The sequence below is a fragment of the Staphylococcus sp. AtDRG32 genome (assembly GCF_004365845.1).
GTDB lineage: Bacteria > Bacillota > Bacilli > Staphylococcales > Staphylococcaceae > Staphylococcus > Staphylococcus hominis.
Window position 1 is genome coordinate 115,343 of the sequence record NZ_SODE01000003.1, and the last position, 57,552, is coordinate 172,894.

General features: G+C 31.2%; 50 protein-coding genes, 2 tRNA genes, 2 pseudogenes, 1 riboswitch and 1 other annotated feature. Of the genes and pseudogenes, 22 read left to right on the plus strand and 32 right to left on the minus strand.

Annotated features, from left to right (window positions below; all coding sequences use genetic code 11):
• Positions 1-527: 527 nt before the first annotated feature.
• On the minus strand, positions 528-737 hold the full coding sequence (locus tag BDW25_RS06350; RefSeq protein WP_133945176.1) for a hypothetical protein: 210 nt from the start codon (positions 735-737) through the stop codon (positions 528-530).
• Between the two features lie 13 nt (positions 738-750).
• Positions 751-960, minus strand: a pseudogene (locus BDW25_RS06355) (DUF1643 domain-containing protein); the annotation flags it as partial.
• Here BDW25_RS06355 and BDW25_RS06360 point away from each other — a divergent pair.
• Positions 929-1,744 carry a hypothetical protein gene (locus tag BDW25_RS06360; protein WP_166667415.1) on the plus strand — a complete coding sequence of 272 codons (816 nt, stop codon included), beginning with the start codon at positions 929-931 and terminating at the stop codon, positions 1,742-1,744. The pseudogene BDW25_RS06355 and the gene BDW25_RS06360 overlap by 32 nt on opposite strands.
• Before the next feature lie 258 nt (positions 1,745-2,002).
• Here the strand turns inward: BDW25_RS06360 and BDW25_RS06365 are convergent, their stop codons facing one another.
• The 18 genes from BDW25_RS06365 to serS form a co-directional block, all read right to left on the minus strand.
• Positions 2,003-5,230 carry an SIR2 family protein gene (locus BDW25_RS06365; RefSeq protein ID WP_133945180.1) on the minus strand — a complete coding sequence of 1,076 codons (3,228 nt, stop codon included), beginning with the start codon at positions 5,228-5,230 and terminating at the stop codon, positions 2,003-2,005.
• Positions 5,231-5,262: 32 nt separating this feature from the next.
• Positions 5,263-5,742, minus strand: coding sequence for a 23S rRNA (pseudouridine(1915)-N(3))-methyltransferase RlmH (gene rlmH, locus BDW25_RS06370; RefSeq protein ID WP_002488447.1), 480 nt, complete (start codon positions 5,740-5,742; stop codon positions 5,263-5,265).
• 419 nt (positions 5,743-6,161) lie between these two features.
• Positions 6,162-6,944, minus strand: coding sequence for an MBL fold metallo-hydrolase (locus BDW25_RS06375; protein WP_107639335.1), 783 nt, complete (start codon positions 6,942-6,944; stop codon positions 6,162-6,164).
• Positions 6,945-7,217: 273 nt separating this feature from the next.
• Complete coding sequence (locus tag BDW25_RS06380; protein ID WP_002488464.1) at positions 7,218-8,009, minus strand: two-component system regulatory protein YycI; 792 nt, start codon at positions 8,007-8,009, stop codon at positions 7,218-7,220.
• Complete coding sequence (locus BDW25_RS06385) at positions 8,010-9,341, minus strand: YycH family regulatory protein (protein WP_002449265.1); 1,332 nt, start codon at positions 9,339-9,341, stop codon at positions 8,010-8,012.
• Positions 9,331-11,157 carry a cell wall metabolism sensor histidine kinase WalK gene (gene walK / locus BDW25_RS06390; RefSeq protein WP_002449341.1) on the minus strand — a complete coding sequence of 609 codons (1,827 nt, stop codon included), beginning with the start codon at positions 11,155-11,157 and terminating at the stop codon, positions 9,331-9,333. The genes BDW25_RS06385 and walK overlap by 11 nt, the downstream gene beginning before the upstream one ends.
• Positions 11,158-11,169: 12 nt before the next feature.
• Positions 11,170-11,871 (minus strand): response regulator YycF, encoded by a 702-nt coding sequence (gene yycF / locus BDW25_RS06395; protein ID WP_002449444.1) that lies wholly within the window; start codon positions 11,869-11,871, stop codon positions 11,170-11,172.
• A 488-nt stretch (positions 11,872-12,359) separates the two neighbouring features.
• Positions 12,360-12,432: transfer RNA gene (locus BDW25_RS06400), tRNA-Asp, on the minus strand.
• Between the two features lie 5 nt (positions 12,433-12,437).
• Positions 12,438-12,512: transfer RNA gene (locus BDW25_RS06405), tRNA-Glu, on the minus strand.
• Between the two features lie 385 nt (positions 12,513-12,897).
• Positions 12,898-14,181 (minus strand): adenylosuccinate synthase, encoded by a 1,284-nt coding sequence (locus BDW25_RS06410; RefSeq protein WP_049335768.1) that lies wholly within the window; start codon positions 14,179-14,181, stop codon positions 12,898-12,900.
• A gap of 280 nt (positions 14,182-14,461) precedes the next feature.
• The gene (gene dnaB, locus BDW25_RS06415; protein ID WP_002449507.1) at positions 14,462-15,862 is read right to left on the minus strand and encodes a replicative DNA helicase; all 1,401 of its coding nucleotides are present in this window, start codon (positions 15,860-15,862) and stop codon (positions 14,462-14,464) included.
• 111 nt (positions 15,863-15,973) lie between these two features.
• On the minus strand, positions 15,974-16,420 hold the full coding sequence (gene rplI, locus BDW25_RS06420) for a 50S ribosomal protein L9 (protein WP_002488452.1): 447 nt from the start codon (positions 16,418-16,420) through the stop codon (positions 15,974-15,976).
• On the minus strand, positions 16,417-18,384 hold the full coding sequence (locus BDW25_RS06425) for a DHH family phosphoesterase (protein ID WP_133945182.1): 1,968 nt from the start codon (positions 18,382-18,384) through the stop codon (positions 16,417-16,419). The genes rplI and BDW25_RS06425 overlap by 4 nt, the downstream gene beginning before the upstream one ends.
• A gap of 27 nt (positions 18,385-18,411) precedes the next feature.
• Positions 18,412-19,323 (minus strand): YybS family protein, encoded by a 912-nt coding sequence (locus BDW25_RS06430; RefSeq protein ID WP_065581035.1) that lies wholly within the window; start codon positions 19,321-19,323, stop codon positions 18,412-18,414.
• 89 nt (positions 19,324-19,412) lie between these two features.
• The gene (metX, locus tag BDW25_RS06435; protein WP_103288258.1) at positions 19,413-20,381 is read right to left on the minus strand and encodes a homoserine O-acetyltransferase MetX; all 969 of its coding nucleotides are present in this window, start codon (positions 20,379-20,381) and stop codon (positions 19,413-19,415) included.
• 71 nt (positions 20,382-20,452) lie between these two features.
• A riboswitch (SAM riboswitch) is annotated at positions 20,453-20,554 on the minus strand.
• A gap of 85 nt (positions 20,555-20,639) precedes the next feature.
• Entirely contained in the window at positions 20,640-20,969 is a 330-nt protein-coding gene (locus BDW25_RS06440) for an AzlD domain-containing protein (protein WP_133945184.1), read from the minus strand.
• The gene (locus tag BDW25_RS06445; RefSeq protein WP_133945186.1) at positions 20,966-21,661 is read right to left on the minus strand and encodes an AzlC family ABC transporter permease; all 696 of its coding nucleotides are present in this window, start codon (positions 21,659-21,661) and stop codon (positions 20,966-20,968) included. The genes BDW25_RS06440 and BDW25_RS06445 overlap by 4 nt, the downstream gene beginning before the upstream one ends.
• A 287-nt stretch (positions 21,662-21,948) precedes the next feature.
• The gene (serS, locus tag BDW25_RS06450) at positions 21,949-23,232 is read right to left on the minus strand and encodes a serine--tRNA ligase (protein WP_002449409.1); all 1,284 of its coding nucleotides are present in this window, start codon (positions 23,230-23,232) and stop codon (positions 21,949-21,951) included.
• A 75-nt stretch (positions 23,233-23,307) separates the two neighbouring features.
• Positions 23,308-23,511: a binding site (T-box leader), on the minus strand.
• 269 nt (positions 23,512-23,780) lie between these two features.
• On the opposite strand from serS, the gene BDW25_RS06455 reads away from it, so the two are divergent.
• Complete coding sequence (locus BDW25_RS06455; RefSeq protein WP_065581036.1) at positions 23,781-24,593, plus strand: NAD(P)H-hydrate dehydratase; 813 nt, start codon at positions 23,781-23,783, stop codon at positions 24,591-24,593.
• A gap of 47 nt (positions 24,594-24,640) precedes the next feature.
• Here the strand turns inward: BDW25_RS06455 and gyrA are convergent, their stop codons facing one another.
• The 6 genes from gyrA to dnaA form a co-directional block, all read right to left on the minus strand.
• Positions 24,641-27,295: a DNA gyrase subunit A gene (gyrA, locus tag BDW25_RS06460; RefSeq protein ID WP_133945188.1), complete on the minus strand. Its 2,655-nt coding sequence runs from the start codon at positions 27,293-27,295 to the stop codon at positions 24,641-24,643.
• A gap of 41 nt (positions 27,296-27,336) precedes the next feature.
• Positions 27,337-29,271, minus strand: a complete 1,935-nt coding sequence (gyrB, locus tag BDW25_RS06465; RefSeq protein ID WP_039983987.1) for a DNA topoisomerase (ATP-hydrolyzing) subunit B — start codon at positions 29,269-29,271, stop codon at positions 27,337-27,339.
• 9 nt (positions 29,272-29,280) lie between these two features.
• Entirely contained in the window at positions 29,281-30,396 is a 1,116-nt protein-coding gene (gene recF / locus BDW25_RS06470) for a DNA replication/repair protein RecF (RefSeq protein WP_133945190.1), read from the minus strand.
• A complete protein-coding gene (gene yaaA, locus BDW25_RS06475; RefSeq protein WP_172457903.1) occupies positions 30,393-30,635 on the minus strand; it encodes a S4 domain-containing protein YaaA in 243 nt (80 codons plus the stop codon). The genes recF and yaaA overlap by 4 nt, the downstream gene beginning before the upstream one ends.
• Positions 30,636-30,995: 360 nt before the next feature.
• On the minus strand, positions 30,996-32,129 hold the full coding sequence (dnaN, locus tag BDW25_RS06480; RefSeq protein WP_103288253.1) for a DNA polymerase III subunit beta: 1,134 nt from the start codon (positions 32,127-32,129) through the stop codon (positions 30,996-30,998).
• Between the two features lie 289 nt (positions 32,130-32,418).
• Positions 32,419-33,771, minus strand: a complete 1,353-nt coding sequence (gene dnaA / locus BDW25_RS06485) for a chromosomal replication initiator protein DnaA (protein ID WP_002447945.1) — start codon at positions 33,769-33,771, stop codon at positions 32,419-32,421.
• Between the two features lie 692 nt (positions 33,772-34,463).
• Between dnaA and rpmH the strand changes: the two genes are divergently transcribed.
• The 9 genes from rpmH (at position 34,464) to BDW25_RS06530 (ending at position 41,582) form a co-directional block, all read left to right on the plus strand.
• On the plus strand, positions 34,464-34,601 hold the full coding sequence (gene rpmH / locus BDW25_RS06490) for a 50S ribosomal protein L34 (protein ID WP_000240855.1): 138 nt from the start codon (positions 34,464-34,466) through the stop codon (positions 34,599-34,601).
• Between the two features lie 97 nt (positions 34,602-34,698).
• Positions 34,699-35,043, plus strand: a complete 345-nt coding sequence (gene rnpA / locus BDW25_RS06495) for a ribonuclease P protein component (RefSeq protein WP_133945192.1) — start codon at positions 34,699-34,701, stop codon at positions 35,041-35,043.
• Between the two features lie 140 nt (positions 35,044-35,183).
• On the plus strand, positions 35,184-36,563 hold the full coding sequence (gene mnmE, locus BDW25_RS06500; RefSeq protein ID WP_133945194.1) for a tRNA uridine-5-carboxymethylaminomethyl(34) synthesis GTPase MnmE: 1,380 nt from the start codon (positions 35,184-35,186) through the stop codon (positions 36,561-36,563).
• Positions 36,564-36,632: 69 nt separating this feature from the next.
• On the plus strand, positions 36,633-38,510 hold the full coding sequence (mnmG, locus tag BDW25_RS06505; RefSeq protein ID WP_002447946.1) for a tRNA uridine-5-carboxymethylaminomethyl(34) synthesis enzyme MnmG: 1,878 nt from the start codon (positions 36,633-36,635) through the stop codon (positions 38,508-38,510).
• The gene (rsmG, locus tag BDW25_RS06510) at positions 38,510-39,232 is read left to right on the plus strand and encodes a 16S rRNA (guanine(527)-N(7))-methyltransferase RsmG (protein ID WP_119626066.1); all 723 of its coding nucleotides are present in this window, start codon (positions 38,510-38,512) and stop codon (positions 39,230-39,232) included. The genes mnmG and rsmG overlap by 1 nt, the downstream gene beginning before the upstream one ends.
• 53 nt (positions 39,233-39,285) lie before the next feature.
• The gene (gene noc / locus BDW25_RS06515) at positions 39,286-40,125 is read left to right on the plus strand and encodes a nucleoid occlusion protein (RefSeq protein ID WP_002447985.1); all 840 of its coding nucleotides are present in this window, start codon (positions 39,286-39,288) and stop codon (positions 40,123-40,125) included.
• A gap of 172 nt (positions 40,126-40,297) precedes the next feature.
• Positions 40,298-40,660 carry a DUF3147 family protein gene (locus BDW25_RS06520; RefSeq protein WP_017175628.1) on the plus strand — a complete coding sequence of 121 codons (363 nt, stop codon included), beginning with the start codon at positions 40,298-40,300 and terminating at the stop codon, positions 40,658-40,660.
• 18 nt (positions 40,661-40,678) lie between these two features.
• Complete coding sequence (locus BDW25_RS06525) at positions 40,679-41,074, plus strand: DUF3147 family protein (RefSeq protein WP_017175629.1); 396 nt, start codon at positions 40,679-40,681, stop codon at positions 41,072-41,074.
• Positions 41,040-41,582 (plus strand): TetR/AcrR family transcriptional regulator, encoded by a 543-nt coding sequence (locus BDW25_RS06530; RefSeq protein WP_002454547.1) that lies wholly within the window; start codon positions 41,040-41,042, stop codon positions 41,580-41,582. Before BDW25_RS06525 ends, BDW25_RS06530 begins: the two co-directional genes overlap by 35 nt.
• 42 nt (positions 41,583-41,624) lie before the next feature.
• On the opposite strand, the gene BDW25_RS06535 is transcribed toward BDW25_RS06530, so the two are convergent.
• Genes BDW25_RS06535 through BDW25_RS06550 form a run of 4 tightly spaced genes read right to left on the minus strand, consistent with a single transcriptional unit; the run spans position 41,625 to position 44,902 of the window.
• Positions 41,625-41,816, minus strand: coding sequence for a VraH family peptide resistance protein (locus BDW25_RS06535; protein WP_133945196.1), 192 nt, complete (start codon positions 41,814-41,816; stop codon positions 41,625-41,627).
• A gap of 26 nt (positions 41,817-41,842) precedes the next feature.
• On the minus strand, positions 41,843-43,723 hold the full coding sequence (locus tag BDW25_RS06540) for an FtsX-like permease family protein (protein WP_133945199.1): 1,881 nt from the start codon (positions 43,721-43,723) through the stop codon (positions 41,843-41,845).
• Positions 43,713-44,471: an ABC transporter ATP-binding protein gene (locus tag BDW25_RS06545; protein WP_133945200.1), complete on the minus strand. Its 759-nt coding sequence runs from the start codon at positions 44,469-44,471 to the stop codon at positions 43,713-43,715. Before BDW25_RS06545 ends, BDW25_RS06540 begins: the two co-directional genes overlap by 11 nt.
• A gap of 23 nt (positions 44,472-44,494) precedes the next feature.
• Entirely contained in the window at positions 44,495-44,902 is a 408-nt protein-coding gene (locus BDW25_RS06550) for a YxeA family protein (protein ID WP_133945201.1), read from the minus strand.
• Between the two features lie 205 nt (positions 44,903-45,107).
• Here BDW25_RS06550 and lepB point away from each other — a divergent pair, with 205 nt between their 5' ends.
• A complete protein-coding gene (gene lepB / locus BDW25_RS06555) occupies positions 45,108-45,680 on the plus strand; it encodes a signal peptidase I (protein WP_002447986.1) in 573 nt (190 codons plus the stop codon).
• Positions 45,681-45,909: 229 nt separating this feature from the next.
• Here the strand turns inward: lepB and BDW25_RS06560 are convergent, their stop codons facing one another.
• Positions 45,910-47,484 (minus strand): BCCT family transporter, encoded by a 1,575-nt coding sequence (locus BDW25_RS06560; RefSeq protein WP_133945203.1) that lies wholly within the window; start codon positions 47,482-47,484, stop codon positions 45,910-45,912.
• Positions 47,485-47,667: 183 nt separating this feature from the next.
• On the opposite strand from BDW25_RS06560, the gene BDW25_RS06565 reads away from it, so the two are divergent.
• The 5 genes and pseudogenes from BDW25_RS06565 (at position 47,668) to BDW25_RS06585 (ending at position 51,000) form a co-directional block, all read left to right on the plus strand.
• Positions 47,668-48,210, plus strand: a complete 543-nt coding sequence (locus tag BDW25_RS06565) for a GNAT family N-acetyltransferase (RefSeq protein ID WP_133945205.1) — start codon at positions 47,668-47,670, stop codon at positions 48,208-48,210.
• 280 nt (positions 48,211-48,490) lie between these two features.
• A pseudogene (locus tag BDW25_RS06570) lies at positions 48,491-48,679 on the plus strand (SDR family oxidoreductase); the annotation flags it as partial.
• 333 nt (positions 48,680-49,012) lie between these two features.
• A complete protein-coding gene (locus tag BDW25_RS06575) occupies positions 49,013-49,120 on the plus strand; it encodes a helix-turn-helix transcriptional regulator (RefSeq protein ID WP_133945207.1) in 108 nt (35 codons plus the stop codon).
• A 352-nt stretch (positions 49,121-49,472) separates the two neighbouring features.
• Positions 49,473-50,291 carry an ATP-binding cassette domain-containing protein gene (locus tag BDW25_RS06580; RefSeq protein WP_243830615.1) on the plus strand — a complete coding sequence of 273 codons (819 nt, stop codon included), beginning with the start codon at positions 49,473-49,475 and terminating at the stop codon, positions 50,289-50,291.
• Positions 50,292-50,316: 25 nt separating this feature from the next.
• Positions 50,317-51,000, plus strand: coding sequence for a hypothetical protein (locus BDW25_RS06585; protein WP_208318181.1), 684 nt, complete (start codon positions 50,317-50,319; stop codon positions 50,998-51,000).
• 384 nt (positions 51,001-51,384) lie between these two features.
• On the opposite strand, the gene BDW25_RS06590 is transcribed toward BDW25_RS06585, so the two are convergent.
• Complete coding sequence (locus BDW25_RS06590; protein WP_053023571.1) at positions 51,385-52,053, minus strand: hypothetical protein; 669 nt, start codon at positions 52,051-52,053, stop codon at positions 51,385-51,387.
• 93 nt (positions 52,054-52,146) lie between these two features.
• Here BDW25_RS06590 and BDW25_RS06595 point away from each other — a divergent pair, with 93 nt between their 5' ends.
• From BDW25_RS06595 to BDW25_RS06615, 5 genes are all read left to right on the plus strand, one after another.
• Positions 52,147-53,688: an LA2681 family HEPN domain-containing protein gene (locus BDW25_RS06595; protein ID WP_133945211.1), complete on the plus strand. Its 1,542-nt coding sequence runs from the start codon at positions 52,147-52,149 to the stop codon at positions 53,686-53,688.
• Between the two features lie 142 nt (positions 53,689-53,830).
• The gene (locus BDW25_RS06600; protein ID WP_133945213.1) at positions 53,831-55,432 is read left to right on the plus strand and encodes an N-6 DNA methylase; all 1,602 of its coding nucleotides are present in this window, start codon (positions 53,831-53,833) and stop codon (positions 55,430-55,432) included.
• A 2-nt stretch (positions 55,433-55,434) separates the two neighbouring features.
• Entirely contained in the window at positions 55,435-55,974 is a 540-nt protein-coding gene (locus BDW25_RS06605) for a hypothetical protein (protein ID WP_017175653.1), read from the plus strand.
• A gap of 24 nt (positions 55,975-55,998) precedes the next feature.
• On the plus strand, positions 55,999-56,841 hold the full coding sequence (locus BDW25_RS06610) for an AbiH family protein (protein WP_133945215.1): 843 nt from the start codon (positions 55,999-56,001) through the stop codon (positions 56,839-56,841).
• Positions 56,842-57,022: 181 nt separating this feature from the next.
• A partial coding sequence (locus BDW25_RS06615; protein WP_133945242.1) for a GNAT family N-acetyltransferase occupies positions 57,023-57,552 on the plus strand: 530 nt, incomplete at its 3' end.

Consider the following 57,552-nt stretch of genomic DNA (forward strand, 5'->3'; position numbering starts at 1 on the left):
CTACTACATAATAAAGCACTTACTAAAGTAATTATGACAAAAATATTTGTTTTATATCTTATTTCAAATTTAATTCCTATTTTTTGTTTTCTTCTTTTTAATTTCTTAAGTAGCAACTCTCGAATTGCAATACACTGCATCCAATCCTTCAATAATATACGTTCCATTCACTGTTATTCGTATTTCATATTGATTTTCTAATTCCAACTTAATTATAAAAAAAATTATTTGTATGAACGTTATTTTTGTTTCTGCTTATTTAGAAATGAATGTCAATTAATTGCAAAGATAATGAATTACAGTTTAAATCTTAACTTTTTTATTCCCCCTTTTTTGAAGAATATTTTGTCAAATCAAATATATTTTTAATACTTATTCTCTATTCTACGGAGGTTATCGATTTCTTTTGAATCAAGCCAATTGGGATCATCAAGATGAGGTACTCGTCCCCTCTTTTACGGGGTGGTTGTCGATTACAGATGATTATTTAATAAATATGTTCACTAATGGAGTTCTCGTCCCCTCTTTTACGGGGTGGTTGTCGATTGTAAATCATTATTAAGTACCGTTGTAATAGAGTCATCATTCATAAAATCTTCATAGATTTTATCTAGTATTTCTTCATCTTCGATCGCTATAAAATGATGTACTAAACCTTTTACAATCGATATATAATTTTGCGATGCTAAGCAACTAGCAACCATTCGCCAATCTGATTGTGTAGTTTCATGATTCATAGATAATCCTCCTTTATTTCAATGTCCATTTTTGACGTGCTTTAGGATTAAGCGGATGCATAATATCATTCGTTGCTGGATTTATGAGCTTTTTTACTTTCTTTTTATGAGGTTTTAACATTTCCATCACTTGCTCAACACGTTCGACGACAACCGGTCGCTTTGCATAAGCACCATAAGCTAGAATCACTGTGTCACTTTCACTAATCGCTTTCATCAAGTGGAAAACTAATAATCTGTCATCTTCCTTTATCATAGGAGCAGCTAATACTACTAGAAACTCATTATTTCTTGTTCATGGTATCTCAATAGTCACTGGAATAATCGATTTATTTAAGAAAAATGAAGAAAATGAAGAATTAACTACTTTAGAAGATATAACTGATGAAGAATTGAATTTGATAAAAGAAAAATATGAAGAGTTAAGCAAAAATACGCTTACTCAAACAAAAGTTATAACCGATTTAAAAAACAAAATAGATAAATATAATATTCCTCTCTCCTTAGAATTAGAACATCATTATCTAAAGTTAGATGATGCATATCAAAAACATGTTAAAGGAGATTATAATCATAAAATAGAACTTCAACAAATTAAACAAAATTTTAGAAATAATAAGAAGCGTTACTTAGATCTATCACATTATAATAGTAAGAATGAATTTAATAAATCTTTAAAAAATAAGAATATAACTTTTAGTAATGGAATTTTATTACTTTGTTATTGGAGGTTATATTATTATCATAATGATTTGTATCGGGATTTAAATAATATAAAAGGAAATATTTCTACAGCTGAATTAACTAATATATTAGTTAATTATTATGAATTTATAAACTTGGACTTAGGGGCAGCTGTTGAAGATTATTTATTTAAAATTGAGGATTTAATATTAAAGCAAAAAGATAAAAACAGTGAAAGTATTTCTGATAAAGCGTTTATAATTAGACAAGATAAAAAAATGACTATCAAAAGATTGAAAAAGATTTATTATCTGATTGTATAGATTTAGTGTATCAACATTTTAATCTGGATATTATTAAATTTATCGCTAAAGAATATACACTAGCTTTTTACAAACATGAGTTATTAATTAATTCATTAGAGCACGAAGATATAGACTTATCTTTATATATATATAGAAAACCTTTTTTAGTAAAGATAACATTCTAATAGAATGAGAATAATACTATTAAAATAACATTAGTATTATTCTCATGTTTTCAATCATTTTAATCCTCTCATAAATAAAAATTTAAATCATTTATTTTATATATTTGTCTAATTCAGCCTTAGGAATCTCTTCTTTTATTAAATTAACAAACTTACTTGTTAATTCTTTTGAAGCAATGTTATTAATTTCTTTTAATAAATATTCTATATACATAATACCTTCAGTATCAAAAATTAACATATTGCTATTTTTTAAAGTTAATAACACGTTATAATAAAAAATTAAACATTTCTCGTCAAAATTGTTAATTTTATAAACATAACTTATTTGGCTAAATTTAATCCTTTCTGAGAGTTTTAATCGTTTAAACATCTCTAATAATATATTAAGTTTTTCAAATTTTCTCATATGAATATTACTTATCAATTTATTAATTAAAGTCGTTGTTAGTTCTAAGTTCTCAACAAAATATTCTAACCAATTCTTAAATTGAATATATTCTTGATCATTTAAATAAATATCTATCATTATTTGAAATATTATTTTAGCTTTTTCTTTTTCTACTTTATCAATATTAATATTACTTATCGGATTAACCTTTTTAAGTAAAATTAATGTTAAATTATTACGTAAAAAATCATCATAAATGTTATTTTCAAAAATTTGTTTAGCACTTAACTCAAAAAAATCAATATATTTAGAATTATTATAAAGTATGTAGTTATGAGAAAAACCAATAAATATATCTATCTTATTGTCAGGTAAATCTACTATTTCATAAAAATTGATAAACTGTCCTATCAAATAATATTTAATGATATTAGTTTCTTCAATTTTTTCTTTTACTCTACTTTTATTATTACAATTTTTCACTTGACATAAAGATACTATATTAAAATATTTGCCTATTTTTGAATTAATAAATCTTGTTAAATCAACAATATTTTCTTGATTTTTTACATTTAATTCATCACTTTTACTTAAATCTACAGTCATCAGCAACTCAAAGATTTTATCAGTATTAATTTTAAATTCTTTTATTAATCTTTCTAAAAGATCAAAAATATTATTGTTGATATCTATTAAAATTTTCTCTTTTATATTTACTTCTATAAATGTATCTATATCTTTTAAAGTAAATATTTTTTGAGTAAGACCAAAAACTACTATCTTGTATATAGCTTTAAAATAACTTTTACTTAATTCTTTATTTTTAATTAATTTACTAAAGAATTCTTTTTTTTCATTACTAGAACATTTTGAATTTTTAAAACTATTAAATAATTCAATATTTTGTCCTTCTAAATTAAAATGATTTTTTCCATTAAAGTATGGTTTCTGTTTTGTTGCTTCTAATAGTTTTTTTTCTATTTCATGGTATTTAAAACCAGCTAAATCTATTGGATAAAAAGGTTTATCTTCTATCCAAAAAGCTTCAGTAAAAATTATTTCATTTTTAAAATGTGATTCACTACAATTTTTTAATTTATTTTCTAAATTATATTCCTTAGAGTATTTATCTATAAAATTCTTAACCTTTATATCATAAAATAGATATTCTCTATCAATGTTTATAACTAACTTTTTTATTAGCTCTTCGTTTTCAATGTTATTCTCTTCAATTCTATGTATTACTATTTTTTGTACAAATGGAAATGAAATAAGCTTATTACTAATTCTTTTTCCAAAAGATAAGTTATTTTTCTCCCAAAGACTAACAATAGTATTTATACCAGGGTCTAGAATTAATTCTTCGTATGATTTTATTTCTAAAGATAAGTTATTTTTTTGTAACTTTTTAATAATTCTATTTCCTAATTCATCTGTTATTTTTAAATCATCAACTAGAATTTTTTTTACTTTAGTTATGTCTTCAATATTTCTTCTACTATTATCTATTCCATTAATTATCCATAAAAGATTAATATATTTATTATTAGATTGTATAAACCATCTATTATTCAAATATATATTTAAGTTTTCTTCTATATAATTAATTTGCTCTTTTTGTTTGAGATTTTTAACTTTTTTCTCCACAATTCTTATTAGTGCTTCTAGTATATTATAGTTAAATCTTTTCAAAGATTTTCCAATACTAATAATTTCTTCTATTGTTTTTTCATTCATTTCCTTATATTGATTAGCGATTAAACTCCATAAATTAAATAATTCAATTTCGTTTTTTAATACATCAACTGGAAATGGCTTTAATTTCATTAAATTATTAATTGCTTTTTTTTGGATTTCAGTATTCGCTGATAGTACTTCTTTAATGCTTTTATTTAATTTAGAATAATCTCCATTATCAATTACGTTATTTATAATCGTTCTACTTTCATCATCTTCCGTTATTAAAGCCTCATAAACTTTTTCATAACTATACAAATTCTTTTTTTGCTGAATTTCATTAACAAATTCTTCTAAAAATAATGGTAATTCATTATAATTTTTTCCATACCATATAATATTGATATCATATTTTTTGTTATAATAATCCCTTATAAACTGGTTAAAATCCTCGTTATCATCCCTTTTCATTAGAGCATACAATTTGATATTTTTGACTTTTTTACTTAAAAGATTCATTATTTCTTCTTCTTCTAAACTACATCCTATAAAAACCATTGTATAACTTTTTTCTTTTTTAAATAGAGTTCTCATCAAATCTATATAACTATTTTCTTCTAAATACATAAAATTATATGAACTAGCTGAACTAATAAAGTATTCAGGGTTACTATTAGGAGTTCCGTGAATATGAATAACGCTAGGATATATAAGATTACTAGGTATTTCTGAATAATTGTTAGAAATATTAATGTTTTTTTCTTCTTGCGATTTTAAATTTTGTTCAATATTTTCGTCATAATTTGTCGTAATAAAATTAGCTTTAAGTTTTGTTATTTCTCTAAGAATACCATTATCAGGGTTAAGTGGGGGCATATCTTGAAAAAAGAATTTTTCAAATGATAATACATATTGATTATAAATTTTGTCTGATTCTTTACTATTAATGGCTTTAGAGTATTTTTTTATCATGTGATTAACAAGATCAACTTTTCTTTTATTACTAAGTTTGGACTTCAGTAAAATATCTAAGATTATATAGTCATTTCTATATACTTTTGGATAAAAAGTTCTTTCATCATTAGTAATATTTATAAGATTAACTTTCCAAAATTGTATTAGTTCATCTACATATTTATTCCAATCAGGATATCCTTGCGATATTGATACGCCAGCACCAATAAAAAATAATAATGATTGCTGCTTTTCAGCATTATAAATATCATTAATAAATTCTTTATCTATTTCCAAATTACTATCTCCTTTTTAAAAAATTTTTAGTTTTATTTGTGATATGCTTCACCTCGCATAATCTTAAATGATCGATATACTTGTTCGATTAAGACGACGCGCATCATTTGGTGTGGGAAGGTCATTTTACTGAATGAGAGTGCGTAGTTGCTGCGATTTAAGACGTCTTGATGGAGTCCGTTTGATCCCCCAATGACGAAGACGAAGTCGCTTTGTCCTTGTGTCATACGTTGTTGTAGTTCTTTAGCTAACCCTTCCGATGACAACATTTTACCTTGTATTTCTAATGTAATAACGGTGGCTTGTGGTTTAATTTTGGCTAATAATCGTTGTCCTTCTTTTTCTTTAACTTGTTCAATCTCTTTATCACTCATAGTTTCGGGTGCTTTTTCATCTGGTACTTCAATCATCTCAATTTTAGAATATGCTCCGAGTCTTTTTTCATATTCAGCAATCGCTTGTTTCCAGTATTTTTCTTTTAATTTGCCGACAGCTAAAATAGTAATCTTCATTATAGTCCTCCGTGTTGATAATAGTTATTCGACTTATCCACAAGTTATCAACTTGTTAACAGAATTCCCTCTAATTATAACAGGAATGTATATAAATTCTGTGGAAAATTTGAGATTTATCTACAAAAAGTGTCAAGTACACACTATTTTTGTGGATAAGTCTGTGTATAATGTGAGTATTTCTGTGTGTATTATTCACAATAGTGGATAACTTTCTTTAAATTTGGGGATAACTTCACGACCGTCTTTTATATTTATTCACAGATTCTAGTTAAATCGCACTATTTATCCACCTTTTAATGAATATTCATGTATAGTCCAAATTGTTAGATAATAACTTTAATTTTTCGAAAAAAAGAGCTTAATAAAAACCTCATATTTCCTTAAGGTTTCATTAAGCTTCATACTTCTTTTCAATTTTATAACGTGTAAATCGGTGTCGCTTGTGCTTTATCTGTATCACATAATAATACTTCTTTTTCAGTATCAATATCATGTTCATTTAACACTTGTCCAACGCTCATGCGTGCTAAATCTTTCATATTATTATCACGAGATAAATGTGAAAGATAGATACGTTTCGTATGACCTGTAATCACATCCGCCATCGCATGTCCTGCATCTTCATTTGACACATGTCCCATATCGCTTAAAATACGCTGTTTCGTCTTCCAAGGATAACGACACATGCGCAACATATCCACATCATGGTTACTTTCAAACATAAATGCATCACTACCTTGAATCATACCTTTCATTCGGTCTGACACATAGCCAGTATCTGTAATCATCGTAAATTTTTTATAGTTATTATGGAAAATGTAAAATTGGGGATCAATCGCATCATGAGAGACATTAAATGATTCTATATCAAAACCTGCAATGGATTTCGTTTCATACGGATTGAAAATAAATTTTTGATCCATTGGAATTTTATCGTCTTTTTTCTCAATCGCTTTCCACGTTTTTTCATTCGCATACACGGGTAAACCATATCGACGTGCAATGACGCCCAGTCCTTTAATATGATCGCTATGTTCATGTGTCACTAGGATGCCATTCAGATTCTTCATATCTCTATCAATCTGGCTAAATAAATTTTCCATCTTTTTACCCGTAAGACCGACATCTACTAATAGACTGCCTTTCTCACTTTCTACATAAGTCGCGTTTCCTGTACTACCGCTTGCTAATACGCTCATTCGAATCAAGATGGTTCATCCTTTCTCATTATCTTAAATTTTAATTATTTAGAGTGCCTTCAGTCTAATTATTTTATATTTACTTTTTTTCTAAAAAAATATAGTTTCGAACTTGTATCTTTGTTCGAAACCTTCCGCTCTAAAAGTACTTTTATAGTATACTATACCAACCTGTAACTAGAAATTCCAATTCTCTGTTTATATTAACGATTTAAGAGCAAAACAACGGGCAACTTTGACCGTCATTTTGCTCTATTTAAAATGCATCACTTTTTAGTTATCAATCACTTTAGGATTGACTGAAGTGGCTTCAACATAATATTTTTTCGTTTCTTCTTTACCTTTATGTTTCACTTTGATTTCCCAGTTTGCTTGTAGTAATTGAACGTTGGTTTCTCTTACTACTGAGTAATATCCTAGTCTAGCATCTAATACTTCATCGCCAGCTTTTAAGTAACGATTGAAATACAAGCTTTCAATTGCTTTACGCGGCGTAATGACTTGCTTCTTAGGATTATTGTCACCTTTTGCAGGTTCAATTTTACTCATTAATGTTTGTTTATACGTGGTCGCTTTACCATCGTCTATATTAAAGCGAAGCCGTGCTTTATTGTTATTAAGCAATGGGTATCCATCATATGTTTGTTCGTAAGTGACTGTATTTGAATTCATATCGCCAAGTTGATAGACCTTACCATTATAAATATGATTGATAATGTAATCTTTTAAATCACTAAGATTACGATCACTTACATTTACAGTATTATCTACCTCACCGCTTAATGTGAAACCAGAATCACTTGTTTCTAATGAAGATTTATTTTCAGCGTATGATTTAAAGTTCTTAGAAGTAGCAGTAATCATTTGCATCTTCGTACCACTTACATCTTTATTTAATACATCTGTCGATACTTTAATCTCTTCTTGCTGGAAGTTGACTTCATTATCGCTTTCAGTTTCATTAATTTGCGATTTAGTCACCTTATTAATATAAATCAGAATGAGAAAGATATTGACTAGAACAAACACGAAAATAAACAATGTTTTGGTTAGTTTCCAGTTCATTTATTCAAGCCTCCCATCCTGATATACATACCACTCACCATCATACTCAACATACCACGTTGGAATAAATACACTATTCCGTTGTACTTCGATGTCATCTTTATCTGGCTTATCATCTTCTTTATAGCCAACGATCATATTCGATACTTTTTCAAAATCAATGTTATGATTATTTGCAAGTGACGCACGCACAGTTTCCAAACTATCTAATGATGTCGTTGCACCTTCTAAAGGCACGCTTGAACGTAGAAGAGCACGTTTATAGTCATAAATTCCTTTTTCTCCCCAAGTCACATTAATTTCATTCAACTGTTGATCATTAAATGTAGGATGTCCATTGAGGAATAGTTGATAGGTTAATTCTCCTGACATATTATCTGTATCGAACAGACGGAAATCATCGTTAAAGAAACCACCATGATTATTAATATATTCGAATGTACTTGGGATGGAAGTATCCATATCTTTCGAACCTGATTCATCTTCCGATAAGTTTTTATAATGGTACTTTTTACTGTCATCATTATAGTTTGCGACGCCAGTATTATTATTATATGTAGTTGAACCACTTTTTCCGCTTCGAATAATGACAGAATCATCAAATAAAATTGAGTTCATCGTTTCGACTGAAATCGTATCATATACCATACGATATGAGTGTAGGTCTTTTGGATGTTTCGGCGCAAAAATATGCGTTGATTTATCAATCGTTGTCTTATTCGTAATCACTTCCGAATAGGTTTCCATATCTTTTTCTAAATGATGAATGGTTTTAGTAAATGGCGTTGCCTTAGCGTCTATCGTCACTTTCATGACTTGTTGATGATGTTTACTCAGCGCATATAGTTCTAGATCACCCTTAGAATTTTTATCCATTAAAATCCGATTAAAGCTAAAATGTTTAGGAATTTTAGCTGAGTTATTAAGTACTTGACCTAAATAGGTGGTTAATGGCATATCATACGTAAAATCCAATACGACAAAATCATGGTCTAATATCGGGGTTTGCAAATTATACCCTTTTTGCATCAATTCTACTTTACTCACTTCATGATCTTTGAGTGGATCAATAACTTGAGCGAGTTGAGATCTTGATGGTGTCAATCCTTTTACTTTATCCCCTTTAACTGACACAACTTGATAAGGTGAAATCACTGTGTCCATCTTTGCAGCTAAAGGTTTACCAATGGTTTTAGTATTATTTTTTTTACTATCCGCGCTGTCTAAATTATTTAAATCTGGAGTAAAGTTCCAAATCATATACGTAAGGACAATACTCATCATGACTAAAAGAAAAAGGATAACTGATTTAATATGTTCCTTACTGTTCATCCCAATCACCGTCGTCTATCACTTCACATGGAAGCGTAATAAATATCGATGTGCCTTGTCCTTCAACACTGTTTGCCCAGATACGACCATTATGTGCTTCGACAATTTCTTTTGAAATGGCCAGTCCAAGACCCGTACCACCCATTTTACGTGTACGTGCTTTATCTACACGGTAGAAGCGATCAAAGATTTTATCTACTTTATTAATTGGAATACCGATGCCATTATCTTTAATACGAATGGTCATTCGATTATAAAGTGCATTTTGTTTCACGTGGAACTCGACACGTTTATCTCCACGAGAATATTTCATCGCATTCGTAATGACGTTATCAAATACTTGCGTCATCTTATCTGGATCTATTTCTGTGAAAATCGTTTCATTTGGAATTTCACGTACAAACGTTGTATCTTTCGCTGCCATTTCATGTCGATTAATAATTTTATTAATAAACATATTAAAGTCGACAATTTCTTTTGTAATTTGTTCTGTCTCATTATCCATTTTAGATAATTGAAGTAAGTCATTGACCAGTCGAATCATACGTACCGTTTCTTCACGTGTGACTGAAAGGAACGATGGCGCAAGATTTTCATCTTTCCAAGCGCCTTCTTCAAGTGCTTCAATATAACTGTTCATTGAGGTTAGTGGCGTACGTAATTCGTGTGATACATTGGCAACGAATTCGCGACGTTCACGTTCTACTTGTTGTTGCTCTGTAACATCGTGTAATACGGCGATATAACCATTAACAAATCCTGTATCTTGTACAATCGTGCTAAAGTTGACACGTGCAATAATACCTTCTTCTTCGTTCATATCAATTAAGATACTATCATTATTCTCTTGAATTTCTTCTAATGAAAAATCGCCTTCTATTTTTAAAACATTTAGCATGTAATAACCAATGAGGTCTTCTTTCGCCATACCTAACATTTTAATCGCCATATCATTCACAATACGAATACGACCACGTCGATCCGTCGCAATGATACCATCACTCATATGTGTAATGACAGAATCGAGTCGACGTTTTTCACTTTCTGTATTCGCTTGGGCTTCTTGTACACGTTTAGAAAGATTATTAAACGCAAGCGCAAGTTCACCAATTTCGTCATTGCCATAAATCTTAACACGCTGTGTATAGTTCCCTTTTGACATTTCAACTGTTTGGTTACGCATATCTGTAATCGGTCGCGTAATCGTTCGCGCAATAAAGAAACCGAGTATGACCGTGATAAATAAGGAAATAGCCGTACCAATAATAAAGATTTGATTGATATTGTTAAGCTGGTTATATACATCATTAATATTTGACTCTATGTAAATATTACCGATCACATCATTGCCATTCTTAACTGGTAAGTTGTAAATCCAAATCCGTTCTTTACCATTACCATAGTCTTTTAAGACGTTATGACTATTTGCTTCGCCAAGAGAGATTGCTTTTTGAACAGAATTATCATTCACTTTTTGATTAATTAAGCTATGGGATGATAACTTCGCTGTAGCCATTATAATTTGATCTTTATCAATAAAGCGGATTTCTTCAATCTCTTGTCGGTTAGCGTATTCATTCAGTAGCGATTGAACTTCCTTTTGTGCATTTGAAGGATTATCTTTATAAATACGCTCAATATTGACTTCGAGTTGTGTCGCATATTGTTTAATATTCTTCATGAAATTATTGGTTAATTCTTTTTCTAAACTATTAGTGAAATACAGACCAATAATCTGCATTCCAATAATAATCAGTAAGACATAAACAATAACGAGTTTTGTGTGAAGGGATTGGAGTTGTTTCAGCCACTTCATCGTTTGCAACCCCTAATCATGTTGTTGGAGGAAGTATCCAACGCCTCGACGTGTCACTATATATTCTGGATGAGATGGATCGTCTTCAATTTTTTCTCTTAAACGACGAATGGTTACATCCACTGTACGCACGTCTCCAAAATAATCGTAGCCCCAAACCGTTTGTAGTAAGTGTTCACGTGTCATAACTTGACCCATATGTTTTGACAGATAGTGGAATAATTCAAATTCACGATGTGTTAATTCAATATCCTCACCACGTTTTTTAATTGAGTAAGCCTCAGGATAAATTACGATATCTTTAATCGCAATTTCATTCGTTGTACCTTCTGATTCTTGCGCAGGTTGAGCATAGTGACGTCTTAAATTTGCTTTCACACGTGCAATTAATTCACGTGTGCTAAATGGTTTCGTCACATAATCATCAGCGCCTAATTCAAGGCCCAATACTTTATCAATTTCTGAGTCTTTCGCTGTTAACATAATAATTGGCATGTCATATTTTTTACGTACTTCACGACATACTTCCATACCATCGCGACCAGGTAACATAATGTCTAACAATACGATGTCTGGCTCTTCTTCATAAATTAAATCGACGGCATCATTACCATCATAAGCGCAATGCACTTCATAGCCTTCTTTTTTTAAATTAAATTCTAAAATATCCGCAATTGGCTTTTCATCATCAACTACAACAACTTTTCTAGCCATATCTATAAACCTCATTTCTCAAATTGTAGTTCAAACCTTAATGTTTATTATATTTTGAGTAAAACATTAACTGTATTATATGGCGCTATCTTACGTCTTAACGCACGTTTATCTACTATATAATTTAACATTAATATTCACTTAATTCTATTTTCATATTTAAAATTATAGAATAACATTAATTTAAAGTTTACCACGCTCGTTTTATATTACAAATAAGTTGAGCGCCTTGAATATTGGACAAAAGTCGTAGGAAGACTGAAACGGTACAATGTTACAAAATGATGATAGCGGATAGTCGTTGAAAATTAAGAGTGATATATAAAAGATGTATAAAAAAAGAGAGAAATATTAAAAATATATTGCGACGTCATCTATTTGTAATACACACATCGCTTTACTCATGATAACGTCTATATATTTATAAAAATAAAGAAGCAATATTAAAAAAGTATAAAAAAAATGCCTACCCTTTTGGATAAGCAATACGGTCTCGACGGGAATCGAACCCGCGATCTCCTGCGTGACAGGCAGGCGTGTTAACCGCTACACTACGAGACCTAAAATGGTGACTCCTACGGGACTCGAACCCGTGTTACCGCCGTGAAAGGGCGGTGTCTTAACCGCTTGACCAAGGAGCCGTTCTTAAGCACAAGATAGATTATAGCATAGCTTTTATTTTAAAGACAAGAACTTTTTTACATAATTTTAATATTTTTTTATAATTCCTTAATTTTTAGAAAAAAAGAGTTGTTTTGAAGGTAGATTACGTGAGAATATACTTTTTTTCTTTACTTTTACATTATTAATTCAAATTTAAATGATATGGTTATCATTACCTTATTTGATGTATATAAAAAACGTTGCTAAAGTGAGTGACTTTAACAACGTTAAATGTATACCATTAAATGCTTTATTATTAATGGGCTTCGAAAAGCAACCCGCTCGTCAATCGTATGCTCATCTTAAAATCAAAAGCCGATTTTCGCTCTTAGCACGTTATTGCTCTATGTTTATACGCTTTTCTTACCATAATTTTTCTAATAAGTTTGTTTGCTCACGGTCAGGGCCTACAGAGAAGATTGAAATATGAACGCCACATAATTCAGAAATACGTTCTAAGTATTTACGTGCGTTTTCAGGTAATTCTTCTAATGTACGACAACCTGTAATGTCTTCCGTCCAACCAGGTAACTCTTCGAAAATTGGTTTACAACGACGTAATTGGTCTAAGTTTGCTGGATATTCTGTGATTGTTTCACCATCTAACTCATAAGCTGTACAGATTTTAACTGTATCTAAACCTGTTAACACGTCAATTGAGTTAATAGATAAGTCTGTAATACCACTTACACGGCGAGAGTGACGTAATACAACTGAGTCAAACCAACCTACACGACGAGGACGTCCTGTTGTCGTTCCATATTCACGACCTACTTCTCTAATATGATGACCATCTTCGTCGAATAATTCAGTAGGGAATGGGCCATCACCTACACGAGAGGTATAGGATTTACATACCCCAATCACTTTAGATACGAAGGTTGGACCCACGCCAGTTCCTACTGTCACGTTACCTGCGACAGGATTACTTGACGTTACGAAAGGATATGTACCATGGTCGATATCTAACATAACTCCTTGTGCACCTTCAAATAAAACTTTTTCATCAGCTACGAAAGCGTCATCTAAAATTTTAGCTGTATCTGTAACGAATTCTTTTAAACGTTGACCAGCGGCATAGTATTCATCGAATATTTCATCAAAGTGTGGGCATGTTTCATTAAACATTCCTTTGAAATATGCATTCTTAATCTCAATATTTTCTTTTAAACGTCTTTCAAATGTATCTTTTTCTAATAGATCAGCCATACGAATACCAATACGTTGTGCTTTATCTACGTAAGCTGGTCCGATACCTTTTTTCGTTGTACCGATTTTATTATCACCGCGACGACGTTCTTCATATTCATCTTGTGCTAAGTGATATGGTAAGATGACTTGCGCACGGTTTGAAATACGTAGATTATCTGTAGAAATACCACGTTCATTTAAAGCGTCTAATTCTTTTAATAATGCAACAGGATCTACAACCACACCATTACCAATCACTGCTAATTTATCTTTATAAAAAATACCTGATGGTACTAAATGTAATTTGTATGTTTCTCCACCAAATTGAATGGTATGGCCTGCGTTATTACCACCTGAAAAACGCGCAATCACATCTGCTTGTTCTGCTAAGAAATCTGTAATTTTACCTTTACCTTCGTCTCCCCATTGTGTCCCAACTACTACGATTGATGACATGTGAGCACCTCCAAAGTTTTCTCAATTAACCACTAAGTATTCTATCAATACGTTTTATATAATGCAAATAAAAATCGAACATTAAAAATAGTATTCACATCAGTCAAATCAATATGTATATTTTATTAAAAAACCTTTAACATTGTTAATTTACCAGTATTTCAAGACAGTTTTACAAATATTTAATACACATACTTCACTTAACTTTATTTTTCAAAAATAAAATAAAAACCGTACATTTATATTAAAAATAATAATAATGTACGGTAAAAAAATATTTTTATGACATGTCTGCATGTGCATAATCAATGTCTGTAAATTTATTATATTGTTTCATAAAGTGTAACTTCACTGTGCCTGTAGGGCCATTACGTTGTTTAGCAATAATAATTTCAATCTCACCATTATCGTCATTGGATTGAGGTTCGAACTGCGTACTATCGTCATCTTCTTCACCATCGCCTCGATTATAGTAATCATCACGATACAAGAACGCAACAATATCTGCGTCTTGCTCAATTGATCCTGATTCACGAATATCACTCATCATTGGTCGTTTATCTTGACGTTGTTCTACGCCACGAGATAACTGACTCAGTGCAATAACGGGACATTCTAATTCACGCGCGATGGCTTTTAACGTACGTGAGATTTCAGAAACTTCTTGTTGTCTATTATCTGAAAAACGTGAGCCACTCCCTTGAATAAGTTGTAAATAGTCAATCACAATCATATCAAGGCCATGTTCTTGTTTAAGACGACGACACTTTGATCGTAAATCTGTAATACGAATTCCTGGTGTATCATCAATAAAAATCTTTGTTCTCGATAATTTACCAACTGCAATCGTAAATCGATTCCAGTCTTCTTCTGTCATTGTCCCTGTTCTTAAACGGTTAGAATCTACATTTCCTGAACTACAAATCATACGTGTCGCAAGTTGATCGGCACCCATTTCAAGTGAGAAAATACCTACTGTATAGTTATCTTCATGAGTGGCTACTTTTTGAGCGATATTAAGTGCGAAGGCAGTCTTACCTACAGAAGGACGGGCTGCTAAAATAATTAAATCATTTCTATTAAAGCCCGCAGTCATCTGGTCTAAATCGCGGTATCCAGTAGGAATACCCGGCGTTTGCCCACTATTTTGGTCAAGTTCTTCTGCAGTCTCATATACTTGACCTAAGACATCTCTAATATCTTTAAATCCATCACTTTGACGGTTTGCTGAGAGTTCAAGAATACGTTTTTCAGCATCACTTAAAATAGCATCTAATTCAAGCTCATTATTATACCCATCATTCGCAATGCTATCAGCTGTTTGAATTAATCGACGTTTAAGCGCAAGATTAGCAACTATATTTCTATAGTATTCAATATTACGTGTCGTCGGTACATTATTCGATAATTCAGCTAAATATTGAGGGCCACCAGCCTCACTTAACGTACCTTCTTTCGTTAATTGTTCCATTAACGTAACTACATCAATCTCATGAGCATCTTCGTTTAAATTCATCATTGCTCTGAAGATATGTTGGTGTGCACCTCTATAAAACGACTCAGGAAGTAATACCTCCTGAGTCGAACCTATTAATTCTGGATCTAAAATAATTGCACCTAAGACAGACTGTTCAGCTTCATTGTTATGGGGCATTTGTCTTTGATCATACATATTATCCATCAATCATTACACCCATCCATCTTAAAATTTTCGACATGCTAGTGCAACATTATATCTATTTCTATGAATTGTTTTTAAAAGAGTGGACTACCTATGTGTGTCCCAAATTTTTTATTTTTCTACAGTGTGTACACGAATTGTACCTTCAACTTCTTTGTCTAATTTAACAGGTACATTAGTATAACCTAACGCGTGAATACCGTGTGGTAAATCCATTTTACGTTTATCAATTTTAATATCGTGTTGATTTTTTAATGCGTCAGCAATTTGTTTTGTACTAATAGAACCAAACAATTTACCGCCTTCACCAGTTTTAGCACTTACTTCAACTTCGATATCTTCTAATTTTGCTTTTAATGCTTTAGCATCATCGATTTCTTGTTGTCTATCCGCTTCAGCACGTCTATTTTGTTGTTCTAATTGTTTTAAATTACCTGGTGTTGCTTCAACAGCATATTTATTTTTTAATAAAAAGTTATTTGCGTAACCTACTGGCACGTCTTTAACTTCACCTTTTTTACCTTTACCTTTAACATCTTGTGTAAATATTACTTTCATGTATCTTCACTCCTACTCATTTGTTCAGTAATTGCTTGTTGTAATTGCTCGATTGCTTCTTCTATAGTGACACCTTTTATTTGCGTTGCAGCATTTGTTAAGTGACCTCCGCCACCTAAAGCTTCCATTGTTAATTGAACATTAATACCGCCTAATGAACGTGCTGAAATACCAATAAGATTATCTTCACGTTTCGCTACAACGTAAGAAGCTTCAATGCCTTCTAAACTTAACAATTCATCCGCAGCTTGTGCAACTGTTACAGGATGATAGATTTTATCATTAGAACCGTGAGCAATTGCGACACCATTATCTTGAACTTCCACTGTGCGTATCAATTCAGAACGATTAATATACGTATCAACATCATCTTTAAGGAATTGTTGCGTTAAAATTGTATCCGCACCATGCGCACGTAAATAACTTGCCGCATCAAACGTTCTTGACCCTGTTCGTAATGTAAAATTACGTGTATCAACAATAATACCTGCATACATAATTGTAGATTCTAAACGTGATAACCGTTGTTCTGTTGGCTGATATTCTAATAACTCTGTGACAAGTTCTGCAGTTGAACTTGCATAAGGTTCCATATAAACGAGTAATGGATTTGAAATAAAGCTTTCTCCACGTCTATGATGATCAATGACTACTTTACGATTCGCTTTATTTAGAATATTTTCATCTAATACCATTTCAGGTTTATGTGTGTCTACCACAACAACCGTTGTTTTTGACGTCATCATATCCCAAGCCTCATCAGATGTCACAAATCGTTCTTTCAATTCAGGTTTTTTATCAATTTCTTCCATCACACGACTTAATGTTGGATCGATATCTTCTTCATTAAGTACCACATATGCTTCTAAATTATTCATTGACGCAAATCGAGATACTCCAATAGCTGCGCCAACCGCATCTAAGTCGGGACGTTTATGTCCCATAATAATCACTTTGTCGCCTTCAGTTAAGATATCTTTCAATGCGTGAGAGATAACACGTGCTCTAACACGTGTTCGTTTTTCCATCGGGTCAGTCTTACCTCCGTAAAAACGGACATTACCATTCATGTTTTTAATTGCAACTTGGTCTCCTCCACGACCTAAGGCTAAATCAAGTCCTGATTGAGATAATTCACCAAGTTCAATTAAATCTTCGGTACCTTCACCAACACCAATACTTAATGTCAATTGTGCACGATAGCCTACACTTTTTTCACGTAACTGACTTAGAATATCAAAATTAGAATCTTCTATTTCTGCTAAGATTTTTTGGTTTAAATAAGCTACGAATTGATCTGAACTATAACGTTTAAAATAAATGTTATATTCAGTTGCCCATCGACTAATAATACGTGTCACCATTGAGTTGATTTCAGAACGTTGTGTGTCATTCATATTTTGTGTAATTTCATCGTAGTTATCTAAAAACAACGTTGCAATAATAGGCTTTGATTCTTCATATAATTCATTTGTATGTACCTCTTCTGTAATATCGAAGAAATATAAACAATGCTCTTCTGCAGAATAACGTACATGATAATGGTACTGACCATGTTCGATTTCTATTTCTTGTACTCTTTCAAGTTGCTTAAGAATATTCGGAAAAACTTCATTGACTGGTTCTGAGATGACATTCGTTTCTAGATGTTCAGACATATATTGGTTGATCCATTCGATGTGATCGTCAGCATCAATCACAACTAAACCAATTGGCATGCGTTTAATTGCTTTATTACTTCCTGCTGAAATATGACCACTCAGATTATCCACATAATGATCCATTTTTGATAATGCTTGTTTAATCAATACAGCACTAATGACAATCATAATCATTAAAGCAATCGCCGTAAACGTTGCCATTAAAGGTTTAAATATAAACCCTACAATAACAATTGCAATTGCCGTAAGCACCATCAAAATGTAAGGAATAAGCAATGCTTTTTTAGTGGATTGACGGTTCATTCTTCCACCTCTATTCACTTTTTAAAGTCATTTTTTAATCATTCGTTTTAAGTTAATTCCTAAATCAAGTACGCCAAGTAATGATACGATATGCGTAAAGGGTGAAATAACTGTCCCCACGACCATTAATAATATGGATACCGCATCAGGTAATCGTTTGGCCTTTCCAAAGAAATGAATCAAACTCAATCCTTGGATATACATTAATAATGATAACACAACTTCGAAATTCAATACGATACTTTGGAATATACTTGGTTTCATCGCAAACATCACACATACTAGCACAATCATGTAAATCCATAATAATGTGCGATTCATCTGCCAAGCAAATAAAGGTCTAAACATAGGTGTTGCTACTTTGAATTTGCGCAAAATTGGAAATGTAATGATGATATTAATTAAAACTAAAAGAAAAACAATAATAATGATGTAACTTGGAAGTTGAACAGCCATTTGACGAAATCCTTCTTCTAAGATGATCTTATAATCTGATTCAACGCCTGAATTTACAATCGCATTGTTCATTGCGTCTTTTGCTGGTTTAATCAATACTTCGGTATTTGGAATCTTTTTGAACGCTTGTAATAACATAAATGCAATTAACGTCACAATACTTATATACATTGTTGTAATATATAAAATGCGTTCTTTAGATGTACGTTCTTTTAATAATTGGCCAATTACAAAACTTAGTAATAAAACTAGAATCATGGCACTTAATACAAAGGTATTCCCTAATAAGGTCGTGATGACTACAGTGAGTAAAGCTCCAATTCCAAATGTAGCAATTGATTTATGCCACATGATAATCCCTGGAATGGTAGCGAATAAACATAGAATCAGACCAATTATTGGCAATACATACGTAACTAAAGCAACTGCTACAAGCACGATAGTTCCTATAATCATTGCTTTAGGATGTACTTTTGAAAACACATTCGCCACTCCTATACTTTTTTGACTATAAGGTCTATTTTACCTTCTATATTCAAATTAAACAAATGTGTTAACTGTTCTCTTATCTATTATTTTCGTTTGAATTTCGAAACTTTTAAAAAATGATACAAGTTAGGCGCCCAGTCATTAAAATTAAGTAAAAAACCATCATGGCCTACGTTGTCTGGAACAAAAAAGTGACGATGATATTTAAAACGTTCTCCTACTGCTCTGACTTGATCATCTGGATATAATAAATCATCTGTAAAGCCCATCGTTAGTACTTTTGTATTTAAAGATTGGAAGACCTCATCCACATCATCGCGCTGACGATCAAGATGATGACTATCTAAGACATTCAACATCGTTAAATAACACGATAAATCGTAGGATTCTTTAAACTTATTACCTTGATGACGTTGATAATTGACTACTTCATCTGGTGTGAAACGTGCGTCATAACTTTTTGAAGAACGATATGTTAAGAATCCAAGTTGTCTTGCAATACTAAGTCCTTCTTTACCTCCAATATGAATCGCTTCACGTGCAATTTCATTGAAGGCACGACTGTATGAAGAGGTTTTATCCGTAGCTGCTAAGATGACTGCTTTATCTACTTCGAATCGATGATTATATAATAATTCCATTACTTGCATGCCACCTAAACTGCCACCAATTAAAATATCAATTTTAGTAAATCCAAGGGCCTTGATTCCCAATTCAATTGCCTTAACGATATCTCTTAATGTTATGGTTTTAGGAAAATGAGCATCATTTAAAGGGGAACTTGAACCAAAAGGACTTCCAATAACATTAAAAGTAAGAAACTGATAATCATATATCGGCATATAACCACCATCAATGATTTCGCGCCACCATCCAGGATGTTCATCTGTACCATAAGTTAAATGATTCCCAGTGAGAGCATGACAAACCACAACAAGCGGTTGTCCCGAATAACCTACGTGCTCATAACGTAATTTTAGATTCTCAATCGTTTCACCTGATTCTGTTGTAAAAGCACCTAAATGTAATGTATCTACTGTATAATTTGTCATGCTATGCCTCCTTAGAATAAAAAAATCGCTTCCACTCTTAATTTTAAAAGTATGAAGCGATAATACTTTAGTACTTATCATTCGAGTATCTCGTTGGTTGTAGCACCGTACAAATGATTTGTCGGTTGCTGAAGCTTCATAGGGCCAATTCCCTCTACTTCTCAAAATAAGAGTATCTATATATTGATTGAATGGTTTAATTTAAATTTATTTTAATACAATTGTCTGGTTAACTTCAATGCGCAGTAAATAAATGGATTAAAAGAGCCATCGTATACCTGCAATGAATACAATACCTACAATAATAGTGATGGTTAGACTACGCGTCACAACTGCGATAATAACTGTAGGAATGGTTGCTACAATGAATGGAATATTTAATTCAAAGCCCTGCATGCCTTTATGTTGAACAATAAAACTATCAATAACTAACGCAGTGAATAATGAAATCGGAATAAACGACAGCCATTTGATGACTGTTTCTGACAGTTGAATACGTGAAATCATTAAAAATGGTACGACACGTACAATTAATGTCACTAATCCACACAAAACGATGAGTAAAAGCATGTGTCCAGTTATCGTCATCGATCCATCACCACCCCAAGTGTTGCAGCACAAATTGATGTAACGAGAATGGCTACATAAGAAGGCATCAACCAACTTAAAATGAACATCATTACAATAACGAACGCAATTAATACGATATATATATTTACTTTGGAACGTGTAATCGTTTCAAATTGAGCCATAGCCAAGAAAATAAACATGGCTGTAATCGCAAAGTCTAACCCTAACATTTCAGGATGAGAGATGTATTTCCCGAAGACTGCTCCTAACACACAAGCTATTGCCCAAAATGAATAAGCAGTAATATTTAATCCATGTAACCATCGGTCATTAATTGTTTCCCCTTTTAAGTGTGGTGTTATAGCAACGCCAAATGTCTCGTCAGTAAGAATAGAAGACAAAGCTACACGATTCCATATACCGTAATCTTTATAATTAGGTGATAATGTCATAGACAATAAAAAGAAGCGGGAATTCACAATTAACGTTGTTAACACGATTGCTGATATAGGTGTACCAGTAATGACTAAAGCACAAATAATAAATTGTGCTGCGCCTGCATAAACCAGTAAACATAACAGAAGAATTTCTAGAACACTAAAATCTTGAGAAGCTGCCACGATGCCAAATGATAGTCCTATACCGATGTATCCTAGTAGTGTTGGAATACATTCTTGGACCCCTTGTTGAAATGTTACATGTGACGTCATGTTAGCTCCTCCTTTATATATGTATTTTCAAATTGACTATATAGTATAATTAAATTCAGTCTAATATAATCTAAGAGGCGCTTCAATATCTTTAGACGTCTGTTTGAGTGAGGTTAGAGAGAAGGATGTTTTAAAATATTGAAACTTCAACACTTTTAAAATATCAGAAATTTTTGATATTTTTTAAAGATACCTTTATCAGGGCAGTCTTATTTAATATAAAAATAAATAAAGCGATAGAGGACTACGTCACTCTATCGCTTTATGAGTTGAATTCTATTTAATGATTAGTTGACTGGACGAATTTCTGTTTTGCCGCCCATAAATGGTACAAGTGCTTCTGGAATTGTAATTGAACCATCTTCGTTTTGGTAGTTTTCTACGATAGCTGCAAATGTACGACCTACTGCAAGGCCACTACCATTTAATGTGTGTACTAATTCTGGTTTAGAAGAAGCATCACGTTTGAAACGAATGTTAGCACGACGAGCTTGGAAATCAGTACAGTTTGAGCAAGAGCTAATTTCTTTGTAGTCATTGTAACTTGGTAACCATACTTCTAAGTCATATGTTTTACTTGCGCTGAAACCAATATCTCCAGTACATAAGTTCACGCGACGATATGGTAATTTTAATTCTTCTAAAATTGCTTCGGCATTTTGAGTCATATCTTCTAATGCATCCCAAGAATCTTCAGGTTTTTCAAAACGCACCATTTCAACTTTATCGAATTGATGTAAACGAATTAAACCTCTTGTATCTCTACCAGCTGATCCCGCTTCACTACGGAAACATGCAGTTTGACCAGTGAATTTTTCTGGTAACACATCCGGTTGGATAATTTCATTTCTATAGAAGTTTGTTAATGGCACTTCTGCAGTTGGAATTGTATATAAGCCTTCTTTTTCAACTTTGAATAAATCTTCTTCAAATTTAGGTAATTGGCCTGTACCAAACATTGTATCTGCATTTACCAATTGAGGTGTCATCATTTCTGTATAACCATGTTGTGTTGTATGTTTTGTTAACATATAGTTCATTAATGCACGTTCTAATAAAGCACCGTCTTTAGTTAAATAAACGAAGCGCGCACCTGATACTTTTGCAGCACGTTCGAAATCAGCCATTTTTAATTCTTCTACTAAATCCCAGTGTGCTTTTGGTTCAAAATCAAATTCACGAGGCGTGCCCCATTTTTTTAATTCAACATTTTCAGTGTCGTCAGCACCTTGTGGTACATCATCTGCAATTAAGTTTGGAATACGAATTAAGATATCACGAATTTTATTATCTACTTCATTTAATTTTGCATCATTTTCTTTAATTTCATCGCCTAATTCACGCATTTCTTTAATGACGTCATCAGCATCTTCTTTGTTACGTTTTTTTTCAGCGATTTGATCACTTACTTTGTTACGACGTGCTTTCATTTCTTCTGTTTTACCAATTAAATCACGACGTTGATTATCTAATTCTAATACTTCATCAACAACCTTTGAATCATCTCCTCGTAATTCAATTTTGCTCTTAACTTTGTCCGTTTCGTCTCTGAATTGCTTGATGTCTAACATATAATATTCATCCTTCCAAAAAATTTATATTGAGTGACCATAGCGATTTAAAATAAAAAAAGACCACATCCCCATACAAGGGACGTGGTCTACGCGTTGCCACCCTATTTAACAATTTAATTAAATAAACTAAATTGCACTCCACTATCGATAACGGTTAAAACCGATTGTTCAATATAAGTAGGTAGATTCGCATAAAAATTAATTACTTGTTTACACTCACCACAAGCTCTCTGAAATTAATACCCTTATGTTACTTAGCCTACGAACAATACTTTATTAACTTAATTTTAATATAGCAAAGTCATATATAATTTTCAAGCAGTTACCTTTTCCAAATATAACAAACTATATACGTTAATATCTATCAATTTTAGCATTTATAAATTTATTTAAAATAGTGTTGACGAAACGCTTAAGCAGGTATAATATTTTCTATTGTACTTAAAACGCACATGATATTTTCGCTTGTCTTAATAACTCATCATTTCATTGATTTAATATATAGAAGTTATGACTTTCGAATCTAAATAGGGAGGATTCATCATATGGAAACATTAACTAATGTGACAATTCCTAAACGTAATGACGAAACGCATAAAGGTGATTATGGAAAAATTCTTTTAATTGGTGGTAGTGCAAATTTAGGCGGAGCAATCATGTTAGCTGCCCGTGCATGTCTTTTTAGTGGAAGTGGTTTAATTACTGTAGCCACACATCCTACTAATCATGCAGCCATTCATTCACGTTGTCCTGAAGCAATGGTAATAGATATTAATGATACTAAAATGTTAACAAAAATGATTGAGAATACAGATAGTATTTTAATTGGACCAGGTCTTGGCGTTGATTTCAAAGGAAATAATGCCATTACTTTCTTACTACAAAATATTCAACCTCACCAAAACTTAATTGTAGATGGGGATGCAATTACAATATTTTGTAAACTTAAACCTGATATTCCTACATGTCGTGTTATCTTTACACCACATCAAAAAGAATGGGAACGTCTAAGTGGTATTCCTATTGAAGAACAAACGTATGAAAGAAATAGAGAAGCTGTGGATAAATTAGGCGCTACTGTAGTACTAAAAAAACACGGTACAGAAATCTTCTTTAAAGATAAAGAATACAAATTACCAATTGGCACACCTGCAATGGCTACAGGTGGTATGGGTGATACATTAGCTGGTATGATTACAAGTTTTGTAGGTCAATTTAATAACTTACAAGATGCCGTTACGAGCGCAACTTATATTCACAGTTATATTGGTGAAAAACTTTCTGAAAAAATGTACGTCGTGCCCCCTTCAAAATTAATTAATCAAATTCCTTATGTAATGAAAGAATTAGAAAGATAAATATAAAAATAAGACTTCCCACGTATAGGGAAGTCTTATTTTTATATTTAATTCTGATCTGAATCATTCTCAATATCTTCATTTACACGATCCATGAAATCTTGTCTTACTTCAGTGCGTTCATCATCTTCATCAGATTCAGTATGCAAAGCGTTACCAGGTGTCGTATCATCTATCACTTGTTCATTTGCACTTTCTGTAGTTTGGGCACTTGCATATTCTGTTTGTTGAGCTGCTTCCGTTGCAGCTTCATCTTCAGTTTTATCAATAACTTTCGCAACGGTTGATACGGCTTGATTATCGCCTAATTTCATTAATCGCACGCCTTGTGTAGCACGGCCATTTTGAGAAATATCTTCAACTTGTAGACGAATAATAATGCCACCATCCGTCACAATCATTAAATCTTCTTGACCGCTTACCGTTGTAATACATACAACATTACCATTACGTTCTGTAATTTTAGCTGTTTTTATACCTTTACCGCCACGATTAGATAAACGATATTCACTTACAGGTGTTCGTTTACCATAACCTTTTTCAGTAACAACTAGAACTTCATCTTCACTTTCAGCATAGGCTACGTCTAAACCTACGACTACGTCATTTTCTCTTAGAGAAATACCTCTCACACCTGAAGCGGTACGACCTAGTGGGCGTAAACTATTTTCAGGGAATCGAATTAATGAGGCATGTGCTGTACCAAGTAAAATATCTTGTTTACCATCAGTAAGACGAACTGCGATCAATTCATCATCTTCTTTAAAGCCAATCGCAATTTTACCATTCTTATTAATATGAGAGAAGTTACTTAATGCAGAACGTTTAACAATACCTTTTTTAGTAGCAAAGACTAAGAAACTGTTCTCATCTTCTAAATCTCTTACGGCAATCATCGTACTAATCACTTCATCATTTTCAAGCTCAATCGCATTAATGACTGGAATACCTTTAGATTGACGAGATAATTCAGGTACTTCGTATCCTTTCAACTTATAAACACGGCCTTTATTCGTAAAGAATAAAACATTATCATGTGTACTTAATGTTACAAGTTGACTGACAAAGTCTTCTTCTAAGGTATTCATCCCTTGTACACCTCGTCCACCTCTGTTTTGTGAACGATATGTAGATACAGGTAAACGTTTAATATAGTTGTTATGACTTAAAGTGATGACGATTTGTTCTTCAGGGATTAAGTCTTCATCTTCTAAGTGATCTAAACCACCCAATTGAATTTCAGTACGACGTTCATCACCGAAACGTTCTTTAATTTCTGTAAGTTCATCACGAACCAGTTGAAGTAATACATCTTCATTTGCTAAGATCTCTTCTAATTCTGCAATATAACTTAATAATTCATTATACTCATTTTCAATTTTATCGCGCTCTAACCCAGTTAAACGACGTAAACGCATATCTAAAATGGCTTGAGCTTGACGTTCAGACAATTTAAAACGTTCTTGCAATGTTTCCATCGCCACTTTATCTGTGTCAGACTCACGAATAATAGAAATAATTTCATCAATATGATCCAGCGCAATTCTTAAACCTTCTAAGATATGTGCACGATCTTTCGCTTTTTTCAAATTGTATTCTGTACGACGACGTACAACTGTTTTTTGATGTTCTAAATATTCAACAAGCGCTTCTTTTAAGTTAATTAATTTAGGTCGACCATTCACAAGGGCAATCATATTTACACCAAATGACGTTTGTAATGGCGTATGTTTATATAAATTATTTAAAATAACATTTGCATTGGCATCTTTACGTACATCAATAACCACTCTTACCCCTGTACGTAAACTTGTTTCGTCACGAAGATCTGTGATACCTTCAATTCTTTTCTCACGCGCTAATTCTGCAATTTTCTCAATCATTCTTGCTTTATTCACTTGATATGGAATTTCAGTCACAACAATACGCTGACGGCCACCGCCACGTTCTTCTATTGATGCACGTGCTCGCATTTGAATCGATCCACGACCAGTTTCATAGGCACGTCTAATGCCACTTTTACCTAAAATTAAGCCAGAAGTTGGAAAATCAGGACCTTGAATGTCTTCCATCAATTCTGAGATTGTGACATCAGGATTTTGACTTAAACGTAAGACTCCGTCAATGACTTCTGTTAAATTATGTGGCGGAATATTTGTAGCCATACCAACTGCAATACCTGAAGCGCCATTCACTAAAAGGTTAGGGAAACGAGAAGGTAAGACTTCGGGCTCTCTTTCTGTACCATCATAGTTATCTAAGAAATCAATAGTATCTTTATTGATATCACGTAACAGTTCTAATGTGATTTTGGTCATTTTTGCTTCGGTATAACGCATTGCCGCAGCACCGTCACCATCCATTGAACCAAAGTTACCTTGACCATCAACAAGAGGATAACGATAGCTAAAGGTTTGTGCCATTCTTACCATAGCGTCGTAAATTGAAGAGTCGCCGTGTGGATGATATTTCCCCATAACGTCCCCAACAATACGTGCTGATTTTTTATAAGGTTTGTCTGGAGTCATTCCTTGTTCATTTAGACCATATAAAATACGACGATGTACAGGTTTTAAACCATCACGTACATCTGGTAATGCACGTGAAACGATAACGCTCATCGCATAGTCTAAAAATGATTCGCGCATTTCATTGGTTATATTTCTTTCATTAATTCTTGATTGTGGTAGAGAATCAGCCATCAAGATATCCTCCTTTTATAGTCAGTTCACATTAAGTTAAATTAGAAATCTAAATTAGCATAAACTGCATTATCTTCGATAAATTGTCTACGATTTTCAACAACGTCACCCATTAACATTTCAAATGTTTGATCCGCTTCTACTGCATCTTCAAGTTTTACTTGTAACATCATACGATTTTCAGGGTTCATTGTTGTTTCCCACAATTGATCGGCATTCATTTCACCTAAACCTTTGTAACGAGAAATTTGCCATTTTGGAGTAGGATTTAGTTCAGCTTTTAATTTATCCAATTCACGATCGTTAAAGACGTAATATTTTTGTTTACCTTGTGTTAGCTTATACAATGGTGGTTGAGCGATGTATACATACCCAGCCTCAATTAATGGACGCATAAATCTGTAGAAGAATGTAAGTAATAATGTACGAATATGCGCACCATCTACATCAGCATCTGTCATGATAACAATCTTATGATAACGAGCTTTAGAAATATCAAACTCGCCACCTATGCCTGTACCAAATGCTGTAATCATTTGACGGATTTCATTGTTATTTAAAATACGATCTAAACGTGCTTTTTCCACATTTAATATTTTACCTCTCAACGGTAAAATAGCTTGTGTTTTTGAGTCACGACCTTCTTTTGTAGACCCCCCGGCAGAGTCACCCTCAACTAAGAAGATTTCACTTTCGTCAGGATTTTTACTTGAACAGTCTGCCAGTTTACCCGGTAAACTTGAAATTTCTAATGCTGATTTACGTCGTGTCACTTCACGCGCTTTTTTAGCTGCTACACGTGCTCTTGACGCCATAATTCCTTTTTCAACAATGATTCTTGCAACATTTGGATTCTCATATAAAAAGCGTTCAAAGTGTTCTGAAAATAATCGATCAACGATTTGACGTACTTCAGAGTTACCTAATTTCGTCTTCGTTTGACCTTCGAATTGTGGATTACCATGTTTTACAGAGACGACTGCTGTTAAACCTTCACGTGTATCTTCACCTGAAAGACGTTCTTTATCATCTTTAATAATCTTACTTTGAGTTCCATAACTGTTTAAAACACGTGTAAGTGCACGTTTAAAGCCATCTTCATGTGTACCACCTTCATATGTGTGGATATTATTCGCATAGGATAATAAGTTTGTAGCATAACCGCTATTGTATTGTATTGCAATTTCTACTTCGATATCATCTTTTGACTGATGAATATAAATAGGTTCGTCATGAATAGGTTCTTTATTTTCGTTCAGTAATTCAACGTAAGATTTAATACCACCTTCATAATGATACGTGTCTTCACGTTGTTCTTTATCTTCACGTTCGTCTCTTAGTGTAATTGAAATACCTTTATTTAAGAATGCTAATTCTCTAATACGTTTTTGAAGTGTTTCATAATTATAAACTGTTGTTTCTGAAAAGATTTCACTATCTGCTTTAAAGCGAATCACTGTACCTGTTTTGTCCGTACTACCTACTTCTTTAAGATCAAATTGAGGCACGCCTTTTTTGTATGCTTGATGATAAATTGTTTCATTACGGTGTACATACACTTCTAAATCTTGTGATAACGCATTTACTACAGATGAACCTACACCATGTAGTCCGCCAGATACTTTGTATCCGCCACCACCGAATTTACCTCCAGCATGAAGCACAGTAAGAATAACTTCTACTGCGGGACGTCCCATTTTTTCTTGAATATCTACAGGAATACCACGACCATTGTCAGTCACTTTAATCCAGTTGTCATTCTCAATCACTACTTCAATTTGATTCGCATATCCAGCTAGCGCTTCGTCAATACTGTTATCAACGATTTCCCATACCAAATGATGCAAACCTCTTTCTGAAGTTGAACCAATATACATACCAGGACGTTTACGTACCGCTTCAAGTCCTTCTAATACTTGTATTTGTCCAGCACCATAATTATCTGTGTTGTTTACATCTGACAATGTATTCACCATCACTTTCTATTACTTAATAATTTCACCTTGATTAATTCGGTAAAGTTTCGCATTATTCATGATTTCATGATCAATACCGTCTACCGATGTAGTTGTTACGAATGTTTGTACTTTATGTTGAATTGTACTGAGTAAATGCGTCTGACGAGAATCATCAAGTTCACTTAAGACATCATCTAATAATAAAATCGGATATTCTCCGACTTCAATGTTCATTAATTCTATTTCTGCTAGTTTAATTGATAAAGCGGTTGTTCTTTGTTGACCTTGAGATCCATATGTTTGGGCATCCATGTCATTCACATTAAATCCTAAGTCATCTCTATGTGGACCATATAAACATACTGCTCTATCCATTTCACGTTGTTGATATTCATTCAATAACGTGATAACTTCATCTAATAATTCACTATTATTTTTACTTGTATCGCTAAGTTTAATACTTGGTAAATATGTTAGAGATAATGTTTCACGTTGGTTCGTAATACCAGCGTGGATAGGTTGCGCTAAAGCTTCTAATTCTTCAATAAATTGCTCACGTCTTAAAGTGACATTAAGTGCGTATTGTGCAAATTGTTGATTTAAAACTTCTAGCATCGTTTTATCTGTTTTTTGACCAAGTTGTAACTGCTTAAGATAATTATTTTTTTGTTTGAGAATACGTTGATATTGAGCTAAATCGTTGAGATATACTGCCGAAATTTGCCCTAATTCCATATCTATAAATCGTCTTCTAATTTGAGGAGAACCTTTAACAATATTTAAGTCTTCAGGTGCAAAAAGAACCACATTTAGATGTCCAACATACTGTGTGAGTCGACTTTGTTCCAAGTGGTTCACTTTAACTTGTTTACCTTTTTTAGTTATATACATCGTTAATGGCATGGTTCCATGTCTATAACTTAGCTCACCCTCTATTTTAGCATACTCAGAGTTAAACCGTATAAGTTCCTTGTCATTGGAGGTTCGGTGACTTTTAGCTAAAGCAAGGACGTAAATTGATTCAAGTAAATTTGTCTTTCCCTGTGCATTTTCTCCAATAAGAATATTCACTTCAGGATGAAAATTTAACGTAACCGCTTCATAATTGCGATAGTTTTCTAATTGGAGTGTTTTAAGTTTCATTGCTCACCTTGATGAATAATAATAAATGAATCGATATCTGGAATATCAGGGAAGTCGATACGATCTTGGTCAGCTAACTTTTTTCCACGACGTGTTTCACGTTCGCCATTTAATAAAACGTCGTAATCTTGTAAGAACCATTTTGCTTGTCCACCTGATTCAATGATCCCTTCTGTTTTAAGAAATTGACCTAACGTAATCTCGCCTTCAACTGTTACTTCTTGAACCAAAATAATCACTCCATTTCTTTATATATCATTACTATATTATACCTTTTTTAGGAATAAATTTCATTTAAAATGAAGTGTGAAACCGTTTACTTTTAAATAAGTTTTTGTTATTTTAATTTGTTATGTAAAAAATAGATAATTTTTTAAAATTATGACAAAAGTAATCAGAGATAATATCTCAATTTTTAATTTTAAGGCCTATTTTAGCGAATATAATGAGTTGTGGATAAAAACATCATTTTACTTAATTTAGCTTCATTATGAACCTCTGAGATAGTTTAAAATCATTGTTTTAATGAATTAAAAAAATAGAACAGCAATTCAATAAGAATTCTGTTCTACTTTAACTTTTTAATTAATCTTTAATCACTAGTATGTTCTAATTGGTAAAATGAGTTGAGTGACTGAATCATCTGCTTTTGGTTTTAAGATAAATGGTTTCATCGTACCAAAGAATTCTACTTCAACTTCCTCATTATCAATTGCTTTTAATGCGTCCATCATATATTTTGAGTTGAATGAAATTTTCAAATTGCCACCTTCAACATCAGTTGCTGTAACTTCTTCTTTGACTGTACCGATTTCTGGGGATGTAGATGATAATTCTATAACCTCATTTCCAGTACTTAATTTAATTACGTTATTTCCACCTTCACGTGCAAGTAATGACGCACGATCTATCGCATGATAGAATTCACCGTTATCTAATCCTAATTTGATTTCATAGTTTTCAGGGAAAAGACGTGTTGTATCAGGATAGTGACCTTCTAATAAACGTGAAATAAAGTTCACGTTACCGACCTTGAACAATACTTGATTAGAGGCAAAGAAGATATCAATGTCTTCATCATTATCACTCATAATTTTATTTAATTCAGATAATGCTTTACCTGGGATAATAACATTTTTGTTTTCTGATTCATCTTCAAGCTTTAATTTTCTTACAGCCAAACGATGTGAATCAGTAGCAGTGCATATTAATTCATTATCTTGTATAAGCCAGTTCACACCAGTTAAAACTGGGCGTGTTTCTGAGGTGGACACTGCAAAGTTTGTTTGCGCAATGATGTTTTTAAGTACTTTTACAGATAATTGAATGGCATCATCACGTGATACTTGTGGTAACAATGGATATTGTTCAGGATCTAAACCACTTAAATTAAATTCTGAATGTCCTGATGTGATAAGCGTTTGGAACTGTTCATTTGTTGATAATTTAACATCTTTGCCTGGTAATTTTTTAATGATGTCGACAAAGAAACGACCAGGAAGAACCACTGATCCCGTTTCAGTAATGTCAACAATATTTTCTCCATCTACTTGTTTAGGAATCGTGATTTCAATTGAAATTTCTGAGTCAGAACCAGTTAAAATAACGTTATTATCTTTAGCATCAATTTTGATACCTGTTAAAATTGGTAAAGTTGTTCTTGGTGAGATTGCTTTTAATGTGTCATTCAATTGCGTAATAAAGTAATCTCTTTTTATTGTAAATTCCATTATTAATTTAAACTCCTTCCAGTCGTTTATACTTAAATTATATAGGTTTTAAAATCATAGTAATAGTAGTAGGGCTTGTGGATTAGTGGATATCTCATGAAACGCCTTTTATATCAAAGTTATACACATGTGGATAAGTTGTTAATGATGTGTATTACTTTTTCACATTATCCACAATTTAACATTTTCTAACTTCTTGCTCTATTTATAAAATTATTTAGAAGCATAGTCATCTTTGATATTGAATGTCATATTTTAGCAACACTGTTATACAACAGATTCATATTTCCTATTACTGTTTACGTATTTCCTTTTCTAAATCTTCAACTTCTTGCTTAAAAATTGAATCCGCCTTAATATCATTCGAAATTTTTTCGTGTGCGTGAATAACTGTAGTATGATCGCGTCCTCCAAATTCCTCACCAATTTTTGGTAATGAAAAATCAGTTAATTCTCTAGACAGATACATTGCGATTTGTCTTGGATAGGCAATCGACTTTGTTCTTTTCTTAGCGCTAAAATCTTCGATGCGTACATTGTAATAATGTCCAACTACTTTTTGAATATCTTGAATCGAGATTTTTTTAGATTTAGGAACTTGAATGATATCTTTTAATGCTTCAGCAGCAAGTTCTGTTGTAATCGGTTTACCTTGTAATTTAGAATAAGCAAGTAAACGTGTTAAAGCTCCTTCAAGTTCACGAATATTTGATTGAATTTGATTTGCAATATAATTCAATGCTTCTGCTGGAATTTCTAAGTTCTCTTCTTCGATTTTTTTCTGCAAGATGGCCATGCGTGTTTCATAATCTGGCGGTGTGATATCAACAATGAGACCCCATTCAAATCGAGAACGTAAGCGATCTTCAAGTTTTGCTATTTCTTTAGGCGGACGATCACTTGAAATAACAATTTGCTTTTTATTTTGATGTAATTCATTAAATGTATGGAAAAATTCTTCTTGTGTTTGTTCTTTATTTTGAATGAATTGAATATCATCAATTAATAATACATCGATATTTCTATATTTTTCTCTAAATGCTTCAGGTTCATTGTTACGAATGGATTTAATAAAATCATTTGTAAACTTTTCGCTTGAAGTATAAAGCACTTTGGCATTCGGTTTATTACTTAGTACGTGATGACCAATGGCATGCATTAAATGCGTTTTCCCTAATCCTACGCCGCCATAGATAAATAATGGATTATAAGCTTGTGCAGGTGCTTCAGCTACAGCTAAGCTTGCTGCATGTGGGAAGCGGTTGCCAGGCCCAATCACAAATGTATCAAACGTATTATGCGTATTAAATTGATCCATATCATCATGACTATCATCAATGGCAGACGTTTTTTTTACAGTATTTGATTGTTTACGACTCGTTTCGTCAAGTTCAGCAAGTTGTTCAGCAGTGTAAAATTTTGGATCAACTTCATAACCAATGATGTCTTTCATAATTGTTTGAATTACATCTTTATAATTTGAGTTTAACCAATCAGCGTAAAACTCATGAATAACAAAGATGTAAGCAACATTGTCGCGAATTTCTTTAAGTTCAGTGTCTTTTAAAAACGTATTAAACGTTGTTTTCGAAATCTCTGACTCAGCTACTTCTAATACCTTTTTCCAAATTTCTTGTTCCGACATATATAAACTCCATCTTTCTATAAATTTAAGACTTATACACAGTTTTTATAAGCGTGGATAAAAATAATCACAGCATGTTAATAATTATCCACAAGTTAATCACATTCGGTGGATAACTTTATATATACTATGATTTATACACAGTAAAAACACGTATAGAATTTATAAAAAAATCCTATAAGATAAATGATTCAGACGACTTATCCACACAATTATACTTTTTAACTGCAATAGATGTCAAATGGCTGTGAATATGTTTGTAAATTTGGTATAAATCTGTGAATATGCTATTGATTATCCACAAAAAATTAAATATTATATGTGAATAAGTGGATAAAAAATGATACCATAATTCAATGTACTATAACAGGTTTGGGAAATAATTTATAAACGTGTATTAAATATGTATAAAATTGAGAAGCTACTGAATCAATGAAATGTATAAATATTAAAAAATAAAAGTGATATAACTAAAAGACATTCTTGAAAATCATTAATTGGTTTCAAAAGCTGCTTGCTTTATAAATGGTAATTTGTTATATTGTAGTAGTTGCTTGAATTATGACTAGATAAAATCGAATTAAATCGAAATTATTTGATATTAACAATTATCATTTATCTATTAAAATAGTCAGGTTCATTAGAAGTAGATGTAGTGAACGAGATATAATATGTAGATGGAGGTGTTTTGCATGGTAAAACGTACTTATCAACCAAATAAACGTAAACATAGTAAAGTTCATGGTTTCAGAAAACGTATGAGCACTAAAAATGGCCGTAAAGTTTTAGCGCGTCGTCGTCGTAAAGGCCGTAAAGTTTTATCAGCATAAGATCACTGACTTCTCAGTGGTCTTTTTTTTCGTTTTAAACAAATACATTTTAATAGATAAATGTAACATAAGAACAATGTAAGCGAGTGATTTAAGCATGGAGAAAGCTTATCGTATAAAAAAGAACAGTGATTTCCAAAAAATCTATAAAAAGGGAAAATCTGTAGCCAATAGACAATTTGTTGTGTATACACTAAAGAATGAGTATGAACATTTTCGTTTAGGCATTAGCGTTTCTAAGAAAATCGGAAATGCTGTAACTCGAAATCGTATTAAGCGTGCCATTAGAGAAAACTTTAAAGTGCATAAGCAAGATATGATTTCAAAAGATATTATTGTAATAGCGAGACAACCTGCTAAAAATATGTCAATTTTAGAGATTCAAGGCAGTTTAGAACATATATTGAAAATAGCAAAGGTATTTAATAAGAGAATTAAATAAAATTAGACTGACGGAAGTCTAATGTCAGACAAACCGAAGACTAACCAGTAGATTATAAAACAATATATTCGCAATTTAATTAGAAACTTATTACAATATTATATTGAAATTTTACTTAACTAGGGAGGCGAGAATGGATAATGGATTTTGATACAATTACAAGTATTTCAACTCCAATGGGAGAAGGTGCAATTGGTATTGTACGGTTGTCTGGTCCAGAAGCGGTTGAAATAGGTGATAAGTTATATAAAGGAAAGAAAAAATTAAAAGATGTTCCATCACACACTATTAATTACGGCCATATTATAGATCCTGAGACAGATGAAGTTGTAGAAGAAGTGATGATTTCAGTTTTACGTGCACCAAAGACCTTTACACGTGAAGATATTATTGAAATTAATTGTCATGGGGGTATTTTGACAATTAATCGTATACTAGAACTTACCATGACACATGGCGCTAGAATGGCGGAACCCGGCGAATATACTAAGCGTGCATTTTTAAATGGCCGAATTGACTTATCTCAAGCAGAAGCAGTCATGGACTTCATTCGTTCTAAAACGGATAGAGCCTCTAAAGTTGCAATGAATCAAATTGAAGGTCGTTTGAGTGATTTAATTAAACAACAACGTCAATCGATATTAGAAATTCTTGCCCAAGTTGAAGTGAACATTGATTATCCAGAATATGATGATGTTGAAGATGCAACAACGGAATTTTTACTTGCGCAATCTAAAAAAATTAAAAATGAAATTGATCAATTATTAGAAACCGGTACTCAAGGTAAGATTATGAGAGAAGGATTATCTACAGTGATTGTCGGTAAACCGAATGTAGGTAAATCTTCAATGCTAAATAATCTTATTCAAGATAATAAAGCCATTGTCACTGAAGTAGCTGGAACAACTCGAGATGTATTAGAAGAATACGTTAATGTACGTGGTGTTCCATTAAGACTTGTTGATACAGCAGGTATTCGTGATACTGAAGATATTGTAGAAAAAATAGGCGTAGAGCGTTCACGTAAAGCATTAAGCGAAGCGGATTTAATCCTTTTTGTATTAAATAACAACGAACCTTTAACTGAAGAAGATCGTACATTATATGAAGTCATAAAAAATGAAGATGCGATTGTTATTGTTAATAAAACAGATTTAGAACGTCAATTAGATATTGAAGAAGTTAAAACTATGATAGGGGACACACCACTTATTCAAACATCAATGTTAAAACAAGAAGGTATCGACGAATTAGAATTACAAATCAAAGATTTATTCTTTGGTGGAGAAGTACAAAATCAAGATATGACTTATGTTTCAAATTCAAGACATATCTCACTTTTAAAACAAGCAAGACAAACAATTCAAGATGCTATTGATGCAGCTGAAGCTGGTATTCCTATGGATATGGTTCAAATTGATTTAACTCGTACATGGGAATTATTAGGAGAAATTATTGGAGAATCAGCAAGTGATGAATTAATTAATCAGCTATTTAGTCAATTCTGTTTAGGTAAATAATAAAAATTAAGACGGTCAGTAGTCTAAAATGAATAATAATAATTAAGGAAAAATAGGGAGGTCCATTCAATGGTTCAAGAATATGATGTAATTGTTATTGGTGCCGGTCACGCTGGAATTGAAGCGGGATTAGCTTCAGCAAGACGTGGTGCTAAAACGTTAATGTTAACCATTAACTTAGATAATATCGCCTTTATGCCATGTAACCCATCAGTCGGCGGCCCAGCAAAAGGAATAGTAGTACGTGAAATCGACGCATTAGGTGGCCAAATGGCTAAAGCCATTGATAAAACACACATTCAAATGCGTATGCTTAATACTGGTAAAGGTCCGGCAGTTCGTGCATTACGTGCTCAAGCTGATAAAGTGCTTTATCAACAAGAAATGAAACGTGTCATTGAAGATGAAGATAATTTAGATATCATGCAAGGTATGGTAGACGAATTATTGATTGAAAATGATGAAGTTAAAGGTGTACGTACGAATATAGGTACAGAGTATCATGCGAAAGCTGTAGTCATCACGACAGGTACATTCTTACGTGGAGAAATCATTTTAGGGAATATGAAATATTCAAGTGGTCCAAACCATCAACTTCCATCTATTTCATTAGCTGATAATTTAAGAGAACTTGGGTTTGAAGTGGTGCGTTTTAAAACAGGTACACCGCCACGTGTGAATTCTAAAACCATCGACTATTCTAAAACTGAGATTCAACCTGGCGATGACGTTGGTCGTGCGTTTAGTTTTGAAACTACCGAATACATTTTAGACCAACTCCCTTGTTGGCTCACGTATACAAATGATCGTACACATAAAGTCATTGATGATAATTTACATTTATCAGCCATGTATTCAGGTATGATTAAAGGTACAGGTCCACGTTATTGTCCATCTATTGAAGATAAATTTGTACGTTTCAATGACAAACCACGTCATCAACTTTTCTTAGAACCAGAAGGACGTAATACGAATGAAGTTTATGTGCAAGGCTTATCAACTAGTCTTCCTGAACATGTTCAACGCCAAATGTTAGCTACTATTCCAGGTCTTGAAAAAGCAGATATGATGCGTGCAGGTTACGCGATTGAATATGATGCGATTGTGCCAACACAATTATGGCCAACATTAGAAACTAAAATGATTAAAAACTTATACACTGCAGGGCAAATTAATGGTACATCTGGTTATGAAGAAGCAGCAGGCCAAGGCATTATGGCAGGTATTAACGCTGCAGGTAACGTATTAGGTACAGGCGAAAAAATTCTAAGTCGTTCAGATGCTTATATTGGTGTCTTAATTGATGATTTAGTAACAAAAGGAACGAATGAGCCTTATCGTTTGTTGACTTCTCGTGCTGAATATCGCTTATTATTACGTCATGATAATGCCGACTTACGTTTAACTGATATTGGTTATGACTTAGGCATGATTTCTGAAGAACGTTATGCACGTTTTAATGATAAACGTCAACAAATTCAAGATGAAATTGACCGTTTATCAAATATCCGTATTAAACCGAATGAACATACGCAATCTGTGATTGAAGCTCATGGTGGTTCTCGCTTAAAAGATGGTATCTTAGCCATTGATTTATTGCGTCGTCCTGAAATGACGTATAATACAATTTTAGAGATATTAGAAGAAACGCATCAGTTACCAGAAGCGGTAGAAGAACAAGTTGAAATTCAAACGAAATATGAAGGTTACATCAATAAATCATTACAACAAGTTGAAAAAGTTAAACGTATGGAAGAAAAGAAAATTCCAGAAGACTTAGATTATAGTAAAGTGGATAGTTTAGCCACTGAAGCACGAGAAAAATTATCAGAGGTTAAACCATTAAATATTGCGCAAGCATCACGTATTTCAGGTGTTAATCCTGCAGATATTTCTATCTTACTTGTATATTTAGAACAAGGTAAATTACAAAGGGTGAAAAATTAATGAGTGGCATCGAATGGTTAACAAAAGCGTTAAGTGAGCAAGGTATTGAATTAACAAATCAACAACAACAACAATTTCAAACCTATTATCGTTTGCTTGTTGAATGGAATGAAAAAATGAATTTAACAAGTATTACTGATGAGCATGAAGTTTACTTGAAACATTTCTATGATTCTATTACAGCCGGATTTTACTATGATTTTAATCAACCATTAACACTTTGTGATGTAGGGGCTGGTGCTGGATTTCCAAGTATTCCTTTAAAAATTGTTTTTCCAGAATTGAAAGTAACCATTGTCGATTCATTAAATAAACGTATTCAGTTTTTAAATCATTTAGCAGTTGAACTTGGATTAACACAAGTAAGTTTTGTTCATGATCGAGCAGAAACATTTGGTAAAGGTGTCAACAGAGAAACATATGATGTGGTAACAGCACGTGCAGTGGCAAGACTTACTGTTCTAAGTGAGTTATGTTTGCCGTTAGTGAAAAAAGGCGGACAGTTTATTGCATTAAAGTCTGCAAAAGGTGAAGAAGAATTAGCAGAAGCACAATTTGGTATAAGCATCTTAGGTGGAGCGTTTAGTGATTCTTACACGTTTGATTTACCAGAAGATGCAGGTGAAAGACAAATGATTATAGTTGATAAGCGTCGTCAAACACCTAAAAAATATCCTAGAAAACCTGGTACACCTAATAAAACTCCTTTATTAGAAAATTAATCAATTTTTCGGTTACTCATGTTAAAATTGATTTTAAGAGGAGTGAATGGACAATGAAAAAACCTTTTTCTAAACTATTTGGTTTAAAAAATAAAGAAGACATCGTTGATTATATTGAAGAAAATCGTCATTCAAGTGTGGAATCCATTCAAATAGAGCGTATCGTACCTAACCGTTATCAACCGCGCCAAGTGTTTGATTCAAGTAAAATTACAGAACTTGCTGAGTCGATAGAAGAACATGGGTTATTACAACCCATTGTTGTTCGACCTATAGAAGAGAATATGTATGAAATTATTGCTGGTGAACGACGATTTAGAGCATTACAATCCTTGCATCAATCTAAAGCAGACGTCATTATTCGTCATATGAATGATGAAGAAACTGCTGTAGTCGCCCTTATTGAGAATATCCAACGTGAAAATTTATCTGCAATAGAAGAAGCCGAAGCTTATAAAAAGTTACTTGAAATTGGACAAACCACTCAAAGTGAGTTAGCGCAAAGTCTTGGAAAAAGCCAAAGTTTTATTGCTAATAAATTACGCTTACTTAAATTAGCACCAAAAGTAATTGTACGATTACGTGAAGGTAAAATTACAGAACGTCATGCACGTGCAGTATTATCCTTAAAAGAAGCGGATCAAGAACAATTGATTGAACAAGTTATTGCTCAGAAATTGAATGTCAAACAGACAGAAGCTCGTGTGAAACAAAAATTAGCTCCTGAAAAAGTAAAAGCAAAAACATTCCAATTTGCTAAAGATTTGACACAAGCACGTGATGAAGTGGGTAAGAGTATTCAAGCCATTGAAGACTCAGGTATTCATGTTGAGCATCGTGATAAAGACCACGAGGATTATTATGAAATTAAAATAAAACTATATAAACGTTAATGACTAAAAGAACAGGTAGAATGAATGTTGTATTCAGCATCCTGTTCTTTTTTTTTATCAATTATTTTATAATAATGGATTTTTTATTTCATATTTACATAGTTTGAAAATAGAATTACAATATTAATAAACGAAACGTATCGTTTAATAATTAAGGTAAGAAGGGTTTCATGTGTTCGGAATATCAATTTCAAGTGCGATACTTCATTTTGTGATTGGAGGTATCGCTGTTGCCTTTGCATCGATTATGGCTGAGAAAGTAGGAGGGAAAATGGGTGGCATTATTGCGACTATGCCGGCAGTCTACCTAGCAGCTATTATTGCTTTAGCCATAGATCATCGAGGAGAACGGCTGATTCAAATGTCGATACATCTTAGTTCAGGAGCTATAATAGGTATTATTTCTTGCATTATTACAGTATTTATTACGTCGATTTATATAAGTAAACGAGATTATAAAAAAGGTACAGCGTTTGCATTTATTTGTTGGTTAGTCATTTCAATTGCTATTTTTGCAGTACGACACATTTCTTAATATTTGGAGGACTTTTTAATGAAATTAACTTTTATCAAATTTCTCGTGGGTGGTTTAGCCGTTATGTTAAGTTATATTATTTCAGTTATGCTACCTTGGAAGGAATTAGGTGGCGTTTTTGCAACATTACCTGCAGTATTTCTTGTTTCTTTATTTATTACTGGTATGCAACATGGGGATGTCGTTGCTAAACATGTTAGTAGAGGTGCAGTTTTTGGTATGACAGGTGTATTATGTAGTATCTTAGCAACATGGGCAATGTTATATTCTACACATGAGTGGTTACTTAGTATTTTGGTTGGTTTTGTTGTATGGTTTATTAGTGCAGTAATTATCTTTGAAATTGTAGAATTTATTTCACGTTTAAGAAGGAGAAAAGATGGCTGGAAGACCGAAAGATCCAACAATCAATGAAAAAATATTTAAAGAAATTGATCAGTTATTAGAAACGACTTATTTTAGAGATATAACAATAGATCAAATTTCTGAAAATACTGGTGTTTCTAAAGCGACGATTTATAGACGTTGGAAAGATAAATCATCTATTATTGTCGATATGTTTGTCAGTCGAATCCACGTTTTTGAAAATGATTATAAAACGATGTACGATGAATTGTATCATTTTCTAATAAGAATTATGAATATTTATCAAACTCATTTAGGTCGTGCTGTGATTGAAATATTAATTAGTTATCAAAAATCTGAAGCACGTGACATATTTATGAAAGGTTATTTTGATAGCAATCGTAAAATATTGAAGACTATTATTTCTAAATATATTGACGAAGCGGACCAAGATTTATTTATTGATTTAATTTTTTCACCGATTTATTTCAATATATTAATTAAACCTAACGTCCTTAATGAAACTTATATTAAAAAGTTATTAAAAGTAATTTTAGATGCATATAATATTGAATAATAAAAAAAGAAGCTCAATTCATTTTGAGCTTCCTTTTTTATTCTAATGGTTATTTTTTTCGTATCTTTTCAAAATATAGCCACCGCCAAGTAAGCCTACCGGCACACCAATAAATGGCGTTGTAATGCTGCTAGCAACTAATACTATCAGAGCTAACATGATACCATTAAACCAATTTACATTTAAACTTACTAAGTCGCCATATGCGTGTTGAATCATTTCTTTAATAGTCATTTTAATATATCCTTTCAATTTATTATTTAAATGGTGTCTTTAATGATGCTTTCTGAATGAATGAACGAAATAACTGCAAATATCAGATATACGAGTGAATAGATAATCATGACAATGAAGATAGGTGTCAATGTATAATTGCCTATTAAGATCATAAATGCGTTTGCTGCAAAAAAGGCATGGAGTAAAGAGACTACTAACGGTAAACCGAAATTGAATATAATTTTTAAAGCTAGTCCTTTTATCATATCTGTATTCGTAAAACCAATACGTCGCAGAATACGATAATTGTTTATTTCATCTTCAGTTTCATCCATTTGTTTAATATAAATAATGCAACCAGCTGCTACTAAAAATGCAAGACCTAAGAAAGAAGTGACAAATATAAGAATGCCATTACTTTCATCAATTGCTTTTTTGGTTTCACTTTTTAAAACTACATTTTGGTTTCCTTTTTTAGCTAATGTTTCAGCTTTTGAAAGATCACTATGATGCTTAATATTAAAACCATAATGATGTGTAAGTTGATTTTTTGTTTTTAAAGCATTATAGTTGTCTACGCTAATTTTAAGTACTGGCCCACCCAGTGAAGCATCCATTGGAATGATTTCATTTAAATCTTTTTTATCTACATAAAATGTCTTTACTTGTTGTCCTTTTAGTTTTAAATCTTTATGAATTTGAACATTAAACATCATTGAAAGTGGACCTTGTAAATTTGTAATTGTAGCGTGATGACCTTTGATATGAGGATCAGCCATAATCGATATACTTTCATTTTGCATTGCATTACCCGTTTTACTTTTAATGACATCATTTTCAATAATATGGGTATTGGCATTTTCATACGTTTTTTTTGTATAGGGTATACCGTGTTGGTTAAGTTGATGTTCAAATTGTTGGGCCGTCTTTGCTTTAGTAAAGTTAATATCTTGAGGTGACGATGATTGAATATTAAAGTCAGCATTTGCTTTACTAATTGCTCCGAAACACAATATTGTTACTGTAACTGCTGAAATGACTGTAATAATAGTTAAAGACATCGCATTTTTCTTCATTCTATACATAATCGAAGATGTAAAGACGACATCAGTGATAGAGACACGACCCTGTTTTGATTTTTTTAAAGATTTAAAAATAATTGAAACTGAACTTCTGAAAAACAAATATGCGCCTACTACAGTTAAGAATAAAATAATAAATGGCGTTAATAAGGCCATTGTTAATTCTTGAAATTTACCAAACATTTCTGTAGACATATAATAACCTAACATCATCATTATGAGTCCAAGAATACCAGCAATACATTCTGGCGTGGTGATTTTCGCTTTTACTGCTTCTGTTTTCATACTGTCTTTCATCATAGAAAGTATGGTTCTTCGTTTTAAAAAGATCGCATTTTCTAACATAATTAAAATAAACGCTAACATTAGCATGATCATTGTTTGAATTAAAGCAGCTACTTCAAATCCTATAGATGCATGAATGTGTAAATGCATCAGTTTTATTAATATTGAAAGCAATAATTTTGAACCTAAAATACCAATGATAACGCCAATAATGCCTGTACTAATAAATAAAGTGATTTGTTCGATAGCAAGCATTCTAAGAATGTTACCACGTGTTAGTCCAATGAGTTCGAATAATGCAAATTCACGTGTACGACGTTTAATAAATAGATGGTTCGCATACATTAAGAAAATGATAATCGTAATGAATAAAAAAACTGAACCAACTTTTGCACCTTGATTGATTATTTTTGATGAACCATTATTTAAGCTATGTGTGTATTGTAATGTGACAAAACTAAAATATAAGATGATGCTTAAGATTAATGAAAAAAGATATAATACATAATGTTTGATATTACTTTTTAAATTCTTTAATGTAATTTGATTAAACGTCATTTGCCACACCGCCTAGGGCTGATTGTAATTGAATAATTTCATTGTAAAATGTAGATTTTGTTTTACTTTGTTGATGAATGTCTGAATGAATATCGCCATCTTTTAACATAATGACACGTTGTGCAAAACTTGCTACTGAAGGATCATGAGTAACCATAATAATCGTACTATTAAATTGTTTGTTCATATCTTCTAAGCGATGAAGTAAATCTTGTGCACTTTTTGAATCCAGTGCACCTGTGGGTTCATCTGCAAAAATGATGGATGGTCGATGTACAAAAGCACGTGCAGCAGCTGTACGTTGTTGTTGACCTCCAGAAATTTCACTAGGATATTTATCACTTAAATCATAAATACCAAGTGCCTCTGTGACGTCTTGATAGTTTTTTTCCATTTCATCTTTTTTCATTTTTTGGACAGATAATGGCAACATAATATTTTCTTTAACTGTTAATGTAGGTAAAACGCTATAATCTTGGAAAATAAAACCAAGTTCTTTCTTACGAAATTGGGCTAATTTTTTATTAGACAACTGGTTTATCTCATTGCCACTGATTTCTACAGTACCATCTGAAATGCTATCAATCGAACTGATAACATTAAGAAGGGTTGTCTTACCTGAACCAGATGGGCCCATAATTGCAACGAATTCTCCTTTATCGACTGAAAAATTAATATCGTGTAGTGCTTTAAATTTTTGTTTCGTTCCATAAATTTTTGATACATGATTAACGTTTAAAATAGGCATGATTCTCATACTCCTTGTAAGTTTTATAATTTTTCTTTCGCTTTAGTTGGAATGTCTGATTGTTTTACTTCTTTATATGATGTAATGGTGTGAGATTTTTCGCTTACAACTAAGTAATGATGTTGTTTTAATTTTTTAGACGCTGTGTAATCAATGTTTTTAGCTTTACCATCTTTGGTGTAAGCTATTTGATTGTAATGGTAGATGTAGAAGTCTTTTTCCTTATCAATGACTTCCACTTTTGATGGTTTTTGAGTCTTAACATAATACTCATGCGTTGGTGCTAAGGGATTTAATTTATTCCAATCATTGATAGAACGATTGTTAGGATGTTGGTCTGAATATGCGTTTAATCCAAATAAACCACCTATAATGACTACAATAATGACAAGAATAGTTAATATGATTCTTAATAATAATTTCAATCTCATCACTCCTTATCTCTATTACACTTCTTATTTTAAAAGAGTGAATGAAGCGGTGCCTTTATCTAACCTTACAAAGTAAGAGGGATATCTTACGAATGTGAAAGATTCAAATAGAAATCAATCGTAAGAAGAATGAAACGTGTTTGAAAAGTATGTATGATAGAGTAGAAGTCATCGAGAATAAAACAAATGATAGGCGGGATGAAATGTGAAAAGAGAAATCATGGAGTGGGTTATATCCATTGTAGTGGGGCTACTGGTTGTTATTGTAGTAACAAAGTTTATTGGCGAATCCTATACAGTATCTGGGTCTTCGATGTATCCAACGTTTCAAGATCGCAATAAAGTGATTATAAGTAAAATTTCTAAATCTATGAATCACATTGATAATGGTGATGTCGTTGTATTTCATGAAGATTCAAAACGTGATTTTATTAAACGTGTGATTGGTACACCAGGGGATACAGTAGAATATAAGGGAGACCAATTATATGTAAATAATAAAAAAGTGTCTGAACCGTATTTAGATTACAATAAGAAACACAAACAAGGTCAATATTTAACAGGCTCATTTAAATCAAGTCAAATTAAAGGTTCAAATGGTGAAATGAAACTTCCTAAAGATAAATATTTAGTTTTAGGAGATAATAGACAAAATAGTATAGATAGCCGATTTGATGTTGTAGGTCTAGTAGATAAAAAACAACTTGTAGGTAAAGTCGTTTGGAGATATTGGCCATTTAATGAATGGAAGACTAACTTCAATCCAGGAACATTTTAAAAATAAAGTCACAACGAATGTCTTCAATTCGCTGTGACCTTTTATTTTATAGTAGAGTTTTAGAAGATATCTTATACAAACTACAAGAGTAGATAGAATTCATTTTGAATGTGTCGTCCCCAAAAAAGAGGACTAAGGTTGAAAAAAGCTTGCGACAAATGCATGTTCAATTCAATCATCGGCTATCAATAAAAAAACTGAGACATTTAATGATGTCTCAGTTTCTGTCCTATTTGATTTTAGATTGTTGAGTTGTGTTATTTTTAATATAGTCCTTTTTACGTTGATGATCAGGTTGTAAGGTTAAACCTAAGTATTTTCTTTCTTGATTTGCATCTTTGAAAAATGAAATCATCATTAAAATAACAACAAAACTAAATGGTAATGCTGAAATAATAGCAGCAGATTGTAGCGCATCTAGACCTGTCGATCCACCAGATAATAAAAGTACATAGGCAATCGCTGATAACATCACGCCCCAGACAATTTTAACAAAACCGGATGGATTTAAACGACCAAATGATGTTTGCATGCCTAATACAAATGTAGCTGAGTCTGCGGATGTAATAAAGAATGAGCCTACTAAGATAATAGCGATAAATGACAAAATTGTACCCATAGGCATTTCATTGAAAATACCAAATAATTGTGTTTCAGGTGGCATACTAAAGATATGTTTAGATTGCTTACCAATTTTAATACCAGTAATACCGAAGGCTGTAAACCATAGCATACTAATAATTGTAGGAACACCTAATACTGCTATAACGAATTCACGGATCGAACGACCTTTTGAAATACGTGCAATGAAGATACCTACAAATGGTGACCAACTCATCCACCAGCCCCAATAATAAATCGTCCATGACTGTAACCATTCATGTTTTTGTGAGTTAAGTGGAGCAACATCAAAGCTATTAAAAATAAGAGTATTCAAATAGTCACCAATTGAGTATGTAAACATATTCATAATTAAAATTGTAGGGCCTACAATAAGAATAATAATAAATAACATCGCAGCTAAAAGCATATTTAAATTACTTAAATACTGAATACCTTTGCTTAAGCCACTCCAAGCACTAATTAAGAATAAAACTGTAACAATAAGAATAATAATGCCTTGAATAAGTTTATTGTTTGGCACTCCAAATAAATAATTTAAACCACCGTTAATTTGCATGGCGCCAACACCAAGTGACACTGCAACCCCAATAATAGTAGCAAAAACGGCTAGAACATCTATAACAGTACCTAATGGACCTTCTACTTTATTTCCGAAAATAGGACGTAATGTACGAGAAATGAGTCCTAAGTCATTTTTTCTAAACTGTGTATATGCAAGAGCCAATGCAACAATACCGTAAACTGCCCAAGGATGTAGTCCATAATGTAAGAAACTTGAACGCATGGCTTCAGCTAGAGCAGCTTCTGTTTCTTTATTCGCTGTTGGCGGCGATAGATAATGTGAAATGGGCTCAGAAGATCCATAGAATACAAGTCCAATACCCATACCTGCACTAAATAGCATTGTTAGCCATGAAATGGTATTAAATTCTGGTTTATCATCAGGTTTTCCTAACTTAAGCTTTCCAATTGGATGAAAAGTAAGTGTGATACAAAATATCAGAATAATGCTAATAAGTAGCATATAGTACCAACCAAACGTTTCTGTAATAAAACTTCCGATTGCTCCAGAAATTGAACCAAATTGATTAGGGAAGATGGCTCCAATAATTACCAGTAACCCTACAATAACTGAAGCAAAAATAAACACATTTGAAAACTGTTTAGATTTGTTTTCCATGTATTTAACTCCTTTCAAATTTAATAAAACAGATGTATAAAAGATTAACATATATAGTTAGAGAATAATGATTGATTTTAAAATTTTACAAATATTTAATAAGTTTATGTTTTTAATGTATATAATTATGTTACTATATTTATAATTTATTGAATATTTTGAAAAATATGGGAGGTTTTAATAATGTTTGGATATCAAATTAATGAACGGTTAAAATTAAAAATATTAGAAGAACGAGAAGCGGAACAATTATTTAAATTAGTTGATAATAACCGTAAATATCTAGCGGAATTTTTACCTTTTGTTGAACATACAAATAAAGTTGAAGACAGTAAAACATTTATTCAGTCGGCTTTACAACAATTTGCGCGCGGAGATGGATTTCACTGTGGCATTTGGTATGATCAAAAACTTGTAGGCGTCATTGGTTTACATTATTTAGATTTAGTTAACAAACGTACCTCGATTGGTTATTATTTAGCTGAAGATTTCCAAAAGAAAGGCATCATGACTAGATGCACTAAAGCACTTATTCAATATGTATATGAAGAATATGATATTAATCGAATCGAAATACGAATGTCTACTAAAAATAAGAAAAGCCGAGCTATACCAATAAGACTTGGATTCACACAAGAGGGTATATTGAGAAGTGATGAACGTTTACAAGGGGAATTCTCAGATAGTTATGTGTATAGTTTGCTCAGAGAAGAATATTACAAATAATCAATCATCCAATTTATAAAAAAAATTAGTTTATTCAATAACTTTAAACATAAAATCAACAAAGCATCTGGTATTTCATGAGGGAGAATACGAGATGCTTTGCTCTTTCATAAATAATTATTTAATATCAATATAGGATGAGTAGTATATAACTACTAACTATTTCTTTTTTCAAAGAATCAAATAAAAGTATAATATTTAGATCTCAATATATACAAATAATTTCTAGATATTTAATTTAGTATGTACCGCCATATCCGTTTGCATCAGCCTCTACTTGTCCTCTTTAACTGAATCGATGTTTAATACTGGAGGAGAAATGGTTGATTATTGGATGGGTGCTACCCCAATGGGACGTCCAGGTGAATCAGAAGAATTAGGTGGCATTGTCGTTTATCTCGCTTCGGATGTATTCTCATTTGCACAGGGTAGTGTATTTACTATTGATGGTGGATATACTACATTATAGAAATAGAATATAATCCAAAAATAATTTTACACATCTTATAAAATTAGAGAGAAAAAATCTAAATTTATGAGATATGTTTTTTATGTTAATAATTTTATAAAAAAACTCCCTTCCAAGAGCTTCTTTTTACCTCCTCAATATTGTAATAGAAAAGAAACAAGTATTTTTGATAATTATTGCTATCCATCGTAAAGACAATCTCATTAATATAATCATTTCCTAGGAAAAAAGGGATATAAATTATTTTGTAAGTTTTGTTTTATTATATTATTAATATATTAGATAGAAAAAAATCTTTTAATAAGATAAGGTGATGGTAAGGAGTGGTTAAATATGATTGTAGGAAATCAAATTAGGAGCTATAGAAAAGAACATAAATTATCACAGATGGATTTAGCAGAAAAATTATTTGGATCAAGTCAAACGATTTCTAATTGGTAAAATCAAAGAAGTTATCCTGATTTATATAATTTGATTGCACTTACAGCAATATTTAATGCTTCTTTAGATCAACTTGTTAAAGGAGATATAGAAGAGATGAAGAATTATTGTAAGTAGTAATAAGCTACGTAGATATAGTTTTTCATGATTATATTTATGGTACTAGCAATCGTTTTTCTTTGAATGGCATTAAAATATGAAGAATGTTGGTTTCAATGAGTTTTGCGGCTAAGATTGACCGTTTAAAAAAGAAATACGACATAAAGAAATAGTTTATTGTATGGAAAGTGGTAAAAAAATAGATATTTATAAAAGAAATAATGTAATAGAAATATAAGCTATATGTAAGAAGGTGTATATTATTATTTTAAGTGTTAAAGGTTCTAATGTTAAAAAAACTATTAATAAAAAAACTATTATTAAAGATCTTACTTTTAAATTTCCCAAAAATGAAATTATATTGATTGAGGGTAGTAATGGATGTGGTAAGTCTATGATGCTTAAAATGATAGTAGGATTAATAAAGCCTACCTCTGGAAGTATTAAAGTGAACGGGAAAATTAGCTATGCTCCAGATTATTTGCCTTCTACAATAAATTTAACAATAAGAGAATATTTAGATTTTCTAGATAATATATACAATGATAACGAACATAATATAGAAGACTTAATTATTTATTTCAAATTAAATAATTTATTAGATAGGAGATTGAATTTATGTTCTAAAGGGACAAAACAAAAAGTAAATTTAATTCAGTGTTTAATTAAAAATGCTGATATTTATATATTGGATGAACCATTTTCTGGTTTAGATAAAGAAGCAATAATAAGTTTGAAAAAATTAATTGTTCAAAAGCAAGAAAATGCAACTATTATATTAACATCTCATGAAGAATTACTCGATGAAAGTTTTGTTACTCATAAGTTCAACTTAGAAAATAAAAAATGGATGGAATTGCAGCAACGATTAAATCCCTATAAAGAAATAAAAGTTAACAATAAAAATCACAATAAAATTAAAGATATGATGAAAAGTTTCGATAAAGTTAAAGTATTTCATCATAAAGAATACACTATTATAAATGTTGATAATAGACAGAGTAATAATGTACTAAAAGTATTAATAAATAATGGTTACTTAATTGAAGAGGTGAATAATAGAAATGATTGAACCAATCTATTATTTTTTCAAAAATATGATTAGATCATATAAATTTATTGCTCCATATAGTGTATTTGTATTGATAGTAGTTATTTTATATTATTATGCAGGGCAACCAGCTTTATCTAGTTTTGGTACTACTTCAATGTTATTACTTTTTATTTCTATTTGGTTAAATTTGATTACTTTTGATTTAGAATCAGTAGAAGAATTACAATTACTACTTACGCAACTTGGGAGATCACTGTATCTAACTTCTAAACTGATATTTAATTTTTTAATGACCGTACCATTAATTATTTTTGCCATTACATATCCATTAGTATCTCTTAGGTTTGAACATTTACCATCTCTTACAGAGATATTAATAGGAATTCATGTCCATATTATAATTAGTATTACTGCAATAATATTAACAGCATTATTTAAATATTCTAATTTTTTATCAAGAAAATACAGTTGGTTATTATTAATATTGATATCTTTGTTAGCCATTTTAAAATCAAATATTATTAAAGAAATACCTACTTTTAAATATATTTCATTTGTTTTACCACCTATAAGTGAAATATTAAATTATCTTAGTCAATCAAGTACATCTATGTTTAACACTCATTTTTTGATAATTAATTTATGGTACTACATTTATATATTATTTTTCACTATTGTTTTATATACTATTTTTATTAAAAAAGATATTTTGGTATTAAACAAATAATTCAATAATTTATAGAATATATACAACTAATAAAGAAATTTATAAATCAATTATTACAAATATAAATGAGGTGAGAAGATATAAAAATTTTATTATTAAAAAGAATTATGAAATAATTATTCATATTTTCTGAAGATTTTGCAATTTTAAAGCTTTTTTCGTACTTAGTAAGTCGTGTAATTTTGAAGTATAGGTAAAAGTGTTATTTTGCTTCTTTTATATTTTGTTGATAGCAACTCTATTAGTCATCTTTTCTAATCTTCTTTTGTTTCTAATTTTTCTATACGAGACAAAGGAGTATCAAACATTACTATAGCTTTAATAGCGGTTTTGATTAATCCAAAGCCTTATTAATAGATACTTTTTTATTTATTTATACGAAGCTTAATCATTAGTTAAACCTACTACTTGCTTAATATTCTTAGCTCTTTTTTTTAGTTTTTTTAAATCAGATTCAATATCGTCCACTAAACTATTTAAACTTGTTATCATGGTAGAATAGCCTCGAAACATAGTAATGCCATTTTCTACAGTTGGGTTACTATTGGGTCTGTAAGGCATTATATTATGTGTGTATTCATCTCTATATCTCATAGTACGTATAGGAACATCTTTATTAAGGATATTGCCGATTTGTCTATGTGTGTCGTTATTTGAAGCTATCAAATTTTCTACTAAATTTCGTTTAAAACCTATATCTTTTTTTACTTCATAATGTGAAGTATATTCTTGAGCTAATGAATATAATAAATCATTTAATGTATGTAGAAAATGTAAAGTAATATTATGAAAATAAAAAACCCAATAATAGTTTCTTTTTTCTTCGTTAACAGTTTCAATTAAACTTATTGAATATTTTAAACTTACAAAAGAATTACAGAAATATTCACAGGTATCGTGTATAGAATTAATAGTAGAAACTATATTTGAGCCTAACCTATCCAACCCATTAATTAAATCATTAAATTTAGAAAAGTCGAATATATCTATTTCTTTAAGTAGCTGATCGTATTCATATTCAAAATAATTTTCATCAATAAAAAATGGTTTCATTGATTTTAGTTCCTTTCATTCTTGAGTATAATTATTTTAATATATTTTGAACAATAGGTAAAAGCTAAAAAAAAACTAAAAGAGGTAAAGTGAATGAAGTGGTATAAAAATGAACAATTATTGAATTACGCGAAAAAAGCAGATGAAGCTTTAGATAAAAAGGATACAAATTCATTATATGAAATTAGTGAGAAATTGGAAGAATTATCAACCGATTATGTTGAATCTAAGATGATGTATGCTTATTATTTGTACATTAGTTTTACTAGTTTAAATAATTATATTGATATAAAAGGTAATAACAAAGAAACCATAGAATGGGAAAAACTAATTGAAAAAAGCTTGTTTTTAGCTAGAACTGCGATTAATTCAATGGACGAATATTTAAAAGATACTGAAATTGATGAGATAGAATACATATATTTAAATGGTATATATAATAGTGTAAAAACCAATTATTGTAATCTACTTATTTCTATAGGAAAATATTCATCTGCAATATTTGAGATGAGAAAATTAGCAACTTCTCAGTTTGGTATGGCAATTGGAAATTTAGGGACAGAAATTTTTGATTATGCTTGTTTTGATTACACAGATAATAAAGAGCCTCTTTATAAATATGCTTATCAATTGCTAGATACGGCTTTAACTTATGAGGATAGTATAGTACACCCTAATGCAAAAGCTTTTTATCAAAGTAAAATTGATATTCTCGATGAAATCGATAATTTTAATCCGTATGATACAGAGTACAATGTGAAATCTATATTAAAAAAAGATAGATTAGATAATCATAACTTTACAAATAATATTACTAATGAAAACTACTGGGATTGGGTGGCAGAAAATAGTTTAGCATTGAACACAATAAATGATATAGATTATATGGCTAAAAATAATCAAGACACCCTTCATTTGCCAAATATATTAACGTCAATTAATGATCATTCATCGTTTTATGGAATTTTTAATCAAATTAAACAAGAGTATTGTTCTGCCAGATATATACTTTATGAAGGGATGTATAATAACAAGAATCACTTTTCAGATGAAAATGTATATTTAGTAAATACAATTGACTATCCTAAATATGGTTTAAATATAGAAAGAGTAAAGGCAGCATATAGAAGTGCTTATGCATTGTTTGATAGAATTGGGTATTTTTTAAATAAATATTTCAAATTAGGATTGAAAGATCGTGAAGTTTCTTTTAAAAGAATTTGGCAAAGTGCTAATAATGAAATATATGAGGTATTTGAAAATAATATTGCCTTGAAAGGCATATATTGGACGTATAAAGATTTATTCGCTAAAACTAAATCAAAGAATTTGGATTGTATAGATAAAAAGTTAAGACGTACTTATACGATAAGAAATATAATGGAACATAGGTATTTAAAGGTATTAGATAGTAATTTTATAGATCAAGCCACTAGTGATTATGATAACTTAGCATATACTATTACATCAGATGAATTAAATGAGTTAGGGATTAATTTAATTAGAATATGTAGAGAATTAATCATATTATTATGCTTTACAGTAAATATAAATGAAAATAATATAAATAAAGATGAAAAAGATAAATTTGTAACTATGGCGCTCCGCGAATTTAGTGACGAATGGAAAATTTAAAATAAAGTAGATTTATAAGCTAGCGATAAAATCAAGTCGCTAGTTTTTTTACTTTAAAAATTAAAAGGTTAAATTTAACCATTTACAATTAAAGGGTATTACTATATACTAAGGTTAACATTAACCGAAGGAGAAAATTATATTGGATTTATTAAAACAAGTTAACACATTAAGAGGTTCAATGACATTAGAAGAATTACAGGAATTAGTAATTAAAAAAATTAGCAAACAAGAAATTGACAATGAGTTTAAGGATAATTCGACTAAAGAAATAATCAAACAATTAGAAAATAAGACAGTTCAAGAATTACAAAGTATTTATTATGACTTGCAAATTATGAATCGTCATTCAGTATCAACTTATACTGAGTCTATCGAATCGCTATCTTTAGAGATTTTCAAAACTTATAGTAATCAAAATTCACTATTAGATTTAGGTTCGGGAACAGGACATATGCTATGGAGAGCGAATAAGGAAGGTCATTTTAAATACTTAAGGGGTGAAGAAATTAATCATAACGTAGCTGAAATTAGCGAACAGCTTCTATCTCAATCAGAAACGAATATAGAAATTAAAAAAATTGATTCTACTTTAAATTTTGGAAGCAATGATAAATTTGAATGTATTTATTCAGATGCATTATTTTTAAATGCAGATAATAAACGTTTAAAACAAATTGAAGATTCCGCTTCTAACAGTTATCTAAAGACAAGAAGTAAATTCTCTGAATGGATATTTACAAATCGTATTTTAAATAATTTAGAGGATAAGGGTGTAGGAACTATTGTAGTAAGAAACGCTGCTACATTTACTGAAATGGCTAAAGATATACGTAAAGAGTTGATAGAGAAGAATTTAATAAAAGCAGTTATTCAACTTCCTTCGAACTTGATTACTAATACGGCTATACCTACAACTTTATTAATTTTGCAAAAAGACAATAACGATAAGATTACATTTATTGATGCTTCAGAAATTTATACTCAAAAGGGCAGAATGCAGAATACTTTTGAAGATGAAAATATTACAACTATTATGAAAGCGCTAGAAGAAGAAACTGAAATTTCTGTAAAAGTGAATAAACAAGAAGTCAAAGATAATGACTATAATTTATCTCCTATTCGTTATTTAGTTAATATTGAAGATCGTCTTGTAAGTCCTACCGAGTTAACTAACATCGTAGAAACGATTCGTGGAAAAGATGTATCTAAAAAAAGATTAGATGAGGAAGAAAGTAAAGATAAATCAGGTTACTTACTTAATTTATCTGATGTAAAAGATTATAAAATTGATACTCCTAAACAACAAATCAGTCAAGATATACTCGATGAATATGAGAGATATTTATTAAAACCTAAGGATATTGTATTAAGTACAAGAAGTTCGGATTTAAAAATAGCTATTGTTACCGAAAGTTTAGCTAAAGATAATCTAATTATTTCTTCTAATTTTAATATTTTAAGAATTAAAGACGATAAAGTGAGTCCTTACTATTTATTTGCATTTTTAACAAGTGAAATAGGTGTTGAACAGTTAAAACAACTAATGACAGGAACTGTGATTAATGTTATTTCACAAAAATCTTTGCAAGAATATAAGGTGTCTATGCTAGATGAAGAAACTCAAGAAGACATCGCCTTTAAAATGGAAGAAGAATTACTCGAATATTATAGTTATCTGAAAAAAGTCAAAAACTTTAAAGAAAAATTACCACAACTTTTTAATGAAAACGGAGGGGAATAGGATTGGGTAAATTAAGTATCGAAGAACTAAATGATTTTTTAGAAGAATTGTTCGAGAGATTAAAACAAGAAGCAAGGCTATACAATCAACAAAGTGAATTTGATACTTTCTTAGAACGTTATCAATTTGAGAAAAATGATAGTAATCAAGGTCATCTTTATAATGACAATGCTAAAGTTCTCATTTTAGGGGTAAGAAACGGGGGCTTAAAAGCTAAAGATATTAACGGCATATTTAAAAAAGCGAGTTTAAAAGATAGATATGAAATTGTTGAATATGATGATTTAACAAATTTTGATATTTCTACTTTAGAAAATTCAACACAATACACGGATGTATTTATTGGTGCTGTCCCTCACAAAATGAGAGGGATAGGTGACACCGATAATCCAGTCCAAACGATTATGGATGGATCAGAAACGATTTATCCTAAAATACATAAACTAATGACAAGTTCAGGCTTAAAAATAACTAAAACAAATCTAACAGATGCTATAGCTAGTTCAGTAATATTTGATAATACGAGAGTAATTACTAGTTAGAACATAAACTAAGGGGGAACAAAAATGAATTTATACGTAATTGGGAATGGCTTTGACATAGACCATCACATTGCTTTAGCTTATACAAACTTTAAAGAATCTTTAGCTGATTCAGATGATGATAATGCGAAATTATTGCTTGAAATAATTGAAACAGCTCATCAAGAAAATCAAGAAAATTTATGGAAAGATTTAGAAGAAAGTATAGGTAGACTAGATTTAGATTACGTTGTTAAAAAGAGCGATAAGTATATAAATCCAGCTATTACTTTTTCTACAAGTTTTAGCTGTTTTTTTAAAAAGTGGATAGAAAAATTAAAAAATGATAAAATTTCTGAAGCAACTCCTAAAAAAGATTTGAAATATTTATTTAATAAAAATGAAGATATATTTTTAAGTTTGAATTATACCCCTACTTTGGAAATGCTTTACAATATTAATAAGAATAATATTAAATATATTCATGTAGTTAAAGATGGCGTAGGTTATGAATTTGGACATAAAAAAGTAGAAAATATTCATTCAATAGGCCATTCAGCCTTTGGTTTTAATAACTACCTAAAACATCAGTTAATAAAAGATACTTCTAGAATATATAAAGATAATCAAAATTGGTTTGAAGATTTATCCGACAAAAAAATTGAAAATATATATTTTTATGGTTTTAGTTTTGCGGATATCGATTTAATATATATAAAAGGTATTTTTAATAATATTAATAAAAACGAATTAGAAAATATCTATTTATATAATTATAAAACTCAAAAAGAACAAGAATACGAAGAGCAAAAGAGTATATTAAATAGTTTAATAGACGAAGCTGAATTAAATAAAAAAGTAAAAAGATTTCTAATATTAGAGGATTAAAAGAAAGTATCCCTCATTTTGAAGGGATGCTTTTTATTTACAAATTAAAGTAAAAGGAAATATAAATAAATTCAAACTCAAAATTTAATGTAAATTATACTATTACAATATATATATCTATGCTATTATGACTTTAATTTACTGAATAATTAGGAATTTTTACTGAAGGGGGATCGGGATGATGTTTGGGTACGAGGTCAATGAACATGTTAAGTTGAAAATTTTGGAAGAACGTGAAGCGGATCAACTTTTTAAATTAGTAGATAGTAATCGTGAGTATCTAGCGGAGTTCTTGCCATTTGTAGCATACACAACTGAGGTTGAACACAGTAAGAAGTTTATTCAGTCGGCTTTACAACAATTTGCGCGTGGAGATGGATTTCATTGTGGCATTTGGTATGATCAGAAACTTGTAGGAGTTATTGGATTGCACTATTTAGATTTAGTTAATAAAAAAACTTCGATTGGTTATTATTTAGCTGAAGATTTCCAAAAGAAAGGCATCATGACTAGATGCACTAAAGCACTTATTCAATATGTATATGAAGAATATGATATTAATCGAATCGAAATACGAATGTCTACTAAAAATAAGAAAAGTAGAGCTATACCAATAAGACTTGGATTCACACAAGAGGGTATATTGAGAAGTGATGAACGTTTACAAGGGGAATTCTCAGATAGTTATGTGTATAGTTTGCTCCGGGAAGA

Coding starts and splice junctions, on each gene's coding strand:
- rpmH (WP_000240855.1), top strand. CDS start 34,464: ATGGTAAAACGTACTTATCAACCAAATAAACGTAAACATAGTAAAGTT.
- metX (WP_103288258.1), bottom strand. CDS start 20,381: ATGACAAATTATACAGTAGATACATTACATTTAGGTGCTTTTACAACA.
- BDW25_RS06410 (WP_049335768.1), bottom strand. CDS start 14,181: ATGTCATCAATCGTAGTAGTTGGGACACAATGGGGAGACGAAGGTAAA.
- BDW25_RS06595 (WP_133945211.1), top strand. CDS start 52,147: ATGAAGTGGTATAAAAATGAACAATTATTGAATTACGCGAAAAAAGCA.
- BDW25_RS06540 (WP_133945199.1), bottom strand. CDS start 43,723: ATGACGTTTAATCAAATTACATTAAAGAATTTAAAAAGTAATATCAAA.
- BDW25_RS06380 (WP_002488464.1), bottom strand. CDS start 8,009: ATGAACTGGAAACTAACCAAAACATTGTTTATTTTCGTGTTTGTTCTA.
- BDW25_RS06575 (WP_133945207.1), top strand. CDS start 49,013: ATGATTGTAGGAAATCAAATTAGGAGCTATAGAAAAGAACATAAATTA.
- BDW25_RS06350 (WP_133945176.1), bottom strand. CDS start 737: ATGAATCATGAAACTACACAATCAGATTGGCGAATGGTTGCTAGTTGC.
- BDW25_RS06445 (WP_133945186.1), bottom strand. CDS start 21,661: ATGACGTCACATGTAACATTTCAACAAGGGGTCCAAGAATGTATTCCA.
- BDW25_RS06385 (WP_002449265.1), bottom strand. CDS start 9,341: ATGAACAGTAAGGAACATATTAAATCAGTTATCCTTTTTCTTTTAGTC.
- mnmE (WP_133945194.1), top strand. CDS start 35,184: ATGGATTTTGATACAATTACAAGTATTTCAACTCCAATGGGAGAAGGT.
- rlmH (WP_002488447.1), bottom strand. CDS start 5,742: ATGAAGATTACTATTTTAGCTGTCGGCAAATTAAAAGAAAAATACTGG.
- rplI (WP_002488452.1), bottom strand. CDS start 16,420: ATGAAAGTAATATTTACACAAGATGTTAAAGGTAAAGGTAAAAAAGGT.
- walK (WP_002449341.1), bottom strand. CDS start 11,157: ATGAAGTGGCTGAAACAACTCCAATCCCTTCACACAAAACTCGTTATT.
- BDW25_RS06610 (WP_133945215.1), top strand. CDS start 55,999: ATGAATTTATACGTAATTGGGAATGGCTTTGACATAGACCATCACATT.
- dnaB (WP_002449507.1), bottom strand. CDS start 15,862: ATGGATAATATGTATGATCAAAGACAAATGCCCCATAACAATGAAGCT.
- BDW25_RS06530 (WP_002454547.1), top strand. CDS start 41,040: ATGGCTGGAAGACCGAAAGATCCAACAATCAATGAAAAAATATTTAAA.
- mnmG (WP_002447946.1), top strand. CDS start 36,633: ATGGTTCAAGAATATGATGTAATTGTTATTGGTGCCGGTCACGCTGGA.
- serS (WP_002449409.1), bottom strand. CDS start 23,232: ATGTTAGACATCAAGCAATTCAGAGACGAAACGGACAAAGTTAAGAGC.
- BDW25_RS06535 (WP_133945196.1), bottom strand. CDS start 41,816: ATGACTATTAAAGAAATGATTCAACACGCATATGGCGACTTAGTAAGT.
- BDW25_RS06440 (WP_133945184.1), bottom strand. CDS start 20,969: ATGACGATAACTGGACACATGCTTTTACTCATCGTTTTGTGTGGATTA.
- BDW25_RS06525 (WP_017175629.1), top strand. CDS start 40,679: ATGAAATTAACTTTTATCAAATTTCTCGTGGGTGGTTTAGCCGTTATG.
- dnaA (WP_002447945.1), bottom strand. CDS start 33,771: ATGTCGGAACAAGAAATTTGGAAAAAGGTATTAGAAGTAGCTGAGTCA.
- rnpA (WP_133945192.1), top strand. CDS start 34,699: ATGGAGAAAGCTTATCGTATAAAAAAGAACAGTGATTTCCAAAAAATC.
- BDW25_RS06590 (WP_053023571.1), bottom strand. CDS start 52,053: ATGAAACCATTTTTTATTGATGAAAATTATTTTGAATATGAATACGAT.
- BDW25_RS06455 (WP_065581036.1), top strand. CDS start 23,781: ATGGAAACATTAACTAATGTGACAATTCCTAAACGTAATGACGAAACG.
- recF (WP_133945190.1), bottom strand. CDS start 30,396: ATGAAACTTAAAACACTCCAATTAGAAAACTATCGCAATTATGAAGCG.
- noc (WP_002447985.1), top strand. CDS start 39,286: ATGAAAAAACCTTTTTCTAAACTATTTGGTTTAAAAAATAAAGAAGAC.
- BDW25_RS06425 (WP_133945182.1), bottom strand. CDS start 18,384: ATGAACCGTCAATCCACTAAAAAAGCATTGCTTATTCCTTACATTTTG.
- rsmG (WP_119626066.1), top strand. CDS start 38,510: ATGAGTGGCATCGAATGGTTAACAAAAGCGTTAAGTGAGCAAGGTATT.
- yycF (WP_002449444.1), bottom strand. CDS start 11,871: ATGGCTAGAAAAGTTGTTGTAGTTGATGATGAAAAGCCAATTGCGGAT.
- gyrB (WP_039983987.1), bottom strand. CDS start 29,271: ATGGTGAATACATTGTCAGATGTAAACAACACAGATAATTATGGTGCT.
- BDW25_RS06545 (WP_133945200.1), bottom strand. CDS start 44,471: ATGCCTATTTTAAACGTTAATCATGTATCAAAAATTTATGGAACGAAA.
- BDW25_RS06560 (WP_133945203.1), bottom strand. CDS start 47,484: ATGGAAAACAAATCTAAACAGTTTTCAAATGTGTTTATTTTTGCTTCA.
- BDW25_RS06585 (WP_208318181.1), top strand. CDS start 50,317: ATGATTAGATCATATAAATTTATTGCTCCATATAGTGTATTTGTATTG.
- BDW25_RS06565 (WP_133945205.1), top strand. CDS start 47,668: ATGTTTGGATATCAAATTAATGAACGGTTAAAATTAAAAATATTAGAA.
- BDW25_RS06375 (WP_107639335.1), bottom strand. CDS start 6,944: ATGAGCGTATTAGCAAGCGGTAGTACAGGAAACGCGACTTATGTAGAA.
- BDW25_RS06550 (WP_133945201.1), bottom strand. CDS start 44,902: ATGAGATTGAAATTATTATTAAGAATCATATTAACTATTCTTGTCATT.
- gyrA (WP_133945188.1), bottom strand. CDS start 27,295: ATGGCTGATTCTCTACCACAATCAAGAATTAATGAAAGAAATATAACC.